At 71.3% G+C, this 55,868-nt stretch carries 53 protein-coding genes (1 of these 53 running past the window's edge); 20 read left to right on the plus strand and 33 right to left on the minus strand.

Features of this window, described 5'->3' with window-relative positions; genetic code table 11:
• Positions 1–184 precede the first annotated feature (184 nt).
• Together ACIGJO_RS13985 and ACIGJO_RS13990 are read right to left on the minus strand one after the other, a co-directional pair.
• A complete protein-coding gene (locus tag ACIGJO_RS13985; RefSeq protein WP_399956998.1) occupies positions 185–1,039 on the minus strand; it encodes a class I SAM-dependent methyltransferase in 855 nt (284 codons plus the stop codon).
• Positions 1,040–1,150: 111 nt separating this feature from the next.
• A complete protein-coding gene (locus tag ACIGJO_RS13990; RefSeq protein ID WP_399957001.1) occupies positions 1,151–2,080 on the minus strand; it encodes a prepilin peptidase in 930 nt (309 codons plus the stop codon).
• A 105-nt stretch (positions 2,081–2,185) separates the two neighbouring features.
• On the opposite strand from ACIGJO_RS13990, the gene ACIGJO_RS13995 reads away from it, so the two are divergent.
• Positions 2,186–2,563: a DUF192 domain-containing protein gene (locus tag ACIGJO_RS13995; protein ID WP_399957004.1), complete on the plus strand. Its 378-nt coding sequence runs from the start codon at positions 2,186–2,188 to the stop codon at positions 2,561–2,563.
• Positions 2,564–2,806: 243 nt separating this feature from the next.
• Here ACIGJO_RS13995 and ACIGJO_RS14000 read toward each other — a convergent pair whose 3' ends face one another.
• On the minus strand, positions 2,807–3,202 hold the full coding sequence (locus tag ACIGJO_RS14000; protein WP_399957007.1) for a hypothetical protein: 396 nt from the start codon (positions 3,200–3,202) through the stop codon (positions 2,807–2,809).
• Positions 3,203–3,409: 207 nt separating this feature from the next.
• Positions 3,410–4,003 (minus strand): hypothetical protein, encoded by a 594-nt coding sequence (locus ACIGJO_RS14005; RefSeq protein WP_399957010.1) that lies wholly within the window; start codon positions 4,001–4,003, stop codon positions 3,410–3,412.
• Positions 4,004–4,431: 428 nt separating this feature from the next.
• On the opposite strand from ACIGJO_RS14005, the gene ACIGJO_RS14010 reads away from it, so the two are divergent.
• Both ACIGJO_RS14010 and ACIGJO_RS14015 read left to right on the plus strand, forming a co-directional pair.
• Positions 4,432–6,453: a hypothetical protein gene (locus ACIGJO_RS14010; protein ID WP_399957013.1), complete on the plus strand. Its 2,022-nt coding sequence runs from the start codon at positions 4,432–4,434 to the stop codon at positions 6,451–6,453.
• A gap of 47 nt (positions 6,454–6,500) precedes the next feature.
• Complete coding sequence (locus ACIGJO_RS14015; RefSeq protein WP_399957016.1) at positions 6,501–7,091, plus strand: hypothetical protein; 591 nt, start codon at positions 6,501–6,503, stop codon at positions 7,089–7,091.
• A gap of 236 nt (positions 7,092–7,327) precedes the next feature.
• Here ACIGJO_RS14015 and ACIGJO_RS14020 read toward each other — a convergent pair whose 3' ends face one another.
• The 14 genes from ACIGJO_RS14020 to ACIGJO_RS14085 all read right to left on the minus strand — a co-directional run bounded on the left by ACIGJO_RS14020 (position 7,328) and on the right by ACIGJO_RS14085 (position 19,797).
• Complete coding sequence (locus ACIGJO_RS14020) at positions 7,328–7,957, minus strand: OmpA family protein (RefSeq protein WP_399957019.1); 630 nt, start codon at positions 7,955–7,957, stop codon at positions 7,328–7,330.
• An 8-nt stretch (positions 7,958–7,965) separates the two neighbouring features.
• Positions 7,966–8,583: a hypothetical protein gene (locus ACIGJO_RS14025; protein ID WP_351868328.1), complete on the minus strand. Its 618-nt coding sequence runs from the start codon at positions 8,581–8,583 to the stop codon at positions 7,966–7,968.
• 32 nt (positions 8,584–8,615) lie between these two features.
• A complete protein-coding gene (locus tag ACIGJO_RS14030) occupies positions 8,616–9,227 on the minus strand; it encodes a pilus assembly protein TadG-related protein (RefSeq protein ID WP_399957023.1) in 612 nt (203 codons plus the stop codon).
• Positions 9,227–9,457 (minus strand): hypothetical protein, encoded by a 231-nt coding sequence (locus tag ACIGJO_RS14035; RefSeq protein WP_351868321.1) that lies wholly within the window; start codon positions 9,455–9,457, stop codon positions 9,227–9,229. The genes ACIGJO_RS14030 and ACIGJO_RS14035 overlap by 1 nt, the downstream gene beginning before the upstream one ends.
• Positions 9,458–9,657: 200 nt before the next feature.
• The gene (locus ACIGJO_RS14040) at positions 9,658–10,722 is read right to left on the minus strand and encodes a response regulator (protein WP_399957026.1); all 1,065 of its coding nucleotides are present in this window, start codon (positions 10,720–10,722) and stop codon (positions 9,658–9,660) included.
• A gap of 21 nt (positions 10,723–10,743) precedes the next feature.
• A complete protein-coding gene (locus tag ACIGJO_RS14045) occupies positions 10,744–12,072 on the minus strand; it encodes a sensor histidine kinase (RefSeq protein ID WP_399957030.1) in 1,329 nt (442 codons plus the stop codon).
• Between the two features lie 49 nt (positions 12,073–12,121).
• Positions 12,122–13,009, minus strand: a complete 888-nt coding sequence (locus ACIGJO_RS14050) for a DUF5936 domain-containing protein (RefSeq protein WP_399957034.1) — start codon at positions 13,007–13,009, stop codon at positions 12,122–12,124.
• Positions 13,010–13,031: 22 nt separating this feature from the next.
• The gene (locus ACIGJO_RS14055) at positions 13,032–13,976 is read right to left on the minus strand and encodes a type II secretion system F family protein (RefSeq protein WP_399957037.1); all 945 of its coding nucleotides are present in this window, start codon (positions 13,974–13,976) and stop codon (positions 13,032–13,034) included.
• A gap of 10 nt (positions 13,977–13,986) precedes the next feature.
• On the minus strand, positions 13,987–15,324 hold the full coding sequence (locus tag ACIGJO_RS14060; RefSeq protein ID WP_399957041.1) for a CpaF family protein: 1,338 nt from the start codon (positions 15,322–15,324) through the stop codon (positions 13,987–13,989).
• A 107-nt stretch (positions 15,325–15,431) separates the two neighbouring features.
• A complete protein-coding gene (locus ACIGJO_RS14065) occupies positions 15,432–15,881 on the minus strand; it encodes a TadE/TadG family type IV pilus assembly protein (protein WP_399957044.1) in 450 nt (149 codons plus the stop codon).
• A 3-nt stretch (positions 15,882–15,884) separates the two neighbouring features.
• Positions 15,885–16,457, minus strand: coding sequence for a TadE family protein (locus ACIGJO_RS14070; protein ID WP_399957047.1), 573 nt, complete (start codon positions 16,455–16,457; stop codon positions 15,885–15,887).
• A gap of 3 nt (positions 16,458–16,460) precedes the next feature.
• The gene (locus ACIGJO_RS14075) at positions 16,461–17,750 is read right to left on the minus strand and encodes a CpaE family protein (protein WP_399957050.1); all 1,290 of its coding nucleotides are present in this window, start codon (positions 17,748–17,750) and stop codon (positions 16,461–16,463) included.
• A gap of 7 nt (positions 17,751–17,757) precedes the next feature.
• The gene (cpaB, locus tag ACIGJO_RS14080) at positions 17,758–18,465 is read right to left on the minus strand and encodes a Flp pilus assembly protein CpaB (RefSeq protein ID WP_399957053.1); all 708 of its coding nucleotides are present in this window, start codon (positions 18,463–18,465) and stop codon (positions 17,758–17,760) included.
• Positions 18,466–18,930: 465 nt separating this feature from the next.
• Positions 18,931–19,797: a hypothetical protein gene (locus ACIGJO_RS14085; RefSeq protein WP_399957056.1), complete on the minus strand. Its 867-nt coding sequence runs from the start codon at positions 19,795–19,797 to the stop codon at positions 18,931–18,933.
• 663 nt (positions 19,798–20,460) lie between these two features.
• Between ACIGJO_RS14085 and ACIGJO_RS14090 the strand changes: the two genes are divergently transcribed.
• The gene (locus ACIGJO_RS14090; protein WP_399957059.1) at positions 20,461–22,188 is read left to right on the plus strand and encodes a chitinase; all 1,728 of its coding nucleotides are present in this window, start codon (positions 20,461–20,463) and stop codon (positions 22,186–22,188) included.
• A gap of 149 nt (positions 22,189–22,337) precedes the next feature.
• On the opposite strand, the gene ACIGJO_RS14095 is transcribed toward ACIGJO_RS14090, so the two are convergent.
• The 4 genes from ACIGJO_RS14095 to ACIGJO_RS14110 all read right to left on the minus strand — a co-directional run bounded on the left by ACIGJO_RS14095 (position 22,338) and on the right by ACIGJO_RS14110 (position 26,213).
• The gene (locus ACIGJO_RS14095) at positions 22,338–23,813 is read right to left on the minus strand and encodes a GntP family permease (protein ID WP_399957062.1); all 1,476 of its coding nucleotides are present in this window, start codon (positions 23,811–23,813) and stop codon (positions 22,338–22,340) included.
• A gap of 121 nt (positions 23,814–23,934) precedes the next feature.
• Complete coding sequence (locus tag ACIGJO_RS14100) at positions 23,935–24,345, minus strand: RidA family protein (protein ID WP_266923275.1); 411 nt, start codon at positions 24,343–24,345, stop codon at positions 23,935–23,937.
• Positions 24,346–24,351: 6 nt separating this feature from the next.
• On the minus strand, positions 24,352–25,110 hold the full coding sequence (locus ACIGJO_RS14105) for an IclR family transcriptional regulator (RefSeq protein WP_399957067.1): 759 nt from the start codon (positions 25,108–25,110) through the stop codon (positions 24,352–24,354).
• Complete coding sequence (locus tag ACIGJO_RS14110) at positions 25,107–26,213, minus strand: sugar kinase (protein WP_399957070.1); 1,107 nt, start codon at positions 26,211–26,213, stop codon at positions 25,107–25,109. The genes ACIGJO_RS14105 and ACIGJO_RS14110 overlap by 4 nt, the downstream gene beginning before the upstream one ends.
• Before the next feature lie 138 nt (positions 26,214–26,351).
• Between ACIGJO_RS14110 and ACIGJO_RS14115 the strand changes: the two genes are divergently transcribed.
• On the plus strand, positions 26,352–27,644 hold the full coding sequence (locus ACIGJO_RS14115) for an alanine racemase (protein WP_399957074.1): 1,293 nt from the start codon (positions 26,352–26,354) through the stop codon (positions 27,642–27,644).
• Positions 27,645–27,660: 16 nt separating this feature from the next.
• Positions 27,661–29,295, plus strand: coding sequence for an amidohydrolase family protein (locus ACIGJO_RS14120; RefSeq protein WP_399957077.1), 1,635 nt, complete (start codon positions 27,661–27,663; stop codon positions 29,293–29,295).
• A gap of 47 nt (positions 29,296–29,342) precedes the next feature.
• Here the strand turns inward: ACIGJO_RS14120 and ACIGJO_RS14125 are convergent, their stop codons facing one another.
• Positions 29,343–30,191, minus strand: a complete 849-nt coding sequence (locus tag ACIGJO_RS14125; protein ID WP_399957080.1) for a siderophore-interacting protein — start codon at positions 30,189–30,191, stop codon at positions 29,343–29,345.
• Positions 30,192–30,273: 82 nt separating this feature from the next.
• Here ACIGJO_RS14125 and ACIGJO_RS14130 point away from each other — a divergent pair, with 82 nt between their 5' ends.
• Positions 30,274–31,122, plus strand: a complete 849-nt coding sequence (locus tag ACIGJO_RS14130; RefSeq protein WP_399957083.1) for a TetR/AcrR family transcriptional regulator C-terminal domain-containing protein — start codon at positions 30,274–30,276, stop codon at positions 31,120–31,122.
• A gap of 51 nt (positions 31,123–31,173) precedes the next feature.
• Here the strand turns inward: ACIGJO_RS14130 and ACIGJO_RS14135 are convergent, their stop codons facing one another.
• Positions 31,174–32,046 (minus strand): serine protease, encoded by an 873-nt coding sequence (locus ACIGJO_RS14135; RefSeq protein ID WP_399957086.1) that lies wholly within the window; start codon positions 32,044–32,046, stop codon positions 31,174–31,176.
• Positions 32,047–32,238: 192 nt separating this feature from the next.
• On the opposite strand from ACIGJO_RS14135, the gene ACIGJO_RS14140 reads away from it, so the two are divergent.
• The 3 genes from ACIGJO_RS14140 (at position 32,239) to ACIGJO_RS14150 (ending at position 35,121) form a co-directional block, all read left to right on the plus strand.
• Positions 32,239–33,051, plus strand: a complete 813-nt coding sequence (locus ACIGJO_RS14140; RefSeq protein ID WP_399957089.1) for an arylamine N-acetyltransferase — start codon at positions 32,239–32,241, stop codon at positions 33,049–33,051.
• A 357-nt stretch (positions 33,052–33,408) separates the two neighbouring features.
• On the plus strand, positions 33,409–34,620 hold the full coding sequence (locus ACIGJO_RS14145) for a pyridoxal phosphate-dependent aminotransferase (RefSeq protein ID WP_399957092.1): 1,212 nt from the start codon (positions 33,409–33,411) through the stop codon (positions 34,618–34,620).
• A gap of 81 nt (positions 34,621–34,701) precedes the next feature.
• Positions 34,702–35,121 (plus strand): hypothetical protein, encoded by a 420-nt coding sequence (locus ACIGJO_RS14150; protein WP_399957095.1) that lies wholly within the window; start codon positions 34,702–34,704, stop codon positions 35,119–35,121.
• Positions 35,122–35,185: 64 nt separating this feature from the next.
• Here the strand turns inward: ACIGJO_RS14150 and ACIGJO_RS14155 are convergent, their stop codons facing one another.
• Both ACIGJO_RS14155 and ACIGJO_RS14160 read right to left on the minus strand, forming a co-directional pair.
• Complete coding sequence (locus ACIGJO_RS14155; protein ID WP_399957098.1) at positions 35,186–36,913, minus strand: Ig-like domain repeat protein; 1,728 nt, start codon at positions 36,911–36,913, stop codon at positions 35,186–35,188.
• Positions 36,914–37,230: 317 nt separating this feature from the next.
• Positions 37,231–39,057, minus strand: a complete 1,827-nt coding sequence (locus ACIGJO_RS14160) for a phosphoenolpyruvate carboxykinase (GTP) (protein WP_399957101.1) — start codon at positions 39,055–39,057, stop codon at positions 37,231–37,233.
• Positions 39,058–39,268: 211 nt separating this feature from the next.
• On the opposite strand from ACIGJO_RS14160, the gene ACIGJO_RS14165 reads away from it, so the two are divergent.
• Positions 39,269–39,958 (plus strand): hemolysin III family protein, encoded by a 690-nt coding sequence (locus tag ACIGJO_RS14165; protein WP_399957104.1) that lies wholly within the window; start codon positions 39,269–39,271, stop codon positions 39,956–39,958.
• 74 nt (positions 39,959–40,032) lie between these two features.
• On the opposite strand, the gene ACIGJO_RS14170 is transcribed toward ACIGJO_RS14165, so the two are convergent.
• On the minus strand, positions 40,033–42,054 hold the full coding sequence (locus tag ACIGJO_RS14170; RefSeq protein WP_399957107.1) for a thioredoxin domain-containing protein: 2,022 nt from the start codon (positions 42,052–42,054) through the stop codon (positions 40,033–40,035).
• Between the two features lie 326 nt (positions 42,055–42,380).
• Here ACIGJO_RS14170 and ACIGJO_RS14175 point away from each other — a divergent pair, with 326 nt between their 5' ends.
• Both ACIGJO_RS14175 and ACIGJO_RS14180 read left to right on the plus strand, forming a co-directional pair.
• Positions 42,381–43,514, plus strand: a complete 1,134-nt coding sequence (locus ACIGJO_RS14175) for a DUF4190 domain-containing protein (protein WP_399957110.1) — start codon at positions 42,381–42,383, stop codon at positions 43,512–43,514.
• 85 nt (positions 43,515–43,599) lie between these two features.
• Positions 43,600–46,815, plus strand: coding sequence for a tetratricopeptide repeat protein (locus ACIGJO_RS14180; protein ID WP_399957113.1), 3,216 nt, complete (start codon positions 43,600–43,602; stop codon positions 46,813–46,815).
• A gap of 120 nt (positions 46,816–46,935) precedes the next feature.
• On the opposite strand, the gene ACIGJO_RS14185 is transcribed toward ACIGJO_RS14180, so the two are convergent.
• Positions 46,936–47,175: a hypothetical protein gene (locus ACIGJO_RS14185; RefSeq protein WP_399957116.1), complete on the minus strand. Its 240-nt coding sequence runs from the start codon at positions 47,173–47,175 to the stop codon at positions 46,936–46,938.
• A gap of 1 nt (position 47,176) precedes the next feature.
• Complete coding sequence (gene mca, locus ACIGJO_RS14190; protein ID WP_399957119.1) at positions 47,177–48,058, minus strand: mycothiol conjugate amidase Mca; 882 nt, start codon at positions 48,056–48,058, stop codon at positions 47,177–47,179.
• Positions 48,059–48,156: 98 nt separating this feature from the next.
• Between mca and ACIGJO_RS14195 the strand changes: the two genes are divergently transcribed.
• Both ACIGJO_RS14195 and greA read left to right on the plus strand, forming a co-directional pair.
• Positions 48,157–48,573, plus strand: a complete 417-nt coding sequence (locus tag ACIGJO_RS14195) for a DUF4307 domain-containing protein (RefSeq protein ID WP_399957121.1) — start codon at positions 48,157–48,159, stop codon at positions 48,571–48,573.
• 182 nt (positions 48,574–48,755) lie between these two features.
• Complete coding sequence (gene greA, locus ACIGJO_RS14200) at positions 48,756–49,253, plus strand: transcription elongation factor GreA (RefSeq protein WP_399957124.1); 498 nt, start codon at positions 48,756–48,758, stop codon at positions 49,251–49,253.
• Positions 49,254–49,439: 186 nt separating this feature from the next.
• Here greA and ACIGJO_RS14205 read toward each other — a convergent pair whose 3' ends face one another.
• The 3 genes from ACIGJO_RS14205 to ilvA all read right to left on the minus strand — a co-directional run bounded on the left by ACIGJO_RS14205 (position 49,440) and on the right by ilvA (position 52,667).
• Complete coding sequence (locus tag ACIGJO_RS14205) at positions 49,440–50,294, minus strand: ABC transporter permease (RefSeq protein WP_399957127.1); 855 nt, start codon at positions 50,292–50,294, stop codon at positions 49,440–49,442.
• Positions 50,291–51,280, minus strand: coding sequence for an ATP-binding cassette domain-containing protein (locus ACIGJO_RS14210; RefSeq protein WP_399957130.1), 990 nt, complete (start codon positions 51,278–51,280; stop codon positions 50,291–50,293). Before ACIGJO_RS14210 ends, ACIGJO_RS14205 begins: the two co-directional genes overlap by 4 nt.
• 157 nt (positions 51,281–51,437) lie before the next feature.
• Positions 51,438–52,667 (minus strand): threonine ammonia-lyase, encoded by a 1,230-nt coding sequence (ilvA, locus tag ACIGJO_RS14215; RefSeq protein ID WP_399957133.1) that lies wholly within the window; start codon positions 52,665–52,667, stop codon positions 51,438–51,440.
• A 156-nt stretch (positions 52,668–52,823) separates the two neighbouring features.
• On the opposite strand from ilvA, the gene ACIGJO_RS14220 reads away from it, so the two are divergent.
• The 4 genes from ACIGJO_RS14220 to ACIGJO_RS14235 all read left to right on the plus strand — a co-directional run bounded on the left by ACIGJO_RS14220 (position 52,824) and on the right by ACIGJO_RS14235 (position 54,559).
• Positions 52,824–53,354: a MarR family transcriptional regulator gene (locus ACIGJO_RS14220; protein WP_329946367.1), complete on the plus strand. Its 531-nt coding sequence runs from the start codon at positions 52,824–52,826 to the stop codon at positions 53,352–53,354.
• 84 nt (positions 53,355–53,438) lie between these two features.
• Complete coding sequence (locus ACIGJO_RS14225) at positions 53,439–53,933, plus strand: sigma factor-like helix-turn-helix DNA-binding protein (protein WP_399957137.1); 495 nt, start codon at positions 53,439–53,441, stop codon at positions 53,931–53,933.
• Positions 53,930–54,190, plus strand: a complete 261-nt coding sequence (locus ACIGJO_RS14230; protein WP_399957140.1) for a hypothetical protein — start codon at positions 53,930–53,932, stop codon at positions 54,188–54,190. Before ACIGJO_RS14225 ends, ACIGJO_RS14230 begins: the two co-directional genes overlap by 4 nt.
• Before the next feature lie 177 nt (positions 54,191–54,367).
• On the plus strand, positions 54,368–54,559 hold the full coding sequence (locus ACIGJO_RS14235; RefSeq protein WP_399957143.1) for a DUF1059 domain-containing protein: 192 nt from the start codon (positions 54,368–54,370) through the stop codon (positions 54,557–54,559).
• A 75-nt stretch (positions 54,560–54,634) separates the two neighbouring features.
• Here ACIGJO_RS14235 and ACIGJO_RS14240 read toward each other — a convergent pair whose 3' ends face one another.
• Positions 54,635–55,780 (minus strand): cystathionine gamma-synthase, encoded by a 1,146-nt coding sequence (locus tag ACIGJO_RS14240; protein WP_399957146.1) that lies wholly within the window; start codon positions 55,778–55,780, stop codon positions 54,635–54,637.
• A gap of 67 nt (positions 55,781–55,847) precedes the next feature.
• Here ACIGJO_RS14240 and ACIGJO_RS14245 point away from each other — a divergent pair, with 67 nt between their 5' ends.
• Positions 55,848–55,868: the 5' portion of a hypothetical protein gene (locus tag ACIGJO_RS14245; protein WP_399957149.1), read on the plus strand. 1,083 nt of this gene lie beyond the right edge of the window; only the first 21 of its 1,104 coding nucleotides appear in the window; the start codon lies at positions 55,848–55,850; its stop codon lies off the right edge, out of view.

Here is a 55,868-nt window from a genome sequence, read left to right on the forward strand (position 1 = left end):
TCCGCATGCTCATCCGACGCTCGACGAGCCGCTACCGCTGGGACGGCCGCCCCACCACCCGACGCCTCAAGTGATCCATTTGCCGGTCGGTCTAAGTACGTTGACAGAACGGGGTGTTGTGGACCGGCGGCGGGACGGGCCCCGGGTGAGACGTACCGGACACCGCCCCGGACAGGTCCCAGCACTACGCGGTGGGCCGGACCGCGGGCGGGAGGGTGCCCGGCTTGCGGGCCTCGATCAGGAAGCGGGTGGTGGTGGCGACGAAGGGGCCCTCCGCCTCGATCCTGCGGTGCAGGGACAGCAGTTGCGGGCGATAGCGCTCGACCGTGAAGCCGGGGACCATCCAGATCACCTTGCGCAGGAAGTAGACGACGGCGCCGATGTCGAAGAACTCGGTGCGCAGCCGCTCGGGCCGCAGATCGACCACGTCGAGACCGGCCGCCCCGGCGGCGGCACACGCCTCCCCGGGGTCGCGGGCACCGCGCACCTCGGGCGGCTGCGGGCCGAGGAGGTACTCGACGAGCTCGAAGACGCTCGCCGGTCCGACCTGCTGCGAGAAGTACGTACCGCCCGGCACGAGGACCCTGGCGATCTCCTCCCACCAGGTGGTCACCGGATGCCGGCTGACCACCAGGTCGAAGGCCGCGTCGCCGAAGGGCAGCGGAGGCTCGTCGGGGTCCGCGACGACGACGGCGCCGAGCGGGTGGAGCAGGGCGGTGGCCCTCGCGACGTTGGGAGGCCAGGACTCGGTGGCCGCGGTCAGCCGCGGGAGCTTCGGCGCGGAGGCCAGGACCTCGCCGCCGCCGGTCTGGATGTCCAGCGCGGCACGGGCATGGGCCAGCCGGTCCGCCATGGCGCGGGCGTAACCCCAGGAAGGCCGCTGCTCGGTCGCCCGGCCGTCGAGCCAGGAGAAGTCCCAGCCGTCCACGGAAACGGTGCCGGCCTCACGGACGAGCGCCTCGAACCGCTCGTCGGAGGCTGTGGAGGAGGAGCCGGGGAAGGTACCGGTGGGGCCGGAGGAGGGGAGCTGTTCGGGCATGCGGGAATCGTTCCAGGCGGGCACCGGAACCGCGACCGCGTTTCTTGCGGACCGGGGCCGGGCGGGCGGCGCCGGGCCGTTCGGGCCACCGAGGTTCAGGGGGTCGGGGCGTCAGGCAGCCAGGGCGCCCAGCAGCAGCCCGGTCAGCGCCCCCGCGATCATGAACGGACCGAACGGGATGCCCGTCCTGCGCCCGGCGCGGCGCAGGATCACCAGTCCGAGGCCGTACACCGCCCCGTACAGGAACCCCGCGAAGGCCCCCACGAACAGCACCGCCCAGCCGTACCAGCCGAGCGCGATCCCCAGGGCCAGTGCGAGCTTCACATCGCCGAAGCCCATGCCATTCGGGTTGATCAGGAAGAGCACGAAGTAGAACCCGCCGAGGACGAGCCCTCCGAGCAGCCCCGAGGTCCAGGATCCGGCGTGTTCGGGAAGAAGGGCGACGGCCCCCAGAAGCAGGATGGCCGCACCGGCCAGGGGCAGGGTCAGCGGGTCGGGCAGCCGGTGGACCCGGCTGTCGACCACGGCGAGGAGCACGGCGACGGGGGCGAGCAGCAGCCAGGCCGCGAGCTCGGGCCTGGTGCCGGTGCCGGCCGCCAGCGCGGCGCAGGCGAGCGCGGTGACGAGAGGGGTGAGGACGCGGGGGGCGTAGCGTCCGCCGGGCGGCACCGGGACACGGTCCGCACCCCGCGTCGTCCCCGGCGCCGCGTCCGGCGCCGCGCCCGGCACCGCGTCCCGGGCCTCTTCCGGTCTCGATGCGGCCTCCGGACCCTCGGCGGCCTCGGTGACGCGGTCACCGTCCGGGCCGTGGTCGGCCGGGGCCGTCGTCCGGGGCGCGTGGGTGGCCGGCACCGACGCGCAGGCCGTACACCGCGCCGGGCCGAACCAGCCGCCGCCGGGGCCGGTGAGCGGGTGCCCGGCGGGGCAGGCGTCGCGCCAGGCCTCCTCCGGTTCGACGGAGAACCGGTACGCGGCACGCGGGACCAGCATCCCGGTGGCGGCGCCCCAGAGGGCGGCGACGGCGATCAGCGTTGCGTCCACACCAGGGACCTTAATCGGGCGGTACGACAAGGGGCTTGGGCCCTGGGGCCCACTGGGGGCCGTTCGGGACCCATGATCCGTCGTCGGGGGCTACGGTCGGTGCCCATGAGGAAATGGCGCGATGGCGAAGGAACGGTCACGGTCGGCACGGACACCGGGGAGTGCGCGGTTCCGCTGCGGATAGCGGCCTCCTACCGGGCCCGGACCCGGGGGCTGCTGGGGCAGGACGGGATCGAGGGGGCACTGATGCTCACGCCGTGCGGGAGTGTGCACACCTTCCGGATGCGGTTCACCATCGATGTGGCGTATCTGGACCGGAAGTTCAATGTGCTGGCGGTCCGCACGATGAAGCCCGGCCGCCTCGGGCTGCCGCGCCTGCGCGCCCGGCACGTGATGGAGTCCGAGGCCGGGGCGATGGAACAGTGGGGGCTGCGGCCGGGTGCCCGGGTCGAGGTCCACGTCACGGCCACGAGCGACGCGTAACGAGCCCTCCCGCGCGCCTCTGCCTCCCCGCGCCCCGTGCCCGCCCGTGCCCACCCGCGCCGTGCCCACCCGCGCCGTTCACGCGGTCACGCGGTCACGCGGTCACGCGGCACGATGCCGCCCTCGAAGTCCGGTAACTCCGCGCGGGCTTCACTCAGCATCACAGCAAACGGCTGGCGGGAAGGACACGGCCATCGGCAGTCGTCACCCCCGCGCCAGGTGGACCCGTGGCGGGGGCATGCGTCAGGCGCCGGTGGGGCGGGTGCCGAGTCCCCGGCCGACCAGCGGGCCGACCGTGCGGATCAGCTTCAGCTGGGTGGAGCGCAGGACACGTACCGTGAGGTCGTCGGGCCGGCCCGTCGTCGTGGACCACCCGTACCCGGAGCCGACCACCTCACTGGCGAAGGCCAGTTCGGTGGCCAGCAGTGCCCGTGCCCAGTCCATCGGAGCCAGCGGTTCGCGTGCGGCGAGTGCGCCGCGGATCGCGATGCCTCTTCGGTGCAGATCCTCGGTGCCGTCGAACCCCATGGCGACGGCGAATTCCTCGGTACAGCGAGCCGGGCCGCTCCACTCGATCAAACCCTGCTGGAGGAGCTGGGACTCCTCGTCGGTCAGCGTGAGCTGTTCCGCCGTCTGCACTCTGCCGTCACCCTCTGGTAGCCGCCCGGCCCGGCGCCATGGGGGAGCGCCGGGCCGGGCCCTGTTCCGTTACGAAGGTGACGCTAACCTCCCAGGTCGCGGGCGTCTTGGGCCCCTGGACCCACTGACGGGCAGGGCGCCGAGTGAGGGCGACGCACCGCGCGGGAAAGGCGGCGCCGGCCCTCGCGCGAGGGCCGGCGCCACCCGTCACACGCTGAGCACCGAGTTCCCGAACACCCGCCACGGGGAGTGCCCGACCGAGTCGAGGAACGCCAACTGCGGGTGCGCGGCGGCGATTTCCTCGCGTACGGCGACGACGTCGGGCCACTCGTCGAGAGGTGCCGCACCGTCGATGACGACCCCGTCCCAGTCGGTCGCCGAGGTCGTGCCACGCCGGTCGACGACGAATCCGATGCACAGGACGGACGCGCGTCCAATGGTCCGTCGTATGGCGCTCACGGCCCGGTCCTGCTCCTCGGGGGGCAGCTCACCGAGGCCGAACTCGACGGCCACGGCCCCGCGCCGCGCCCTTCGGACGCGTACGAGGACGTCCGTCGCGCCGCCCACCCACAGCCGGAACCCGATCTCGTCGAGCCTTTGCAGTCCGGCAATGGACAGCAACTGCTCCCGGGTGACGGGCGAACGCGCCCCGGCCGACGCGGAGTCCTGGCTGACGAGCACGGTGCGCCCGGTCGCCGGATGGGCCAGCCGCAGCCCCTCCGCTTCGAGGTCCCCCAGCAGAGTCTGGGCGTCCAGGCGGGTCCAGCCCAGGTGGTACGAGTAGAAGAAGCCGGTACTCATCGACGCCTCACCCCATCACAGCGTGAACATGTTTATTCGCGTGCGCAAATCGAGCATGAGAGGTTGGTACCCGGTCGAACGTGTGCCACCGGTGTCGGAATGCCCATGGGTGCGCCCGGATAAGGGCCATGGCGAGCGCCCGGATCACAGGCGTGGACGGCGGCGGTGTCGTGGTCGGCGACGACCGGCACGTTCGAGCGTAATGAGCCGCGACGGCTCCGGCGTGGGCCCACGGACCCACGGGCGGCCCAAATGCGGAACCGGCGCACCCGCCGCGTCGGTCCGGCGCCCCGGACCGACGCGAACGCGCTGATCACCGGCGTCGGGGTTGGGCCCGGCTTTGGGGCCGGGGACCCGCGCCACCGCCGCTCTCCGGCCGTACGCTCACGGCGACAGGCAACACCCGTGTGCCGGAGAGAGGTTGAACCGTGAGCGGTGGCGGCGGCTGGGGGGACAGGAGCGCGAGCCACATATCGGCGGGGCATCGCGGTCCGGGCGGGCCCGGCACCTTGTATCAGCGTGAACACAGCAACTGGTTCTTCGCGTTGACCCGCAGTTGGGCGACGGGGGCCCTGGTCTACATCGCCGCCGGTTTCATGACCGACCGGGTGCTGGTCGAACTGCTGGGAAGCGGGGAGAGGCTGGAGTCGTTCGGCTGGCGCCTCGCGCTCATGCACGTACCCAGCCTCGTGGTGACCCTGCTGACGGTGCTGGCCGCCGCGCGCATCCTCCCCGACGAGCACCGCGAATCCCGCGTCGTCTATCTGCTCGCCGCCCTGGCGGTGCCCCTGGCCGGCCTGATGTACGGCTTCGCGGTCGCGTGGAACGTCGTCGGCATCGAGGGTGTCCTGATGCCGGTCGTCTCGCTGGCCACGGGCGCCGCCGCGGGTGTGGCCGTCGACCGGCTGCTGGAGGAGCGGGCCACGCAGCCCCCTCCCCCGCCGCAGTACTCGTACAACTGGCGGGACGGCGGGGCCACCGCCATGGAGTACCTCGGCGTGGTCACCCTCGTCGTCATGCTGATCGGCGCCATGGCGATGGCCGGGGTCGGCGGGAAGATCGGCGAGCGCATCCGGTGCGCCATCAGCTCGCTCGCCGGCGGTGGCGGGTCCTGCTCCACCGGCGGTGGCACGGAGCCGGAGGCCAAGCCGAAGACCGACGCCGACTACGAACCCAAGATGTGCCAGGTCTCCAGCATCTCGGACACGGCGGGCGGCAAGGTCAAGATCGGCTGGTTCGAGTGGGGCGAGGAGTACGGCTTCCAGCAGAAGGTGTCCCGGGCCAACTCCGATGTGAACGGGGACGGCAAGGTCGACGAGAACGACAAGCAGGTCACCATGACGTTCACCGACGCGGCCTCGGCGGGCGCCACCGCCAGCACGCCGGGCGTCAAGCTCGGCAGCCTCGGCAAGGCGGACATCGACATCGGCGGCGGCATCAAGATCACCAACGGTGACACCTGGATCTTCAAGAGCGAGGAAGAGGCTCAGAAGATGCGGGACGACATCGAGGAGATGAAGATGTGGGAGACCGCCACCAAGCACAGCGGCGGCTACGGCGGCGGCTGGTACTCGGGCATGAAGTGGGCCGAGAAGAAGGAAGCCATCGAGAAGAAGATCGGCGACAAGAAGATCTCCTACTCGACCGTCGGACTCAACGCGTACGCGGACGGCGGGCTCTCCATCAAGTCGGGCGACGAGACCGAGCTCGGCGCCAAGCTGGGCGGCAAGGCCAAGTTCTCCCCCGAGGTGACGATCACCAAGGACGACGTGAACGGCAACGAGTCGTACACGTACACCGCCAAGCTCGAACTCGAGGGCAAGCTCAGCGGCAACGCCGGGCCGGTCAAGGGCAGCCTGGGCGGCAAGGAGAACCACACCGGCGCCATCACCGTCACCCGTGACCAGAAGACCGGGAAGATCGTCCGGATCGACATGACGCAGACGGTGGACAAGGGCTCCACCTCCGGCAAGGTCGAGGTGGGCGGCGACAACGGCGAGAAGGGCAAGGACAAGCGCGGCGGCAAGGGCAGCGTCGGCGACTCCTCCGGCGACTCCGGTCTCGACGTCCAGACGAACTCGATCATCTTCGGCAAGGACACCGACAAGGCCACCGAGGGCAAGCGGGCCATCGCCGAGCAGTGGCTGGACGGCTCGGGCAACAACACCGCCCCGTTCGAGTACATGTTCGGCGACCACGCCATGGACAAGCGGCCCGCGGGCAGCGACCCCTTCGAGCAGATGATGTTCGACGACGGTCTCTCCAGCACGATGCGCTACCACGGCGAGACGGACGCCCAGGAGTTCGGCTTCGAGGTCTCGCTCGGCATGAGCCTCGGCTTCTCCATCTCCGACGAGCACAAGAAGGAAACACTGACGGACGCGCAGTTCCTCGGCGCCCCGCAGGGCGACAATCGCACGTATCTTCCGTACAGCTACTGCGCGAAGTGAGCACGTCGACCGACCGCACGACGAAGAGGCGAGCACCGATGACGGCCATGACCACATCCACACCGAAGAAGTCCCGGCCGCTCGGCGCGGCCGCCGCGGCCGTCATCGCCCTGGCCCTGCTCACGGGCTGCGGCAGCGACGACACCGCCGCGGTCCCGGAGGGCTGGGGCACGCTGGACACCAAGAGCCTGTCCGTCGGCTACCCGAAGAACAAGGGATACGCCGAGCAGCCGGCGGACAAGCGCAGCAAGAGCAACGCGGCCGTCGCGCTCAGGACGGAGGACGGCGTACGCACCGGCATGGTCTCGGTCCAGCTGAACTTCGCCACCGGCGTCAGCACGGCCGGCGAGGCGGCGGCCGCGGCGGGCGCGGGCCTCGGCCTCGGAGCCACCCGCAAGGACACCGAGGACGTACGTCTCGAAGGCGCGGACAGCGCCCGTGAGGCCCGCCGGATCGACTACGAATTCACCGCCGACGGCAAGGAGGACACCCCGACCGTCGGGACCCCGATGACGGGCGTCGTGGTGGCCGGTGTCGACTCCGAGGGCGTGCCGTTCGCCATCCGGATCAACGCGGTCAAGGACCAGCTGACCGCCGGGGACCTGGACGCGTTCGTCAAGTCCATCACCGTCAAGTAGTCCGTCCGGCCCGGCCGGCGCTCCCCCGCTGCCGGGGAGCGCCGGCCGGGCCGTTCCGGTTCCGGCGGACCGGGCCGGGACCCGCCGCCCCTGCCATGACGAAGGCCCGGCACCGCGGCCCTGGGGTTCCAGGAGCCGCGGTGCCGGGCCCTTCGCGTGTCGCTCGTGCGTGCGGCGCGCGTGTGCGTGTCACTCGCGCGTCGTACGCGCGGCGCGCGTGTGCCTCGCGGAGGAGGTCAGGAAGCGGTGCCGCGCGGGAAGGAGACCTCCACACGCCGGTTCTTCTTCCTGCCCTCTTCGTTGCTGTTGCTGGCGATCGGGTACTGCTCGCCGTATCCACGGATCTCGAAGGTGATCGTGGAGCCGAGCTCCTTCGACAGGACCCCGTGCACCGCGTCGGCGCGCTGCTTGGAGAGCACGTCGCCGTGGGCGGAGGAGCCGAGGTTGTCGGTGAAGCCGAAGACGCGGACCTTGGTCGCGTTCTGCTTCTTGATCTCCGCCGCGATGGCGGCGATGCGGGAGTTGGCCGCCGGGCTCAGCTTCGCGCTGTCCTTGCCGAAGAGGACTTCGGCCTGGAGCGCGAACTTGATGTTGGCATTGCTGTCCTCACGGCGCTCCTCGCCGCCCATGTCCTCGATCACCTGGATGATGTCGAGGACCTTGCCGGGGGCCAGTGTGCCCCCTTCGGGCATCTTCAGGTCCGGATCATTGGGATCGATCTTGACGGGCGGCTCGGAGGTGGCCTCCGTCCCAGGGGGCACGCTGGGACCGTCGTCCGCCAGTGCGGGCGCCGCACCGAACAACGTCACACTCGACAGAAGCACAGCGGTCGCGAGCGGGACTCCCATCATCCTGATGTTCGCCATGCTCACCATCACCCGGAAATCTTCAGAGAGGTGGTGGCGAACGTCGGCAGCGCCAGATCAACCTCTGTGGTCGTGCTCGGCGGAGCCGGGAACTGCATGAACACCGGAGTTGTCGCTCCGGGAAGAAGCGGGCGGATCTTGGTGGTGCACAAGCAGCGTCCGTCCGTGTCCCGCAGGACGTAATAGCGCTTCTTGCCCACCTTGTCGACCAGCGTGGCTCCGCCCACCGAGTTCATGTTCTTCAGAACAATGGCGGTCTCACCTCCCGCCCACGCTGCCGGGTTGACGGACTTGTCGCCCTCGTTCTTGATCTCGCCCTGCACGGTCACGAAGCCGCCGGAGTCACGCAGCACCTGATTGACAACGAGCGTGACGCCGGCCTGGCCGCGCATCTCGGCGAGCTTCACATCCGGGTCCACGTTCTCACCGGCAGCCGTGTCCTCCTGGACCACAGTGTCGCTGTCTGCGGTCTTCGAAGGAGCGGCGGCGCCGGAAGGTGCCGAACTGCCGGCATCTCCCTTCCCGTCGCTGTCGCCACCACAGCCGGTGAGCGCGAGGGCAAGCGCCGCAGCCATGGAGGCAGCCGCCATTGCCCTTCGGTTTCTCGTGGTACGCCGAATACTCATGGAATCCGAATCCCTCTACTCGTCGTTCGCTGTCACTTGTCGACCAACCGCACGTCGAAAAGAATCTTGCTGATCTTCGACCAGTCCTTGGGGGCACCCAAAGGCTCGATCTCAACGACCCCGGCCTTGCCGCACGAGAAGACGTACAGGTCCTGGGCACCGTCGTCGTTGAAGTCGAAGGACTGCCAGTCACAGCGGAACTCGATGACGGCAGTGGCTTTGGCGTGGGCGAACTTCCGCTCCGTCCCCGGAATGACCGGCGAGTCCACCGCTTTGCGGCCCTCGACCTCGACCGTGATCCTGTCGAACCGCGGAACGATGGTGGGACTGCCGCACATCTTGACGTCCGCATCGTTCTGCGAAGCGAAACTCTGCGCCGCGCCGCACGGCGTGACGAAGGGGGTCGACAGGAACGTGTCCAGCATTTTCCCGGGGAGCGAGGCCATGAACCCTCCCTGGAAACCCGTACGAGCGGTCTGGGCGGCAGCCAGCGCGGCGGAGTCCGCCGCACCCTGGGAACCATTGCGCAAGGCCGATGCCTTGCCGACAGCGAAGAAAGCGAACACGAGGAAGAGCAGGCCCGCCACCATCACAATGTAGATGGGGAAGGCCTGCCCTCGGTCGCTACGAGACCGGACAGTCATTAGCCAGCGGTGATCTCGGAGACCATGCTGTCGATGCGGTTCGAGATGTTGCCGCCGATGCCCGAGGCCGCGACCGCACCGATGATCGCCACGACCACCAGGATGATGCCCAGGTACTCGAACGCCGTCTGACCCCGGTCCTTCGCCGCGTAGCGCTTCTGGATGCTGCTGACGGCGGTGTTGGCCCAGCCGTTGACGCGCACGGCGGTCTTCAGGGTGATGTTCGACATGGTGTTCCCCTCCTGATTCGGCCGACCGCTTGCCGGCCGACTCGCACGTTCCTGGCATGTCGCGAACGACTCCGGCTTCCTCCTGGCCGGTGCCGCTTGCGACATGAGAAACATAGAGGGAGGCACCACGCTCACCAGAGGGTCCCAGGACCCATTCCCGGGCCCAAAGCGCGCTCTGGGCCCCCGCGTTGCCGCCCCGCTCAGCCATGACCGCCCGCCCTTCGCGGGCCGGGGCCCGTCGCGGGTGCCGTGCCCAGCCAGCGGGCGATCGCCTCGCTGCGGCTGCCGCTGTGAAGTTTCGTGAAGATACGGTTGATGTGATTCTTCACGGTCTTCTCGCTGATGAAGCAGGTGGCGGCGATCTGCTGGTTGCTCATCCCGGACGCAATCAGCTCCATGACCTCCACCTCCCTCGAACTCAACCCGTGTTGCTGCCTGTTGGGAGCCGCGCCGGACCCCCTGGTCATGGAAGACTGTCCCACAACAGGTTGCAGTTGCGAAAGACCTTCCGATTCCTGGACCTGTCGCGTCGCCATGGTGAGTGGTGGCGGCGGTGTGAAGCCGGGCTGCTCCTCATGACCGGAGGCCGGGTACGGCACTCCTGTCGTCAGGGCGGTGCCCAGGCCCTCCGGGAGTGCTCCGCGCCCCGGGCCCACGCCGTTGCGCATATGGGCGAGCAGGGCGTTCGCGGCGGTGGCGGTGAAGTTGGCCCGGCCCTGCGTGGTGTCGCGGACCGCCTGGACCAGCTGGTCGGCCGTGAACTCGCCGTGCACCAGATAGCCGCCCGCGCCCAGGCGCAGGGCCTCGTGGACGATCTCGCTCTCCCTGCTGTAGGTCAGCATCATCACGGGGGCGATCCGCACCAGGTGCGGCAGTGCGGAGATGCCGTCCACACCGGGCATCCGGACGTCCAGCAGAACGACGTCCGGACGGTGGCGGAGGGCCATCTCGTAGGCCTGACGGCCGTCCGCCGCCTCCGCGACGACCTGGATGTCGGCGCGGCCGGAGAGCAGTACGCCCAGGCCGGCCCGGACCACGGGGTTGTCGTCGGCCACCACCACCCGGAGCCTGCCGGGGGCCTGGGGACCGGGTGCGGCCGGGAAGGGAGTGGGCAGGGCCTCGGGTGCCGCGGTCCGCTGGGGGACGGGGAACCCGGAGGAGCTGGGTTCCGGGACGGGCGGTGCGGTGTGCGGCGAGGTGTGCGGGGAGGCGTGGTGCGGGGCCACCCAGTTCTTGCTCGACGCGCGGGAGATGTCGTCCGGCATTCTGCGACCTCCTCTCAGGAGCTACGGGTGGGGGGCGGATGGAGGGGCGGTGGAGGTGGTGCCAAGAGCGGCGAGGGGTATCTCCAGGCGCACTTCGGTGCCTTGGGCGGCGTCTCCCTTGCCGATGCGGATACGGGCGCCGATGGATGCGGCGCGTTCGACCATGCCGACGAGACCGAAGTGTCCCGCCCGTCTGAGGGTGTCGAGAGTGGTGCCCACGGGCAGGCCGCGCCCGTCGTCGTAGACGCTGATGCGCAGGACGTCGCCCTCCACTCCCGCGAGCACGATGAGGTAGGTGGGGTCCGCGTGCCGGTGGGCGTTCTCCATGGCCTCGGAGGCGACCGTGAGCAGCTGCCGGGCGACCGCCTGCGGGACGGGCGGTACGGGGATGTGCTCCTGGAGCCGGCGGAAGGTCGCGGTGAGTCCGTGCCGGCCGCTGAAGTCGGACGCGCGGGCCCGGAGTTCGTCGACGACGTCCACACCGCCGTCCAGGCCCGACTCACGGCGGAGATCGGTGAGCAGTTCGCGGGACTCGGCGGCGGCACGACGGGCCGCACGGGCGACGAGTTCGGCCTGCTGCCTGACGGTGGGCGGGTCCATCCGGTCGGCGGAAGCGGCGAGGCCGTCGGCGGCCAGGGCGAGACCGTGCAGGGTCTTGGCTACGGAGTCGTGCATCTCGCGGGCGAGGCGGGTGCGTTCGCCCTCCACGGCCTCGTTCACGGCGAGGCGGGCGCGGGTCTCGGTGAGGGCCTGGCTGGCGGTCCCGAAGCGCAGGAGCAGATTGCGCAGGGTCACCCCGACGGCGCCGGCGATCACGCAGAAGCCGGGGAGCAGCAGGTTCGTCGCGTCGCCGCCTTCGAGCTTGGGGACGGTGTTGTAGACGCCGAAGACGATGACGACCTGGACCGCGGCGAACACGGCGGCTCCTCGCCAGCCGTAGACGAGGCCGGCGAGGAGCGGGGTGCAGACGGTGACGTACGCGAGCGTGGACTCGGGGGTGGCGGTGATCAGCAGGAGCGCGCCCAGGAACACATCGATGCCGAGCATCCAGGGGTGGCGCAGCAGGCGCGGGCCGAAGCGCTCCCAGTCGCGGAACAGGACGTAGCTGCCCATGAACGTGATCAGGATCGCCGCGCCGATGAACCAGGTGGCGAGGCCGCGCGCAGTGTGGCTGATCGCGAACGGGGTGGCTATGGCGATCATCGCCAGCCGGAAGCCGAAGACCTGCCGGCACATCGCCTGGAGGGCGTTGACCTGGATGGCGAGCGCGGGGCGCGACTGCGGGTCGGTGGTGGCCACGGACATGTCCGCGGTGAGTCCGTTGTGGACACCGCTGAGCTGAAACGTCATGGGCCTGTCACCTCCCGTCTGTCCCCGTGGTCGCCGTCGTCGGTCATCGTCAGCCGCCCGACATGAAGCCGAGGTCGACGTCGGCGCCGTAGACGAAGCCGACGGTCAGCAGGACGAGCGTGCCGGGCAGGAGGAAGGAGGTGACGGCGAAGGTCGCCTTCGGTACCGCCTTCGCCGCCTTCCGGCGGGCGTTCTGGGCGTCGGTGCGGCGCATGTCGTTGGCGATCTGGATCAGCGTCTCGACGATCGGGGCACCGAGCTCCTCGCCCTGCTGGAGCGTGGTGACGAACATCGCGACCTGTTCCGAGTCGTTTCGCCTGCGCAGCTCCTCGAAGGCCTGCCTGCGGCTGACGCCCATGTCCATCTGACGCAGGGTGATGCGCAGTTCGTCGGCCCAGGGGCCTTCGTACTTCTCGGCGACGCGGGCGAGCGCCTGGCGGAAACCGAGGCCCGCGGAGACGACGACGGCCAGGACGTCGAGGAAGTCCGGGAGGGTGCGCTCGATGTGCTCCCTGCGGACCCGGATGGCGGACCAGATACCGGCCTCCACCCAGAAGAGCCCGAACGCGATCATGACGAGCGCGAGGAAGAACTGTCCCTGCAGGAGCATCGCGAACGCGCCGAGGCCGCCGAGGGCCCCGTAGACGGCGCGCCGGGCGGCGTAGCGGTCGATGGTGAGGCCGCCGGGGTTACCGGCCAGGTCGATCTGGCGGCGCTTCTTGGTGACGGCCTTGGCCCCCATCATCCGGAGCACCATGGGGGCCCAGCGGATGCCGAGCCGGTCGACGCCGGAGCCGACCGCGCTGGTGCGGGTGGCGCCGGATTCCAGGGCGATGGCGAGGTCGCCGGGCAGTTTGGCGTCGGCCCGGTACATCCGGATGCCGTGGATGGCTCCGTACACCGCGAGTCCGACGACGAGCGCGAGCATCATGTCCATGTCTGCTTCTTCTCCCAGGCCGTCAGACGTCGATACGGGACAGACGGCGGATCACGATGAATCCGATCGCGTACAGGACGATGGAGACCACGACGGCGATCTGGCCGATGAGGGCGCCGGTCATCCGGTCGAGGGCGCCGGGCATCACGGCGTTCATCAGGAGCATGGCGCCGATGCCGAAGCCGGGTACGGCGTAGGCGGTGACGGTGACCTGGGACAGCTGGGTCTTGACCTCGCGCCGGGTCTCCTTCCGTTCCTCAAGGGTCTCGGTGAGGTTGCGCAGGGAGCTGACGACCGTACCGCCGGCCCGGTTGGACAGGACCAGTGTGGTCACCAGGACGACGAGCTCGCGTGAGGGCAGCCGGTCGGTCACCTCGCTGAGCGCGTCCTCCAGGGACTCACCGACGGCGAGGCGGCGGGCGACACGTGCCAGCTCCTCACCGGCCGGGTTCTCCAGCTCGTCCGCGGCCATGGACAGCGCGGTCCGCAGGGCCAGACCCGCCTGGGTGGCGTTGGCGAGGATGCGGGACAGCTCGGGGAGCTGGTTGATGAAGCGTTCGGTGCGCTTGACCCGCTGCCAGTTCAGGAAGGCGTTGGTGCCCCAGAGACCGATCAGGGCGGCCACCGGGCCGAAGAACGCGGCGAGTATCGAGGAGGCGATCATCCACAGTCCGGCCATCGCCAGGAGCGCGTACACGAGGAACTCGCCCGGGGAGAGTTCCATGCCGGTCGCGGCGAGTTTCAGCTCCAGCTTCTTGCCCAGGCCGGTGGTGCGGAGCTTGCGGTCCAGGGTGCGGAACCGGCGGCGGCGGCCCGTCTCGGGGAGGTGGCCGACGTGGGAGAGCCGGTCGACGAGGGCGTCGCGGTCCGCCTTGCCGCCGGAGTAGGCGTGCAGGCCCATGACGCCGAGCACGCCGCACAGCAGCGTGACGCCGATCGTGATCAGGGGGAGATTCACATTGTCCATGGCTCAGTACCTAGTTGGCCTCTCGGGTGGCGAGCTGTTCGGAGGATGCGGCGACCCCGAACGCCTGCGGGATGGGCTGGCTGGCCATGTAGAGGCGGTCGGCGATCCGGCGGGGCAGGGGGAGGTACTGGAAATCCCCCTCGATCCGTCCGTCGGAGTCCATCGGCCGGGCGTTGAACTTGGCCACGGTGACGATGCGGTACGGATCGCGGCCGTGCGAGTCCAGGGCCGCGATCTCGGTGACCCTTCGCGATCCGTCGGCGTGCCGGGTCAGCTGGACGATCACATCGACGGCGCTGTTGATCTGGTCGTGCAGCGCCTCGAACGGGATCTTGATCTCCGACATGGAGGCCAGGGTCTGCAGACGCATCAGCGCGTCCTCGGCGTTGTTGGCGTGGACGGTGGCGAGCGAGCCGTCGTGACCGGTGGACATCGCCTGGAGCATGTCGAGCGATTCGCCGCCGCGGACCTCACCGACGACGATGCGGTCGGGGCGCATACGCAGGGAGTTGCGGACCAGGTCGCGAATGGTGATCTGGCCCTTGCCCTCCACGTTCGCCGGCCGGGACTCCAGCCGGATCACATGGCTCTGCTGGAGCTGGAGTTCGGCGGAGTCCTCGATCGTGACGATGCGTTCGCTGTTCGGGATCAGCCCGGACAGGGCGTTGAGGAGCGTCGTCTTCCCGGTGCCGGTGGCGCCGGAGACGATGATGTTGAGCTTGGCCTGGACGAGACCGGCGAGCAGGATCAGCATCTGCTCGTCCAGCGAGCCGAAGCCGATCATCTCCTGGAGGGTGAAGGACCTCGGGAACCGTCGGATGGTGAGGGTCGCGCCGGTCAGGGACAGCGGCGGAATGATCACGTTGACACGCTCACCGCTGGGCAGTCGCGCGTCGACCATCGGGTTCGACTCGTCCACACGGCGGTTGACGGTCGACACGATGCGCTCGATCGTCTGCATCAGCTGCTCGTGCGAGCCGAAGCGCATCGGGAGCTGCTCGACCTTGCCGCTGCGCTCGACGAAGATCTGGTCCGGCCCGTTCACCATGATCTCGGTGATGGAGGCGTCCTCCAGGAGCGGTTCCAGGATGCCGAGCCCGAGGGCCTCGTCGACCACGCGGCGGATCAGCTGCGAGCGCTCGATGGTCGAGAGGACCGGACCCTCGCGGCTGATGATGTGCCCGAGGACGCGTTCCAGGCGGGCCCGCCGCTCGGCGGCGGCCAGCGAGGACATCTCCGCGAGGTCGATCTCCTCCAGCAGCTTGGCACGGTAGGTGGCCACCATGTGGCCGTCCTCCCGTGCCCCGCCGTGCTCCTCCGGGGCGGTCATGCGTGCCCGCAGGCTCATGTGCGTAACTCCTCGGTCTCACTGTCCGGTCGAACCTGCGGGTGGTCGGTCCCGCAGACGGTCAATCCCTGAGGGCGGGCCGGTGGACGCACCGGCCCGCGGGGGCACTATCCGCGGGGCATGGTGGAACTCCGCTTGGCCTTGCCCCACTTGCCCCACTTGCCGTCCATGCCCGGGACCACGTTGGGAACCTTGATCTCGATGGTGACCGTGACCTCGTCGGTGCCCCCGCGCTCGCGGTACCGGAAGCCGTCGTTCGCGAGCCAGTCGCTCATCGAGTCCCGGGCCGCGGTACGGGCACTGCCCGTGGGGAAGTCCTGGGTCGCCGTCCTGGCGGCCGCACGGGCCGCCGTACCCGCCTGAGCCGCCGTGTACGCGGCGAGGCCGGCCTGGATGGCGAGGAGGGCGACCAGGATGAGGAGCGGGAGGAAGCCCAGGTACTCGATGGCGACCTGGCCGCGGTCGGTGCGGCGCCTGCCGGGAGGACCGGCGGGGACGCAACGGGGGCCGTCGGCGCGCTTGCCGCCGGAGTGCTTCACGCGTGCGGTTACGGTCATCACTCAGCCCTCCAGCGGCGAGCCGGCGTGGCCCGTGATCTTCACGTCCAGGTCGAAGAGACCCGGGACCAGGACAGGGACCTTGAGCTTGACGTCGGCCTTGTACAGCTCGCGGCCGGACCTGCAGGTGATCTTGACGTTGTCCTTCCAGGCATCCGGCAGATGCGCCTTCGCACCCTTCTTGCATGCCCGGCTCTGCGCGTACTCCGCACCGCTGCCCTTGCGCGCGCCCACGTCCGCCGCGTTGCCCGCGAGGCTCCAGGTGTAGCCGATGAGCGCGCACTCCCAGAGCACGAGCATGATCAGGATGATGAACGGGGTCATCCCCAGGAACTCGATCGCGGTCTGCCCACGGTCGCGGTCACGGCCCCGTACGGAACGGTCCTGTACGAAGCGGCCCCGTACGAAGCGGCCCCGTACGACATGGCCATGTCCGCGGAAACGGCGGGCGGCGTTGCGCCTCAGGCCGCTCGGTGAGGGCGTGAGCCCCTCCGGGGAGTGCGTGAGCCCGCCCCGGGAGCCGCGGGCGTCACGCCTCCCCCGTATCTCGGTGTCCGGTGCCCGGTTGGTAGTCATCGGTCAACGTGTCCCCTCGGTCTTCCCGTGGTCCCGGTCGTCGCCGTCGCGCCGTCGGCGCGGACGTCCGATCGAGCCCCGGTCGTTTTTGAATGTGCCACCGCTCTTCTTCTTGCTCGCACTGACCTTGACGATGCCCAGTTCTCCGGCCAGTCCCCAGAGCGCTTGCTTGACGGTGCTCTTGGCATCCAGTTCGTGCAGGCGTCCGGCGTCCACCGAGGCCTGGAGTTCCTTGAAGTTCGCGGGCACCGCCGCGTTCGCCACCTGGGTTCCGGTGATCTTCTGGATCAGGGGCGGCTGGATCTCGGTGTTGCGGGTGAAGCGGTTGACGAGCGTGATCGTCTCCTCCGCCTTGCGGATCTGGAGCCGTTCCCACATCCGTACGATGCGCTTCGCCCCGCGCACCGCGATGACGTCGGGGGTCGTGACCAGCAGGGCCACGTCCGCCATCTCGATGGCCGCCGCGTTGGCCCCGTTCATCTGGCCGCCGCAGTCGATCACCACGATCTCGTAGCGGGTGCGCAGCGCGCTCACGATCTGGCGCGCGGACCGGTCGCTGACCTCCTCGCCCCGTTCGCCCTCGCCCGGTGCCAGCAGCAGGGCCAGCCCCGTCGAGTGCGAGAACACCGCGTCGGCCAGCACCCGCGGGGTGATCTCCGTGATGAGTGCCAGGTCGACCAGGGAGCGCCGGAACTGCACATCGAGGTACGAGGCGACGTCGCCGGTCTGGAGGTCCATGTCGACCAGGGCGACGGTGTTGCCGGACGCCTGCGCGGCCAGGGCGAGCTGGATCGCCGCGACGGTGGCACCCACACCGCCCTTGGCGCCGCTGACGGTAAGGACCATGCCGCCGGGGCCGGTGAACACCTCGTTGTTCGCGGTGAGGTGGCGGCGCACACCCGCCGACCACTGGGACGCGGCCTGGACCCGGTTGGCCAGCTCCTCGTAGCTCAGCGGCAGGGTGACGATCCCGCGGGCGCCGGAGTCCATGGCGTCGGCGAACAGAGCGGGATTGGCATCCGCGGTGATCAGGATGACCCCGACGGACGGGAACCGCATCGACACCTCCCGGATGAGCTCCAGGGCCGGTACCGGGCCGATCCGCTCGTGGACCAGCACGACCTCGGGCAGCTCGTCGAGGGACTCGCCCGCGAGACGGGCCAGGGTGTCGATCAGCTGGGTCGAGTCGCCGACCGGCGCGGCCGGCTCCGCGTCGGGGAGCTGGCTGAGCAGAGTGGTGACCGATCTGGCCGCGTCGAGGTCACCGACGGCCGGGAGGATTCTGGTGGTCATCCCATCCTCACTTGTCCTTGTCGAGCGTGTAGGTGCGGTCCCCCGGGCGGATGGTGCCGTCACTGCCGGGCGCGACGAGGGCGAGCCGTACGTGCTCCGCGAAGGACTCGGCGTACGCCACGCGCTGGGTGTCCAGCGTGTTCAGGGCGAAGGTGATCGGCACGGCCTGCGTGCTCTGACTGCCCCGCTGGTCCCCGGTGGGCTCCAGGGCGGTCAGCTTGCCCACGTCCAGCACCTTGGCGTTGGAGACGATGACCTTGGACTGGGAGGCGCTTTCCTTCTGCTCACCGGCGAACGTGGCGTAGATGTTGACCGTGGCGCCGGGCGTGATCTTGCCCGCGACGCCGGTCGCCGCGTCGATCATGATGGCGATCTCCTGCTCACCGGCACGGAGTTCGGGCTTGCGCGCCATCATGTCCGACTGGAGCAGCGAGCCCTTGCGGAGCTGGGTGACGGCGATCTTCGATTCGACTTCCCGCAGGTTGGTCACGGCGTTCTCCGAGAGCCAGCGCTTGGGCATCTTGATCTTCTCGAACTGACCGTCGTTCAGGGCCGTATAGGGGGCCACGTCGGCTTTCAGCTGATATGCGGTCACCTCGGGACCGACCTTCGAGTTCACATCGCTGATCACCGAGAGCACGCCGGCGAAAGCACCGAAGGCACACAGGACCGACAGGAGCAGGAGTATCACGCCGCGGCGCTGGCGGGAGTTCATGGGCCGGACAACCTCGTTCGATTCGGATGCGTGGGGCAGCGGACAGAGAGGGATGCGCGGGGTACGACGTACGGGCGCGAAGTGCGGTAAAGCAGGAGCACAACGCGCGTAGTGCGGTGGTTCGGCGTGCGAAGTGCGGGGCTTGCGGAGATGGCTGTGACGCTGCGGGACGGGACGGCGCTGAGAGTGGTGAGCGCTGGAGGGGGCGCTCGGAGCGGGAGGTGCGGAAGTGCTTGGTCGGGTGGTTCACGAGCGGGTGCTTCACAAGCGGGTCGTTCACGAGCGGGTGGTTCACGAGCGGGTGGTTCACGAGCGGGTGGTGGAGCGGGAGGTGCGCGGTTGAGCCGGTCGGTGCTCGGTGGTACGAATTCTGCTCGGTCGTGCGACTTCTGCGCGTTGGTGCTGGATGTCCAGTTGTCCGGGCGGTGCGGCCCGGTACTCAGTGGCGCGGGGCGCCCGGCGGCTCTAGGAGGCGGCTGATGCGTTCACCTCTTGATGCAGGACACCCGTGGCGTACGAGCGGTTCTCGGCGGACGCGAGCGGGGAGGAACAGAATCCGCAGCGGTCCCCGATGAGTTCCATCTCGCACCAGTGGCACTTTTCCCTCCGTACGGAGGACACCAGTTGATACACGACGGAGATGTCCGGGAGGTAGGCGGCGAACTCCACCAGCTTTCCCGTACCCCACCAGCGGGAGGACTCGCCGGGCAGGGTCGCGTCATGAATGGCCTGGACCTTCCAGGCGGGAGCCAGGGTCTCCTGCACCCAGTCGGACTGCGACTGCCCCTTGGCCACCAAAAGATGCGTGCCGAATTCCGGACCGGTCAGCGGTTCCGCCGCGGGTCCGACCTTGATGAGCTGTGACTCGGGCCCGGCGAGCACGGCGAACTGGGAGCCGGGCACCCAGGACTTCGCATGGCTCTTCAGGCTGACGGCCACCCGGTCCAGCTTGGCCACCGAGTGCAGGAGCGCGCCCGCGTAGATGTAGTGCGAGAGCAGCCGGGCGGCGGAGGCGACCACCCCGGGACTGAAGTCGCTCAGTGACAGCTGACGCAGCTGACGCACCAGCACGGCGACGCCGAGCGGCGGCAGATCCACCTTGACCAGCGCGATCCGGTCGCTCTCCAGGACGGAGCGGATGCCGAACAGCCGTCGTTCGTGGGCTGGCGGGATGCTGGACGGATACACCGCGATCACATACCCGTGCTGCTCCAGCAGCAGGTGCATGTCACCGATGGCGTGTTCCATGGTCTGGGCCTCGGGAGCCTGGAGCAGGGCCGCGGTCGGCGTCTGCTGATCGGTGGGCGGCAGCACCAGATCTGCGCTTGTCACTGCTATTGCGGTCGGCACGCTCTTCCCCGTTCAGCTCCGGCCGTCGTGGTGACGTCGGCCGCACTCGCTCCTGCCCGGTGCTCCTGCCCCAGCACTTTAGCCACGTCTCACCAGGCAGAGAACACTTATCGGGGACCGATACGACAACATGCGAACACCGCCCCGACGGCGCCCGGGTACTAAATAGGACGAAATCGAGACTGGTTAACTCCTGTACCACTGCGGAGCGTTACGGAGCGTCGTCGCTCCCGACGGCCCGTCACTTCATCCGCGCACGTCAGAACGGCCCCCGGGGTCGTTCCGGTTCATTTCGACAGCGCGCCTTCGTCACGGTCCGAAGATCTCGCGCGAAGTCACCCGCCAGGGGACCAGGAGGTGGCCGCGGCGACATCTTCCCGTAAAGAAACGGCTGCCGGAGGGCCTTCCGGACCCCTCCCGGAGGGGGTGCCGAACACCCGTCCGGGGCAGCCATCGCTGCCAGAGGTCTTGACAACTTGATTGGTCTGGACCAGTTTATCCGCCAGCGGTGGCCACCGTTCTTCGGCTCCACATCCCCCGTACACCTCTGCGTACGTCCGGCACGTCCCGCACCCCCTGCACGATCCCCCGCACGACCCCGCCGGTATCCCCGTAACGCACCCCCCAACTCCCCCGGAGGCAACAGTGGAACGCTCCGCAGGCAGCAGGCGCAGAAGGCGTCACGTCCGGCCCGTCCTCGGCGGTGCCATGGCCGTCGTCGCGGCCGGAGCCCTGACCGTCACCGGTCTCGTCAGCAGCGCCCAGGCGGCCGACGTCAACGTCGCCAAGAACGCCGGATTCGAGTCCGGGCTCGCCAACTGGACCTGTTCCGGAGGCAGCGGCGCCGCCGTCTCCTCGCCCGTGCACAGCGGTACGTCGGCGCTCAAGGCCACCCCGGCCGGCCAGGACAACGCCAGGTGCGCGCAGACCGTGACGGTGAAGCCCAACTCGACGTACACGCTCAGCTCCTGGGTCCAGGGCGGTTACGCCTACCTCGGCGCGAGCGGCACCGGCACCACGGACGTCGCCACCTGGTCGCCGGGCTCCACGGCCTGGACCCAGCTCTCCACCAGCTTCAGGACCGGCGCCTCCACCACCTCGGTCACCGTGTACACCCACGGCTGGTACGGCCAGGCGTCCTACCTCGTCGACGACATCTCGGTGACCGGCCCCGACGGCGGCGGCGGTACCGACCCCGGCCCGTCGATCCCCGGCGCGCCCGCCGGTCTCGCCGCCGGTACGACGACGACGTCCTCCGTGGCCCTCTCCTGGAACGCCGTCTCCGGTGCCACCGGCTACACCGTCCACAAGGACGGCGCCAGGGCCACCACGGTCACCGGGACCTCCGCCACGGTGAGCGGCCTGGCCGCCGACACCGCGTACCAGTTCTCGGTGAGCGCCACCAACGAGGCCGGCGAGTCGGTCAAGTCCGCCGCGGTCAGCGCCCGTACGGCGAAGGAGAACACCGGGCCCGGCCCGGGGACCTCGGTGCCGAAGCACGCGGTGACGGGCTACTGGCAGAACTTCAACAACGGCGCCACCGTCCAGAAGCTCAGTGACGTCCCCGCCAACTACGACATCACCGCGGTCTCCTTCGCGGACGCCACGGCGACGCCGGGTGCCGTCACCTTCAACCTGGACAGCGCCGGGCTGAACGGCTACACCGTCGACCAGTTCAAGGCCGACATCAAGGCCAAGCAGGCCGCCGGGAAGAACGTCATCATCTCGGTCGGCGGCGAGAAGGGCTCCGTCTCGGTCAACAGCGACGCCTCCGCCACGGCCTTCGCGAACTCCGTCCACGCGCTCATCCAGGAGTACGGCTTCAACGGGGTCGACATCGACCTGGAGAACGGTCTCAACTCCACCTACATGACGAAGGCGCTGCGCTCGCTGTCCTCGAAGGTGGGCTCCGGTCTCGTCATCACGATGGCGCCGCAGACCATCGACATGCAGTCGACGTCCGGTGAGTACTTCAAGACGGCGCTGAACATCAAGGACATCCTGACCGTCGTCAACATGCAGTACTACAACAGCGGTTCGATGCTGGGCTGCGACGGCAAGGTCTACTCGCAGGGCTCGGTGGACTTCCTCACCGCGCTGGCCTGCATCCAGCTGGAGGGCGGCCTCGACGCCTCGCAGGTCGGTCTCGGGGTCCCCGCCTCCACCCGCGGCGCGGGCAGCGGCTATGTCGCCCCGTCCGTCGTGAACGCCGCCCTGGACTGCCTGACCAAGGGCACCGGCTGCGGTTCCTTCAAGCCGGCCAGGACCTACCCGGCCCTGCGCGGCGCGATGACCTGGTCGACGAACTGGGACGCCACGGCGGGCAACGCCTGGTCGAACGCGGTCGGCCCGCACGTCCACGGTCTGCCGTAACCCCCCGGAGGCCCGAGAAACACCCCTGACCAGCAGCGCCGCCGCTCCCCCGGCGGCGCTGCTGCGTGTTCCGGCCCGGACCCGGGCGGTCATCCCGGACCCGGGCGGTCCCGTCCCGGACGGACCCGGACGGCCCCGGACGGGAAGTGCTAGATCACCAGGCTGAGCAGTGCCGCGACCACGAACCCCGCCACCGACAGGACCGTCTCCAGGACCGTCCAGGACTTCAGGGTGTCGCGCTCCGAGATGCCGAAGTACTTCGAGACCATCCAGAAGCCGCCGTCGTTGACGTGCGAGGCGAAGATCGAACCGGCGGAGATCGCCATGATGATCAGCGCGAGGTGCGCCTGGGACATGTCCTGGCCCTCGACCAGCGGGACGACGATGCCCGCGGTGGTGACGATGGCGACCGTCGCCGAGCCCTGGGCGACGCGCAGCACCACGGAGATCAGCCAGGCGAGCAGGATGACCGGCAGGCCGACGTCGTTGAAGGTGTCGGCGAGGGCGTCCGCGATGCCGCTGCCCTTGAGCACGGCGCCGAAGATGCCGCCCGCGCCGACCACCAGCAGGATGTTGCCGACCGGCTTGAGCGAGGACGTGGAGACCGATTCCAGGGACTTGCGGGACCAGCCGCGCCGGATGCCCAGCAGGTAGTACGCGAGGAGCAGCGCGATCGTCAGGGCGACGAACGGGTTGCCGAAGAACTCGATCACCGAGCGGGGTGTGGAGGGGTCCAGCGCGATGGAGGAGAACGTCGCGGCGAGGATCAGGAGCAGCGGGGTTCCGATGATCGCGAGGACCGTGCCGAGGGCGACGGGGGCCTCGTGCGGGGTGACCCCGGCGGCCCGCTGTTCGGCGACGACGGCGGCCCTGGCCTCCTCGGCGGCCTCGACCATGTCCTGCGGGACCTCGACGAAGATCCGCTTGCCGATCCAGGCGGCGTAGCCCCACGCGGCGAGTACGGAGGGGATGCCGACGACGGCACCCATCAGGATGACCCAGCCCAGGGACACGTTGAAGAGTCCGGCGGCGGCCACCGGGCCGGGGTGCGGCGGCAGGAACGCGTGGGTCATCGACAGGCCCGCGAGCAGCGGCATCGCGTACAGCAGGATCGATTTGCCGGAGCGCTTGGCGGCGGCGTAGACGATCGGGGCGAGGACGAAGATGCCGACGTCGAAGAAGACCGGGATGCCGAAGATGAGGCCGGTGAGGCCCATGGCGAGCGGGGCCCGCTTCTCACCGAAGAGGTTCAGCAGACGGGTGCTCAGCACCTCCGCGCCGCCGGAGACCTCCAGGATCGCGCCGAGCATCGTGCCGAGTCCGATGATGATCGCGACATGGCCGAGGATGCCGCCCATGCCCGATTCGATGACGGAGACCGCGGCGGACTTCTGGACGGTTCCGAAGAGTTCGGTCACGGAGAGACCGGCGCCGAGGCCGACGGCTATGGAGACGGCGAGCAGCGCGACGAACGGCTGGAGCCTGACCCTGATGATCAGGAAGAGGAGAAGCGCGATACCGAGGGCGGCGACGGTCAGCAGTCCGGCGGTGCCGTCGATCAGGAGGAGGAGTCCACCAGTGTGGGGTGGCGTCCCGGCCGGCGGTGGGGTGGCGGCGAGCAGCATGGTGACTCCGTGGGGGCGAGGGGCAGTTCCGGGCAGGGGGGAGCGCGGCACGGCGCCCCCGTGGTGCGGGGCGCCGTGCCGGACGGGTCGCTGGAGCGGTACCGCGGGTGGGGCAAACCGGTCAGCCGAGGACCGCGAGCGCGTCGATCTCGATGAGCAGGCCCTTGGGGAGGCCGACGTAGACCGTCGTACGGGCCGAGGCGGGGGCCGCGAGGCCCTGCTCCTCGAAGTACGCGTTGTAGATCTCGTTCATCTCGGCGAAGTGGCCGACGTCTGTGAGGTAGACGCGCATCATCATCACGTCGTCCCAGGTGGCGCCGCCCTCTTCGAGGATCGCCTTGACGTTGGCGAAGGTCTGGAGGGTCTGCTCGCGCAGCGTCGGGCCGACGACGGTGGCGGGCTCACCGGCCACGGCGGGCAGGAAGCCGACCTGGCCGGCGACCTGGAGGATGTTGCCCTTCTTCACACCGTGCGAGAACTTCGCGGGCGGGGCGGCGTGGGTGCTGGGCGTGAGGGAGATCTTCTCGGTCATGGCTGATCAGGCTTTCTTGAGTGGGGTGGTGCCGGAGTACTCCCGGCTGATGGCGTCGGCGGTGCGGCGCACCAGCGGGAGCAGGGTGAGGAGTTCCTCCGCGGTGACGACCACGTTGGGGGCCGAGACCGACATCGCGGCGACGACCCGGCCGTCCGCGCCGCGGATCGGGGCCCCGATGCAGTTGATGGACTCCTCGTGGCCACCGAGGTCGGTGGCCCAGCCCTGTTCGCGTACGACGGCGAGTTCCTTGAGGAACGCGCCGGCGCTGGGGACGGAACGGGACGTGTACATGGGGTAGTCGAGCGTTTCGGCGATCGCCCGCCGCTCGGCCTCGGTCAGGTCGGCGAGCAGCAGTTTGGCGACCGCGGCGACGGTGATCGCGACGGGTTTGCCGATCCGTGAGTACATCCGGACCGGGTAGCGGCTCTCGACCTTGTCGATGTAGAGGACCTCGTGCTCCTCGTACACGGCGAGGTGGACGGTGTGTCCGCACCGGTCGTTGAGTTCCACGAGGTGGGGGTGGGCGATCTCGCGTACGTCGAGGTTCTCGACGGCTTCCTGGGCGAGCGCGAAGAGACGGGCGCCGAGGCGGTAGCGCTGGTCCTGCTGGCGGTAGACGAGTCCGTGCTCGTGGAGCGTACGGAGCAGGCGCAGCGCCGTGGACTTGTGGACGCCGAGCCGCTCGGCGACCTGGCCGAGGTCGGCGGGCCCCTGGGCGAGCAGCGGCAGGATGCTCAGCGCCCGGTCGACGGTCTGGCTCATGTCGTACGTACCTCCTGGTCGTCCCCCGTCCACCCGGGGCCGAGACGAAGTCTCCCCCAGGCGTCGTCGTCGAGGGCGACGAGGCGGTCGGCGCGCTCGCGCGGCGGCGGGTCGGTGAGGTCGCCGGGGACGGTGAGGACGGCGGCGGCCATCAGATGGCCGTGCCGGACGCGGTCGCGGATGGACAGGCCGCGCAGGGTGGCGGAGAGGAACCCGGCGGCGAACGCGTCGCCCGCTCCGACCGGGGCGACGACGTCGACGTGCAGCGCGGGCACGTCGGTGACGGTGTCGGTGGCCGCGGCGGCGGTGGCAGCGCAGGGTCCGGGGCGGGGGCCCAGGTGGGCGCCCGGTCGGGGGGCCGAGTAGACCGTGGCCCCGTCCGCGCCGCGCTTGACCACCAGAGTTGCGGGTTCGGGCAGTGCCGCGCGGATCGCGTCCGCGCCCTTCAGCCCCCAGGCCTCGTCCGCCTCGTCCTCCCCGACAAAGACCAGGTCGGCACGGCGGGCGAGGTCGAGCAGCACCTCCGGTCCCGCCTCGCTGCCGCGCCACAGGCCCGGCCGGTGGTTCACGTCGAAGGAGATCAGCGGGGGGCCGGACCGGGGTGCGGTCAGTTCGTGGAGCAGCGCCAGACAGTCCGGGGAGAGCGCGGCCGTGATGCCGGAGAGGTGCAGGAGGCGGCCGGCGGACAGCGTCTCGTGGGGGACGTTGTGGGTGGACATCGCGGAGGCGGCGGAGCCCGCCCGGTAGTACGCCACCTCATGGGTGTCGGTGGCCCGGTCCGTGGCGGTGCGGAAGTAGACGCCGGTGGGGCGGTCCGGGTCGCGGCGGACGGCGGAGGTGTCGACCCCGTACGCGGCGATGGCCTCGACGAGGTGGTCGCCGAAGCCGTCGGCCCCGACCCGGCTGACCCAGGCCACCCGGTGCCCGGCGGCGGCAAGGGCGCAGGCGACGTTGGACTCGGCGCCGCCGATGCCGCGGCCGAAGGAGGGGACGTCGGCGAGGCGGCCGGGCCGTGAGGGCCGGAACGTCACCATGGACTCACCGAGACACACCACGTCGAAGCTCGCGGCGGCGCTGGTCGTCCCTGCTGCGGGTCCGGTCACTCTGGGGCTCCTCGATGATCGTGCGTGCGGCACCGGCTCTCACCATTGACCCGGCATCGGCTCGGATGTTAGACAGCATCGAGCGATATGCGCAATGGGTGTTGCATATGGTGCAACGAACACTTCGAGGAGTTTGCCTTGGCAGCCGACCGCCCCGTCCTCCACACCGTGTCCGGCCTCGCCGAGGAGCGTGTCGACCACCGGTTCAAGTCGCTGCCGCCCGACGCCGACGGCCTGACCGTCGGCGCCCTGGCCGCCGAGCGCCGCAACCTCTTCACGGGCGGATTCACCACCCCGGTGCTCGCGCTGTCCGCCGAGTCGGTCGAGCACAACCTCGCGCTGCTGGAGACGTACGCCGAGCGCCACGGCCTCCTGTTCGCGCCGCACGGCAAGACGTCGATGTCGCCGCGGCTCTTCGCCGACCAGCTGGCGCGCGGCGCCTGGGGCATCACCGCGGCCGTCCCGCACCAGGCGCGGGTCTACCGGGCGTACGGCATCCGGCGGATCTTCCTGGCCAACGAGGTCGTCGACGCGGTGGCGCTGCGCTGGCTGGCCGGTGAGCTGGCGGCCGACCCGGAGTTCCGCTTCATCTGCTACGTGGACTCGGTGCGCGGCGTCGAGCTGATGGACGAGGCCCTCCGCGACGCGGGGGCCGGACGCCCGGTCGATGTCGTCGTGGAGCTGGGCGCGGGCGAGGGCGCGCGCACCGGCGCCCGGAGCGACGCGGACTGCGCCGCGGTCGCCGACGCGGTGGCCGCCGCCGGGACCCTGCGCCTGGTGGGCGTCGCCGGGTACGAGGGCGAGGTCCCGGGCGCGACCCCGGAGCGCGTACAGGAGTGGCTGCGGCGCCTCGTGGCGCTGGCGGCCGGCTTCGACGCGGAGGGGCGCTTCGCCGGGTGCGAGGAGATCGTGATCAGCGCGGGCGGCAGCGCCTGGTTCGACACGGTGGCGGAGGTGTTCGCCGGGATCCCCGCGCTGAGCCTGCCCGTGCTGAAGCTGCTGCGCTCGGGTGCCTACGTCTCGCACGACGACGGCCACTACAAGCGCCTCACCCCCTTCAACCGGGTCCCCGAGGAGGGCACGCTCCAGCCCGCCTTCCGGCTCTGGGCCCAGGTCGTGTCCCGCCCGACCGGCGAGCAGGCCTTCCTCAACGCGGGCAAGCGCGACGCGGCGTACGACCTCGACCTTCCCCGGGCGCAGGTCGTCCGCTCCGGCCGGGACGGCTCGGTGCGGCCCGCGACGGGACTCACGGTCACCGGTCTCTCCGACCAGCACACCTGGGTGCGTACGGAGCCGGGCGCGGAGCTGGAGGTGGGCGACTGGGTCGGTATGGGCCTGTCCCACCCGTGCACCAGCTTCGACAAGTGGCAGCTGATTCCACTGGTCACGGCGGACGGCACGGTCACGGACTACATCCGCACGTTCTTCTGAGCAGAGGCGACACCCCATGGACCTGGTCATCCGCGACGCGCTGGTCGTCGACGGCACCGCCACCCCCGCCCGCCGTGCCGATGTCGCCGTCGACGGCGGACGGATCGCCGAGATCCACACCGAGGGCACCCCCGGCCCCCGGCCCACCGCCGCCCGCGTCCTGGACGCCGACGGCCTCGCCCTCTCCCCCGGCTTCATCGACATGCACGCCCACAGCGATCTGGCGCTGCTGCGGGACCCGGACCACAGCGCGAAGGCGGCGCAGGGCGTCACCCTCGAAGTCCTCGGCCAGGACGGTCTGTCCTACGCCCCGGCCGACGACCGCACCCTGGCGGAGGTGCGCCGTTCCATCAGCGGATGGAACGGCGGCGCCCCCGAGGACACGGACATCGACTTCGACTGGCGCACGGTCGGCGGCTATCTCGACCGGCTCGACACGAACTTCGGCGGCCGGGGCATCGCGGTCAACGCCGCCTATCTCGTCCCGCAGGGCACGGTCCGGATGTACGCGGTCGGCTGGGACGACCGCCCCGCCACCGCCGCCGAGCTGGACCGGATGAAGGAGCTCGTCGCCCAGGGCATGGCCGAGGGCGCGGTCGGGATGTCCTCGGGACTGACGTACACCCCCGGGATGTACGCGGACGACGCCGAACTCACCGAGCTGTGCCGGGTGGTGGCCCGCCACGGCGGCTACTACTGCCCGCACCACCGCAGTTACGGCGCGGGCGCGCTGGAGGCGTACGAGGAGATGGTGCGGCTCACCCGAACCGCGGGCTGCTCCCTCCATCTCGCCCACGCCACCATGAACTTCGGCGTGAACAAGGGCAGGGCGCCGGAGCTGCTGGCCCTGCTCGACGAGGCCCTGGACGCGGGCGCCGACATCTCCCTCGACACCTACCCGTACACCCCCGGCTGCACGACGCTCGTCGCGATGCTGCCGAGCTGGGCGGGCGAGGGCGGCCCCGAATCCGTCCTGACCCGTCTCGCGGACCCGGGGACGGCGGAGAGGATACGTCACCACCTGGAGGTACTGGGCTCGGACGGCTGCCACGGGGTGCCGATCGAGTGGGACACCATCGAGATCTCGGGCGTCGGTGTGCCGGAGCTGGCCGGTCATGTCGGCCGTACGGTGGCCGAGTCCGCCCGGCTGCGCGGCGAGGCCCCCTGGGTCACCGCCCACCGGCTGCTGGTGGAGGACCGGCTCGGCACGACGATCCTCCAGCACGTCGGCCACGAGGAGAACGTCCGGCGGATCATGCGTCACCGGGTGCACACCGGCGGCAGCGACGGCATCCTCCAGGGCGACAAGCCGCATCCGCGCGCCTACGGCACGTTCCCGCAGTATCTCGGCCGGTACGTGAGGGAGCTGGGCATCCTGTCGCTGGAGGAGTGCGTCGCCCATCTGACGTCCCGTCCGGCCGCCCGGCTGCGGCTGGCGGACCGGGGCCTCGTCCGCGAGGGCTACCGCGCCGACCTGGTGCTGTTCGACCCGGGGACGGTGGCGGCGGGATCGACGTTCGAGAAGCCCCGCACGCTGCCGGTGGGCATCCCGCACGTCCTGATCGACGGCCGCTTCGTCATCGAGGACGGCCGGCGGACCTCGGTGCTGGCGGGGCGCTCGGTACGGAGCACGGACGGCGCGCGGCGCTGAGGGGCGGGCGGCTCGGGCGCCCGGGCCGCCGGCCCGTTCCCGCGGGCTCAGGCGCCCGAACCGCCCGCCCGTTCCCGCGCCCAGGCCAGATCCTCCTCGGTCGGGGCGTCGTCCTGGGTGAGCCTGCGCCGCCAGTAGCCGCTGAACTCGACCGCCTCCTTGGGCAGTTGCCGCTCCTCGATCAGATGGCGCCGCAGCTCCCGGACCGTCCCGGCCTCCCCCGCGAGCCAGGCCGCGCCCACCCCGTCCCCGGGGAGCCGCGCCGCGCGGACCGCCTGGAGCAGCGAACCGCCCCGGTCCCGGTGCACCCAGCGCACATCCGCCCCGGCGGCGGGCACGAGTTCCTGCTCCTCGGCCGCGTCCGCGACCTCGACGTACGCCAGCGCCCGCACCCCGTCCGGCAGGGCTTCGAGCAGGGTGGCGATCGCCGGGAGCGCCGTCTCGTCACCGGCGAGCAGCAGCCGGTCGGAGGCGGGCAGCGGGCGGGCGTACACCGCCGAGGGCCCGACCATGCCGAGCACATCCCCGGGGCGGGCGGCCGAACCCCAGCGGGTGGCGGGTCCGTTGCCGCCGTGGAGCACGAAGTCGACCGCCATCGCGTTGCGTTCGCGATCGTAGGAGCGGACGGTGAAGCTGCGCATCCAGGGGCGTTCCTCCTCGGGGATCGCCAGATACGCCTCGTACCACCGCATCCCGTAGGTGTCGTCGGCGTCCTGGCGCGGCAGGACGGGGACCCGCTGCCCCTCGCGCGGCAGACAGAGCTTCATCTGCTGGTCGGGGCGCTCGGCCATGAGGTCCGGCAGGCCGTCCCCGGTGAAGGTGACGCGCGCCGCCCGGGGGGTGATCCGCCGGACGTCCATGACCGTTACGTATGTGACCGGCAGCGCCTGACTCATCGGGCGAGCCCCTCTCCCACTGATACCTTACGGGGTAAAGAATTACCCGGACGAAGTTACTTTACGTCGTAAGGAGTCGCAAGTGGTGGTCTTTGCCGGACAGGGCGACGCCCGCCGCTCCCTCTCCCTGCTCTGGCGCGGGGACGCCCCGGCGCAGCCGCACGGCGGACCGGGCCCCAAGCCCCGGCTGAGCGTGGACGCGATCGTCTCCGCCGCCGTCGCGGTCGCCGACGAGGAGGGCATGGCCGCCCTCTCGATGCGCGCGGTGGGCGAGCGGCTGGGCCGGACGGCGATGGCGCTCTACACCTACGTCCCCGGCAAGAGCGAGCTGCTGGACCTGATGTACGACGCGGTGCACGCCGAACTGCCCTCGCACTACCCGGAACAGGCCCCCTGGCGCACCTCGCTCACCGCCTGGGCGCAGGACCTGCTGGAGTTCTACGTCCGCCACCCCTGGGTGCTCCAGGTCTCCCAGGCCCGTCCGGTGCTCGGCCCGCACGAGTACGCGGGCCTGGACACGCTCGTCCGGCTGCTCCACGGGACCGGGCTCGACGCGCGGGCCCTGCGGCGGCTGGTGGGGACCCTGTTCCACTTCGTGCGCGGTGCGGCGGGGACGGTGGCCGACTCCCGGCAGGCCGCGGCGGCGACCGGCAGCACGGACGAGGAGTGGTGGGCCGCCCGCGCGGCGATGCTCGGCGAGATGGCCCCGGACTTCGCGGACCGCTTCCCCGCCGTGAGCCGGCTGGAGCGCGAGGGCACGCCGGAACCGCCTGCGGCCGACGACCCGGTGCCGTACCCGGAGCGGGAGGCGCGCGAGACGTTCCGGGTGGGGCTCGGGGTGCTGCTGGACGGCATCGGCGCGTCGGTCACCGCGCACGCGGGACGGCGCCCGGAGCCCGGGGAGCAGGACGCGGGCGCCGTGCGGGCCTGAGTTTCCGGCCCGCGCGGCGCCCGCGTGGTGACCCGACGACGTGTACGGGGACTACGGCTTGGGCAGGGCGCAGCCGGCCCGGTTCAGGTCGATCTTGCTGCCGGTGCCGATGCAGGGGACCATGTTGTACGTCTGCTGGGCGTAGTTGATGCCCTCGCGGACGGTCACATTGCCGCTCTCGTCAACCTCGCACGGGTTGTTGTCCGTGCACTCCTGGCCGTCCTCGTTGCCGGTGTTGTTGACGGCGACCACCTTGCCGGTGGCGTTGTCGACCACCGGGGAGCCCGACGTACCGCCGATGGTCTTGCAGGCGGAGGTGTAGCGGACCGAGTCCTTCCAGGTCCACGCCCCCTCCTTGAGGCGGTAGGCGAAGCCGTCGACGTTGCAGCCGTACGTGCGCTTCCAGTACCCGGAGACGACGGTGATCGCGGAGCCGACCGCCGGGTGGGCGGTTTCGAGCTCCAGAGCCTTGATGCCGTAGCTGCTCTCGATCTGGGCGTAGGTGCTGGTGAGCTGGTACAGCGAGATGTCCGTGTCGGTCATGGTGCCGTAGGCGATCTTGCTGGCCCGCAGGGTGCCGACTCCGCTGCCCGCGGCGTTGAGCAGGGTGAACGAACGGCTGGACGGCTGGTTGAGCACGACCTCGCCGGGGCCCGGGAAACCGGACTCCATGCAGTGTCCGTTGGAGAGCACGAGGGCGGGATCGGTGGGCTGGGAGCCGGGCGACCGGACGACGGAGCCGGAACAGTTGCTCAGCGCGACGGTCCCGGCGAAGTTGACCGCCTTGGCCCTGGCCGTGGCATGGGCGTCGCCCGCGACCTTCGCTTCGGCCCCGGAGGGGGCCGGGGACGCCGCGGTGGCGGGCGCGACCCCCGCTCCCAGGAGCAGGACAGCGAGGAACGCACCGACGAGAGGCTTCTTCATGTGGGGGGTCCCCTCCAGTGGTGTCAGTAGCCGGAGATCTTCCAACATTTGACATGCGCATGCTGGCGCACATGCAGGGACGCCACAAGGGGCGAATTCCAGCCACCCATTGACCGATCGGGGGCGCACCGGGACGGCGCCGGGCGGCGGACGTCATGGCCCGGCGCCGCCCCGGCTGCGTACCGTCGGCGTATGACACTCGACCTCGACGCGTACTTCGCCCGCATCGGCTGGAGCGGCGAGCCGGGCCCCACCGCGGCAGTGCTGCGCTCCGTGCACCGCGCCCACATGCTGGGCATCCCGTTCGAGAACCTGGATCCGGTCCTCGGGTCCGCGCCCTCCCTGGCGCTCGCCGATCTGGAGGCCAAGCTCGTCCGCGGCGGTCGCGGCGGGTACTGCTACGAGCACAACACGCTCTTCTCCGCCGTCCTGAAGCGGCTCGGATTCACCGTGACACCGCTCGCCGCCCGGGTGGTGCTGGGGGCCGCTCCCGGAGACATCCGGCCCCGTACGCACATGCTGATGCGGGTGGACCTGCCGGGCGGGGGCACCCCCTATCTGGCCGATGTCGGCTTCGGCGCGGTCAGCGCGCTGCTGGAGCCGATCCCGATGGTGGCGGGCGCGGAGCTGCTCGACACCCCGCGCCACCACGGCCTCGTCCACACCCCGCACCCCGGTCCGCTCGACCTGTGGGAACTCCGGACGGAGAAGGGCGGCGCCTGGGAGCCGCAGTACGTGTTCACGCTGGAGCCCTTCGAGGCCCCGGACTTCGAAGTGATCAACTGGTACATCGCGACCAGCCCGCGCTCACCGTTCCAGCGGGCCGTGTACGCCCAGCGCACCCGGCCGGGCTCCCATCTGGCCCTGTCGGGCCTCGACCTGGTCGAGACGGCCGACGACGGCACGGTGCGGGAGCGCGTGCTGGCGGACCCGGCCGAGGCGCTCCAGGTCCTGCGGGACGACTTCGGCATCCGCCTCCCGGAGGGCACCCGCCTGCCGGAGTGAGGCCGGAGGCCGGACGGGCGCGGGGGGCGAGAGGCCGGGCCGGAGGACAGACGGGCGCGGGCGAGAGGCCGGACCGGAGGCCGGACGGGCGCGAGGCGAGGCGAGAGGCCGGGCCGGGGCGCGGTGCCGGAGTCACGCCCGCGTCAGCCTGCCTCCCGCCACGTGGCCCATCTCACCCGGCCCCCGCGCCGCGCCCGTATTCCAAGCCGCGGCGGCGTCCCCGCCAGGGTTCCCACGGCGCGGGCCGGGGGGACACATTCCGTTGGAAGCCGGGGGCGGGCCGGTCTCCCGGCCGGGAGGCGCGAGGGGCGGGCAATCTCCGCGCACCCCGCGAAACACGGTCGTAAGCTCGCGGACATGCAGGTCATCCAGTCCACGAAGCTCGCCAACGTCTGTTACGAAATCCGGGGCCCCGTGCTGGAGGAGGCGATGCGGCTGGAAGCGGCCGGTCAGCGCATCCTCAAGCTCAACACCGGCAACCCTGCCGCGTTCGGGTTCGAATGCCCGCCCGAGATCCTCGAAGACATACTGCGCAACCTCTCCGGGGCGCACGGCTACGGCGACGCGAAGGGCCTGCTGTCCGCACGCCGTGCGGTGATGCAGCACTACCAGACCAAGGGGATCGACCTCGACGTCGAGGACATCTACCTCGGCAACGGCGTCTCCGAGCTGATCCAGATGTCGATGCAGGCGCTGCTCGACGACGGCGACGAGGTGCTCGTACCGGCTCCGGACTATCCGCTGTGGACCGCCTCGGTCTCGCTGGCGGGCGGGACCGCCGTGCACTACCGCTGCGACGAGCAGTCCGACTGGATGCCCGACCTCGCCGACATCGAGCGGAAGATCACCGACCGCACCAAGGCCCTGGTGATCATCAACCCGAACAATCCGACCGGCGCGGTGTACGACGACGAGATGCTGCGCGGGCTGACGGAGATCGCCCGGCGGCACGGTCTGGTCGTCTGCTCCGACGAGATCTACGACCGCATCCTGTACGACGGCGCGACCCACACCCCCACCGCCTCGATCGCCCCCGATCTGATGGTGCTGACCTTCAACGGTCTCTCCAAGAACTACCGGGTGGCCGGCTACCGCTCCGGCTGGCTGGCCGTCTGCGGCCCGAAGGCCCACGCCACCTCGTACATCGAGGGGCTGACGATCCTCGCCAATATGCGGCTGTGCGCCAACATGCCCTCGCAGCACGCGGTGGCCACCGCGCTCGGCGGGCGGCAGTCGATCAACGATCTGGTGCTGCCCGGCGGGCGCATCCTGGAACAGCGCAACGTGGCGTACGACCTGCTGACGTCGATCCCCGGGGTGACCTGTGTGAAGCCGAAGGGGGCGCTGTATCTCTTCCCCAGGCTCGACCCCAAGGTCTACAAGATCAAGGACGACCGGCAGATGGTTCTCGATCTGCTGCGGGCCGAGAAGATCATGGTGGTGCACGGGACGGGGTTCAACTGGCCCGAGCCCGATCACTTCCGGGTGGTGACCCTGCCCTCGGTCGAGGATCTGGCCGATGCCGTCACCCGGATCGGCAACTTCCTGGACGGCTACGGGCAGCCGTAGAGCGAGCACTCCCGGATCGCGCATAACTTTAGACTAAATCCAAGCTAGGATGGATCCCACGCATCACGCAGGAGGCCATCCATGTACGAACCGATCCGCAGCAAATCGGTCCACACACCGGCCGGCGACGCCGACTTCCCGCACCGTTCCCGCGAGGAGGAGCTGGACATCCAGCTCGCCGGGCATCTGGCCGCGCTGCTCGCGGTCACCGACGAGCTGGGGCTCGGCGCGGCGGGCGACCGCATCGCCGAGCAGGTGGCCCGGCTGCGCGGCGCACCGCCCGCCCGGCACGCCGGCCTGACCGACGCGCCCCCGGCCGCGCTCCACCGCCGCGCCCACGCCCTCGCGGGCCGCGCGCTGGTGGTGTCCGCCTCGCGCGCCGACACGGCGGCGGCGATCCTCTCCGCGGAGCGGATGGACGCCCACACGGCGGCGCTGGCCGCCCCGGCACCCGAGGCCACCACCGCCGCCACCACCGCGCAGCTGGTCGGCGCCCACTGACGGCCCCGGTCCACGCGCCGCCGAGGCGCGCGGACCGGGTGCCGCCCACCGGGTGGGCCGCCGGTCAGCCGGCCCTGCGCACCCGTACGGTCGCCGACGCCGTCGAGCCGCTGTGCAGGTCGTCGCCCGCGTAGCCGACCGTGTACGTCACCTGGCCGGTCGCCCGGGGCAGGTCATTGATCCGGAACGTACCGTCGGCCGCGACCGCCGCCGAGGTCAGGACACCGGTCCCCTTCCTGTCGGCACGCTCCACGGACAGGGTGATCCCGGCCGGGAGGGCGCGGCCCTGCCCGGTCAGGCGGCCGGTGATCTCCAGCCCCTCACCCTTCACGCCCTCCGCCGGAGCGGTCAGCGCGAGCGCGGTCGGCGCCTTGGCGACGGCGACGGCGAGCGTGACGTCCTGGGCCGGACGATGCGTCAGGTCCCCCGTGTACGAGACCGTGTACGTGGCATCCCCGACGAGTGCGGGCACGTCCAGGACCGTGAACGAGCCGTCCGCGTCGACCTCGACGGAGGCGAGCCTGCGGTCGCCGTTCGCGTCGTGGCGCACCGCCGACACCTTCACCGGCTCGGCGGGCGCGGGCCCGTCGAGCTCCAGCCGCCCGCGGACACCGAGGGGTTCACCGACGACGGCCCGTCCCGGGGTGGTGCTGAGCGTCCCGGTGAAGCGGGAGTCGTGCTGCGCGGCCGGGGGCTGGATGATGTGCAGCCAGTACTCGTTGCCGGAGCCGTTGGTGGTGACGGCGAAGAGGCGTGCGCCGTCCTGGGACCAGCCGAGGCCGCGCGGGGCGATCCGGTTCCCCTCCAGCGCCCCGTCGAAGGCGAACTCCAGCGGCGCCGTACGGTCCGCCGGGTCGGCCGGCTGCACCAGCAGGTCGGCGGTGCCCCCGGTGGCGGCGGCGCCCCGGGCGATGTACTTCCCGTCGCCGCTGAAGGAGACGGCCGACGCCGTGGCCCCCTCGGGCAGCGGCTGGTACGCGACCGGCGCGTCGGACAGGTCGGCGTCCAGGAGCCGGGTGCCCGCGGCTGCGTCGGCGACGGCGATCCGCTGCCCGTCGGCGGACTGCGCGACGTCCTTCAGGTCCAGCGCGCCCTTGCCCGCGGCGTCCGCGAACCGGCGCTCCGGGCCGCGTACGAGCGTGCTGCCGGTCGCGTCGAAGGCGGTGAGGAACGGATCGGCCACGCCCGTGGTGCGCGGCTGCCCCATGAGGAGACGGCCGGGTGCCTCGGGGCCGCTCCACAGGCGCAGCCGCCCCATGTCGTTCCAGCCGGTGTTGACGGCACCGGTGCCCTCGGCCATGTACAGCCGGCTGTTGCGGGTGTCGCAGTCGCTGGTGGCCGCGACCTCGGTGTACCACTGCTTGCCACCGGCGAAGGCCACGTCGCGCGGGCACTCCACGTAGTAGTTGGCGTACGCCAGACCGGTGCGGGTCTGCTTCAGCGTGTCGAAGGAGAGGATTCCGTTCACCTGCGAGACGTAGAGCGTGGAGGCGTCAGCGCCGAGCGCCATCCCCGAGGGCGAGCTGTCGGTGGCGAGCGAACCGACCTTCTCCCCGTCGAAGTTGTAGACGAGGACCTGGCCCGCGTTGCGGTTGCGGGAGTCGTCGCTGATGTAGACCCGCTGGTGTGCGGAGTCGACGGCGATGGCCGAGTACGAGGAGACCGGGAGCTTGGCCACCCGCTCCCCGGCCGCCATCGCGGCGGGAGCGCCCAGCGCGGTCAGGCCCGCCGTGCCGAGTGTCAGTGCGGTCAGGGTCGCCGCGGTACGTATGCGGTGCCGGGAATTCTTCAACTGAGGTCCCCCCACGGACTCGTTCGTGGCCGGCGTGAGGAGCGGGCCACCTTGTGAAGAACGAGTCAACAGGAGTGAAGATTTCGTGCGCAAGCATACGGCGATGCATGGACGTTCTCTATAAATGGGGCGGCCCCTGGAGCCATGAGGGGGCTCCAGGGGCCTTACCGCGGCGGGCTGTTGACCCCACAGGTCAGGGCGGATGTCGGAAGACCCGGCCGCGGGGCACATCGCGGGCGCGTCCCGGCGGCGCACCCGGTGTGCGGCGCCGCACGGGCGCCGCCCCGGGCCGTTTCCGGACCGCGTCCGGGGCCGGGTCAGCCGAGGCGCTCGACCAGCGCGTGGTACTCGTCCCACAGCTCCTTGGGCGTGTGGTCGCCGAAGGTGTTGAGGTGCTCGGGGACCAGTGCGGCCTCCTCGCGCCAGACCTCCTTGTCCACGGTGAGCAGGAAGTCCAGGTCGGACTCGGAGAGGTCCAGGCCCTCGGTGTCGAGCGAGCCCTTGGCCGGCAGGATGCCGATCGGGGACTCGACGCCCTCGGCGCGGCCCTCCAGACGCTCGACGATCCACTTGAGGACGCGGCTGTTCTCGCCGAAGCCGGGCCACACGAACGTGCCCGCCTCGTTCTTGCGGAACCAGTTCACGTAGTAGATCTTCGGGAGCTTCGACTGATCGGCCTTGTCCGCGCCGACCTTGACCCAGTGCTTCATGTAGTCGCCCATGTTGTAGCCGCAGAACGGCAGCATGGCGAACGGGTCGCGGCGCAGCTCGCCGACCTTGCCCTCGGCGGCGGCGGTCTTCTCGGAGGCGACGTTGGCACCGAGGAAGACACCGTGCTGCCAGTCGAAGGACTCGGTGACCAGCGGTACGGCCGAGGCGCGGCGGCCGCCGAAGAGGATGGCCGAGATCGGCACACCCTTCGGGTCCTCCCACTCCGGCGCGATGATCGGGCACTGGCCGGCGGGGACGGTGAACCGGGCGTTGGGGTGGGCGGCGGGCGTGCCGGACTCGGGGGTCCAGTCGTTGCCCTTCCAGTCCGTGAGGTGCGCGGGCGCCTCCTCGGTCATGCCCTCCCACCAGACGTCGCCGTCGTCGGTGAGCGCGACGTTGGTGAAGACGGAGTTGCCCCACATGGTCTTCATGGCGTTGGCGTTGGTGTGCTCGCCGGTGCCGGGCGCGACGCCGAAGAATCCGGCCTCGGGGTTGATCGCGTAGAGGCGGCCGTCCTCACCGAACCGCATCCAGGCGATGTCGTCGCCGATGGTCTCGACGGTCCAGCCCGGGATCGTCGGCTCCAGCATGGCGAGGTTGGTCTTGCCGCAGGCCGACGGGAACGCGGCCGCGACGTACTTCGACTCACCGCGCGGCGGCGTGAGCTTCAGGATCAGCATGTGCTCGGCGAGCCAGCCCTCGTCGCGGGCCATGACGGACGCGATGCGCAGCGCGTAGCACTTCTTGCCGAGCAGGGCGTTGCCGCCGTAGCCGGAACCGTAGGACCAGATCTCCCGGTCCTCGGGGAAGTGCGAGATGTACTTGGTGGAGTTGCACGGCCACGGGACGTCCTCCTGGCCCTCCGCCAGGGGTGCGCCCAGCGTGTGGACGGCCTTGACGAAGAAGCCGTCGGCGCCGAGCTCGTCCAGGACGGCCTGTCCCATGCGGGTCATGGTGCGCATGGAGACGGCGACGTATGCGGAGTCGGTGATCTCGACCCCGATCGCGGAGAGCGGCGAGCCGACGGGGCCCATGCAGAAGGGCACGACGTACATGGTGCGCCCGCGCATGGAGCCGCGGAAGACACCCTGCTCACCGGTGAAGATCTCCCGCATCTCGGCGGGCGCCTTCCAGTGGTTGGTCGGGCCCGCGTCCTTCTCCTCGGCGGAGCAGATGAAGGTGCGGTCCTCGACGCGGGCGACATCGCTCGGGTCGGACGCGGCGTAGTACGAGTTCGGGCGCTTGATCTCGTCGAGCTTGGTGAACGTGCCCTTGGCCACGAGCTCCCCGCACAGGCGCTCGTACTCGGCCTCGGAGCCGTCGCACCAGACCACCCGGTCCGGCTGGGTGATGGCTGCGATCTCGTCGACCCAGGAGACCAGCTCCTGGTGGTTGGTGGGGGCAGTGGGGGGAGCCGCGATGTCGCGCGCCACGATCGCTCCTAGTTGAGGGTGTCTGTTGTCAGTTGCCCCGTGGGGGCCGCGACCCGGATGCTTCGAACCTTTCGATTTCCCCTGGCGCTCATCCGGTGCCGATTGCACTCATTTGATCATCCGACCGTTTCGCCCATATGTCCAGGGGGCCGCCCACGTGAGCATCACCACTCGTATCCGTTACCTACGGTGGCGTAGGTAGCATGCGGACATGACTTCTGCCGCCGCTGCCGCTGCGCCCGAACCCGTCGCCCTCGACCCCGTACCGGTGAAACCACGGATGCGCGGCTGGCTGCACGCCGGAATGTTCCCCGCGGTGCTGATCGCCGGGGTCACCCTGATCGCCCTGACCGACAGCACCCGCGGCCGGATAGCCTGCGCGGTGTACATCGTGAGCGCGTGTCTGCTGTTCGGCGTGAGCGCCGTGTACCACCGCGGCACCTGGGGCCCGCGCGGCGAGGCCGTGCTCCGGCGCCTCGACCACGCCAACATCTTTCTGATCATCGCGGGCACCTATACCCCGCTGACCCTGCTCCTTCTCCCGGAGTCCACCGGGCGGCCCCTCCTCTGGGCGGTATGGGCGGCGGCGGCTGCGGGAATCGCCTTCCGGGTGTTCTGGGTCGGTGCCCCGCGCTGGCTCTACACCCCCTGCTACATCGCGATGGGGTGGGCGGCGGTCTTCTTCCTGCCCGACTTCCTGCGCACCGGCGGCATCGCGGTGCTGGTCCTGGTCGTGGTCGGCGGGGTGCTCTACAGCGTGGGCGGCGTGATCTACGGGATCAAGCGGCCCAACCCGTCACCGCGCTGGTTCGGCTTCCACGAGGTCTTCCACTCGCTGACCCTGGCGGCCTTCGTCGTGCACTACGTCGGTATCTCGCTGGTGGCCTACCAGCACGGCTGAGCCACCCGGCGCGAGCGCCGTCGGGGGAAGGGGCCGCGTTCCGGTGGGACGCGGCCCCTTCCCCGTACCGGGCCTCAGCCGCCCAGCGCGCGCTCCAGCTCGGCCGCGTCCGTCGTCGGCGCGTCACAGACGAAGTGCCGGCAGACATACGCGGTCGGCTCCCCGCCCACCTGCGGCCGGTCCACCAGCAGCGGGAACTCCGCTCCGGCGTCCGGCCCCTCGCCCGCGGCCACCACCGCGCCCGGCGCCCGGCCCAGCAGCGCCGTACGGTGCAGCTCACCGCCGACCGGCCCGGCGACGGCCACCTCGCGCGGCCCGTCGAGCAGCGCCTCCGCGACGGCGAGCCCCCAGCTGATGAACCGGGGCACACGCGGCGCGAGCGCCTTCACCACGCCCAGGGCGCCTTCGGCGGCGGTGCGATGGGCCTCGGATCCGGTGTGCGCGGCGTAGGAGAGCAGCGCGCCCGCCGCCGCGGTCCAGCCGGCCGGGGTGGCACTGTCGGTGGGGTCCTGCGGGCGGCGGATCAGCTGCTCGGCGTCGTGCGCGGTGTCGTACAACTGCCCGCCCTCGCCGGTGAACTGCTCCAGCACGATGTCCAGCAGGAAGCCCGCGAACTCCAGCCAGACCCCCTCGCCGGTGACGGCGGCCAGCGCGAGGAAGCCCTCGGCGACATCGCCGTAGTCCTCCAGCACCCCGGCGTTGGCGCCCGTCCGCCCGTCCCTGGACGTCCGCGAGAGCCGGGCGACATCGCCCAGGTGGACCCGTACGAGCAGATCGGCGGCCTCGGTGGCCCGCTCGATCAGGTCGGGCCGGCCGAAATACGCCCCGGTCTCGGCGAGCGCGGCGATCGCGAGGCCGTTCCAGGCGGCGACCACCTTGTCGTCCCGCCCCGGCCGCGGCCGCTCCTCGCGCGCCGCGAGCAGCCTGGCCCGTACGCCCTCGACCCGCGCGGCGTCCGCCCCGTCCCCGCTCTTCGGCAGCCGGAGGACGGAGGACCCCTCCTCGAAGGTGCCCTCCTCTGTGACGCCGAAATGCGCCGCGGCGAAGGCGGCGTCCTCCTCCCCGAGCACCTCGCGCAGCTGCGCGGGCGTCCACACGTAGAACGCGCCCTCCACATGCCTGCCGCCCCCGTCCTCGCTGTCGGCGTCCAGCGCGGAGGCGAAGCCCCCCTCCGCCGTTCGCAGCTCGCGCACCATGAAATCGGCGGTCTCCAGGGCGATCCGGCGGGCCAGGTCCGAGCCGGTGACACGCCACAGATGGGCGTACACCCGGCACAGCAGCGCGTTGTCGTAGAGCATCTTCTCGAAGTGCGGGACGACCCACTCCCGGTCCACCGAGTAACGGGCGAAACCGCCGCCGAGCTGGTCGTAGATCCCGCCCCGGGCCATCGCCTCACAGGTGTCGGCCGCCATCTGGAGCGCGCCCTCGGCGCCGGTGCGGGCATGGTGCCGCAGCAGGAACTCGACCGCCATGGACGGCGGGAACTTCGGCGCGCCGCCGAACCCGCCGTACTTCTCGTCGTACTCCCGGGTCAGCCCGAGCAGTGCCTGCGCCGTCTCCGGCTCCCCCGGCACGCCCTCGCCCCCGTGCGCCAGCGACCGCCCCGCGAGGTCCCGCACGATGCGCGCGGCCACCTCGGCGACCTCCTCGCGCCGGTCGGTCCAGGCGGTGCTGACACCTTCGAGGACCTGGAGGAAGGAGGGCGAGCCGTGCCGGGGCTCGGGCGGGAAGTACGTACCGAAGTAGAAGGGCTCGGCGTCCGCGGTCAGGAAGACGGTCATCGGCCAGCCCCCCTGCCCCGTCGCCGCCTGCACCGCCTCCATGTAGACGGCGTCGACATCGGGCCGCTCCTCGCGGTCGACCTTCACCGGCACGAAATGCTCGTTCAGATACGCGGCCACGGTGTCGTCCTCGAACGACTCGTGCGCCATCACATGGCACCAGTGGCAGCTCGCGTAGCCGACGCTGAGGAGCACCGGCACATTCCGCCTGCGCGCCTCCTCGAACGCCTCGGGCGACCACGGCCACCAGTCGACCGGGTTGCCGGCGTGCTGGAGCAGGTACGGGGAGGTGGTCTGCGCAAGTCGGTTGGCCATGGCCCAATCCTCGCGCACCTTCCCCCACGACACCCGGCGCCCCACGGGACGGGGCGCGAACGGGCTGGTGGAAAAGGCGTGCCCTTCCGAAGCCGGGCGCCCCGGCGTCACCGGACGGTCGGCTGAACCCAGCAGCGGGATGTTCACGGGCGTGATGAGGGCAGCGGCCCGGCGGCGGAAGCCGCGGGGAGCGGCCGCTCCGTGTCCGGCGGGCCACGGGCCCTCGCCGAGCGGCCATAAAGGGCGCACAGTGCTACGGTGCCCTCAGCCCGGCCCCACACGGACCTCCCTGCTCGCAACTCCCGAAAGGGAAACGGGATACCGCCGTGTCGCAGCCGCCTCCGCCCTCGTACCCGCACCCGCCGTCCCCGCAGGGCCCCTACGGCCCGCACCCGCCCGGGTCCTGGCAGCAGCCCGTGCCGCGGCCGCCGCTCAGTGGTCTCGCGGTCACCTCGCTCGTCCTGTCCCTGCTGGTCTGTCTCGCCCCGCTGGGCCTGATCGCCGGGATCGTGGCGCTGGTGCGGATCCACCGCACGGGCCGGCGGGGCAAAGGCCTGGCCGTCGCCGGGGTGGTGGTGGGGGCTGTCGTCACGGTGCTCGCCGCCTTCCTGACCGTCATCGGCGGTGTGCGGTTCTCCACCTGGGAGTCGGAGGGCGGTTCCACGCGCGGCGCCGACCGGAACGGAAGTGCGCCGGGGTTCTCCGTCCACGACCTCGAGGACGGCGACTGCTTCACTCCGGGCGCGGGCCTGCCGACCGTCGACGGGCAGTCCATCACGGACATCTCGGCCGAGCTCGTCCCCTGCGGGTCGGCCCACCGGGCGGAGGTGTACGGGACGTTCCGCGTACCGCTCGGCAGCGCGTTCCCGGGGCCGGCCGCGATCGGGGAGGCCGCGCGCGAGGGATGCGCCCCGCTCCTGGCCGACATCGCGCCGGACCCCTGGGAGCTCCCCCGGATACGCACCTTCTTCTACTTTCCGCAGGTGGACCGCTGGAAGAGCGGGGACCGTACGGTGCTGTGCTGGGTGGCGGACCCGTCCGGAGCGCTCGACGCCTCCGTCCGGCAGGACCGGAGCCGTTGGGACGCCGCACAGCTGGCGTACCTCGACGCCCTCCGCCCGGCCAACACGGCGCAGTTCGGCAAGCCGCCGCAGGGCCCCGACAGCGACTTCGCCGGGGCGAAGGCCTGGTCCGGGCGGGCGGCCGGCAGTCACGCCGAATCCGCCCGGCTGCTCCGCGCCGCCGCGCTCCCCGAGTCCGCCCGCACGCCGGTGGCCGCTCTCGCGGACGGGTTCGAGGCCTCCGCGGCGGCGATGCGCCGCGCTTCGGCCGCCCCGACCGTGGATGCCTTCAAGGAGCAACTGACCCTCACCCGGGGTGCGATCACGCCCGCGATGGAGGCGGCCGCCCGGAAGGCCCTGGGGCTGGAACTGCCCGGCGGCTCCGGCCTGTCCGCCTGACCCGGCCGCCGGACGGCTCTCGCGCCCGCACGCCCCGCGCAGCACACTGGGCGCGACAGGCCGGAGCTCTCGGAGGGGGACACACATGCGGGACAGCCATCGGGCCGAAGCCGAACGGCTGTTGGTGCGCGCCGTGGAGGAGGAGGCGCGGCGCACCGGCGGGCTGACGGACTCCGGCGCGCTGATGGCGCGGGCGCGGCCGGCGCTCGGCACCATGGCGGCGGCCGCGGACGAGGAGTACGCCGCGTACACGCGGGCGCTCGAAGCGGCGGAGGCGGGAGCGCAGCCGCTGTCGCGGCGTTTCAGCCGAACGACGCTCGGAACACCGCTCCTGGTGACCGGAGTCGCCGCCACCGCGGCGTTCGGCGCCGATCTGGCGCTGGGCACGGCGGCCGGGATCGCCCTCGGCGCGGGCGCCGCCGTCGCGGTGGCCGGCGCCGCCGCGACCGTGGCCCGGGTGACGGCGTCGCACTGGCCCGCCGCCCACCGCCGGGCCGGTGCGCTGAACCAGCCGGGCGGCCCCGAACAGCTGCGGCTCCAGTGGCTGACGGCACTGGAGGTACGGGGCATCCGCCCCTACCTCGACCAGCAGCGGATACTCACCGCCACCGCCCGCGCCCCGAAGAACGCCGCCCCCGTCGCAGGACAGCTGCGCGGCCAGGACCGCAGCGCCGCCGCCCGTACGCGGGCGCTCCTGGGGCAGTCCTTCGGCCAGCTGCCCACCGCCGAGGGCCCGGTCGCCGGCCGCCGCACCGAACTGGCCCGGATCGCCCAGTGGGTGCACACGGCCCGCGCGTCGGCGGAGACCAGGCCGACCGTCGTCGTGCTGCACGGCGCCCCCGGCTCCGGGCGCACCGCCCTCGCCGTACAGGCGGCGCACGCGCTCAAGGACCAGTTCCGCGGGGCCTGCGTCGTCGATCTGCGCGGCGATGTCGCCGGGGAGAGTCCGCTGCCCACCCGTGACGCGCTGCTGCACCTGCTCAACCGGCTGGGCGCGCCCCGCGAGCAGCTGCTGTTCCGGGACGGGGCCTCGGCCGGGCAGCAGGTGCGGCGGCTCGGCGAGCTGTACCACCAGCACCTCACCGGCACTCCCGTGACGATCGTCCTGGACGACGCGACGGACGCCGGCCAGGTCCGCACGCTGATCCCCGAGCGCTCCGACAGCCTGGTGATCGTCACCTCCCGCGAGCCCCTGGAACTGCCGGCCGACACCCCGGCCTGGGTGCACCGGCTGCCGGTCGAGGGGCTCGACGCGGCGGGCGCGGAGGAGCTGCTGCGCGAGAGCGACCAGGACGAGGAGGACGGGCCGTACGACTACCCGTCCACCGACAGCGTGGTCGAGCTGTGCGGCGGGCTGCCGCTGGCCCTGCGCGTCGCGGGCTCCGCACTCGGCGGCCGCACCCGCGCCGCGCTCGCCGCCGGTCTCGCCGCGTACGACGGGGCGGGGCCGGTCGAGCGGGCCCTGTGGCTGCGCTACACCGACCAGTCCGAGCAGGCCCGGCAGCTGCTGCGGCGGCTCGCGCTGGCGGGCCGGGCGAGCCTGGGCGCCGCGGCGGCGGCCTCGCTGCTCGCCGCCGACGAACAGGAGGCCGGGCGGCTGCTGACCGAGCTGTCGCGGGCCGGGCTGCTGTCCCATGTGCGCGGTTCGCGCTACCGGCTGCACGATCTCGTACGGGCCTTCGCGCTGGCCCGGCTGCTGGACGAGGAGGAGCCCGCCGAGCGGACCGCCGCCCAGGAACGGCTGCTGGCGAACTACGCGGAGCTCGCCGACGCGGTGATCCGGATGGTGGACGGCAAGATGTCCACCCGCGCCGGACAGTTCGGCCCGCACGGCTTCACGTCCCTGGACGCGGCCCTGCGCTGGCTGGACGAGGAGTCGAGCTTCATCACCTCGGCGCTGCGCCACGCGGAGGGGGTGGACCAGGGTGCGGTGCTCCGTCTGCTGGGCGCGCTGTGCGACTACTGCCTGCTGCGCGGCGACCTGTACCGGCTGGGCGAGATCAGCGAGCTGACGCGGGCCGTGGACAAGGGCCTGCTGGAGCGCTCCGTCCAGTGGCGCACGGGCATCGCGGCCCGGCAGCTCGGTGAGCTGGACAAGGCCCGCACCACGCTGTCCTCGGTCGTCGGCCTCTACCGCGAGGCGCACAACGACGCCGGGGAGGGCCTCGCCCTGTGCTCGCTGGGCATCACCCTGCACCACCAGGGCAACCTCACGGAGGCGGCGGAACGGCTGCGCGAGGCGCTCGCCCTCCAGGCCCCGGACGAGCAGGCCGGGGACCGCGCCTGGACCCTGCACGCCCTGGCCGCCGTCGAGCGCGACCGGGCCGGTCTGGCGGAGGCGCTGGCCCTGCTGGAGACCGCGCTGACCCTGCACCGCGAGGGCGAGTCCCTGCACGGCGAGGCCTGGACACGCTTCCAGCTCGGCCAGGTGCGGCTGCGGACCGGCGAGGTGGCGGCGGCCGAGGAGGCGCTGCGCACCGCGCTGGAGCTGTACGGGCGCACCCGGGACGAACGGGGCGAGGCGTGGGCCCTGACCCAGCTGGCCCGTGCCCGGCTGCTGGACGGCGACCCGGGCACCGCGGTGGAGCGGCTGCGCGACGCGCTGGCCCGGCACCGGGACAACGAGGACGCGCGGGGCGAGGCGTGGACGCTCTACTACCTGGGCCAGGCACTGGAGGAGGACGGTGACACCGGGCAGGCCGTACGGGAGCTGGAGCGGGCGCGCACGATGTTCTCCCGGATGCGGGACGTGTACGGGCTGGCGTGCGCCCGGCACCACTCGGGCCGGGTCACCCGGGATCAGACGGCGGCCCGGACCGGGAGCCTGCGCAATTCCGGTTTCGCCCGTCAGCTCCTGATGGACGCGCGGGCGGACTTCCGGCGCATCGGCGTGGCGCACGGGGAGGCGTGGGCCTGTCTGGAGCTGGCGCTGGTCGACGCGGGCAACGGCCGGGCGGCCCAGGCGCTGGAGCTGTGCGGGGAGGCGGCCGAGCTGTTCGACTCGTACGGGGACGGGCGCGGCGGCGACTGGGCCCGTTTCCTGCGGTGCACCCTGCTGCCGTACGCCTCGCCGGGCGGCAGTGAGGTGGGCACGGTGGTGGCTCAGCAGGAACTGGCGGAGCTGACCGAGGCCACGCACCCCGCGCGGGACCCCCGGCTGACGGACTGCGCGCGGGCGTACGCCCTCGCCCTGGACCGGGGCGTGGACCTGGACGACGGCTGGCAGGCCTGGCGTCTGGGCCTGACGCCCTCCCGCCACGCGCGGGAGATCATGGGCGTCCGGGTGCCGGCGACGCCATGAGCCGCTGGTGAGGCATGGGCCGGCCCCGGGCGCGCTCGGCCGGCGAGCGCGCCCGGAGACCGGTCACGGCACGGAAGGGTGTCCCGTGATCCGCGCCCGCCGGGGATGACGGGACAGCCGTCAGGTGCGCGGCGCGGTGGCGGCCTCCGCCGCCGTCCCGTCCGGGACGGCGTCCGGATCCGGCGCCTCCACGAAGTTGACCTTGCCCATGTGGCGGTTCATCGACTTCATCAGCTGCCACACGCCGACGGCGAGTGCAGCGAAGACGAGGAAGCCGAGAACGCCGGGAGTCACCTTGTTCTTGTCGAGCTCTTCGGCGGCGAGCGGGACGAGGTGCGTCAGTGCCTGGGTCGCGTACATATCAGGCATTGTCGCGGATGCCCGCGAAGAGGTCGCTCTCGGGGAGGGAGGTATCGACCAGAGACTTGGCCAGCTCGTACTCCTCGGTCGGCCACACCTCCCGCTGGATGTCCATCGGCACCCGGAACCAGCCGCCGTCCGGATCGATCTGCGTCGCGTGCGCGATCAGCGCCTTGTCGCGGATCTCGAAGAACTCGTCGCACGGAACATGCGTGGTCAGCGTGCGTTCGTCGCGCTCGAACTCCTTCCAGCGCTCCAGCCACTCGCCGTACGGGGACTCCAGCCCGCGGGCGAGGAGCGCTTCGTGCAGGGCGACGGTGCGCGGCCGGTTGAAGCCCTGGTTGTAGTAGAGCTTCTGCGGCTGCCAGGCCGGACCGAACTCGTCCTCGGGGAACCTGTCCGTGTCGGCCGCACCGTCGAACGCGATCATCGTGATCTTGTGGGTCATGATGTGGTCCGGGTGCGGATATCCGCCGTTCTCGTCGTACGTGGTGATGACCTGCGGCCGGAAGGCGCGGATCTTCGACACGAGACGCCCCGCCGCCGTCTCGTCGTCCTCCAGCGCGAAGCAGCCCTCGGGCAGCGGCGGCAGCGGGTCGCCCTCGGGCAGCCCCGAATCGACGAAACCGAGCCACTCCTGCTTGACGCCCAGGATCTCCCTGGCCTCGTCCATCTCCTTCCTGCGCACCTCGTGGATGTTCTCCTCGATGTACGCGTCCCCCTGGAGCTTCGGATTGAGGATGGAGCCGCGCTCGCCCCCCGTGCAGGTCACGACCAGCACGTCCACCCCCTCGGACACATACTTGGCCATCGTGGCCGCGCCCTTGCTCGACTCGTCGTCGGGGTGGGCGTGAACGGCCATCAGGCGCAGCTGCTCAGTCAAAGCTTCGATCCTCAGTGATTGGTCGCATTGTGCGGCTTCTATAGTGACCGAACCGGGGGGTGGAAAATTCCTCGATCCCCGGTACAGGAGGAACGATCATGACGGCGGTTCGTGAGGCCACGCCCGAGGGGCGCTACGGCCGGACCGAGGATCAGCGCGCCGACCGCAGGCTGAAGATCATCGGGGCGTCCCTGGGAGTCGTCCTGCTCGGAGTGGTCGCCTGGATCGGTTTCGACTACGTCGGCGGCAAGGGCATCAGCGCCGAGGTGATCAAGTCCAAGATCGTGTCGGACACCCGGGCCGAGGTCCATCTCGAAGTGCGCAAGGACCGCGACGGCGGCGGCTACTGCACGCTCCGCGCGCTGAGCGAGGACGGCCGGGAGGTCGCCCGCCGGGACTTCCGCTTCGATCAGCCCTCCGACCGGATCGACGACGTCGTGACCCTGCGTACGACGTCCAGGGCGACCGCGGTCGAGCTGATGGGCTGCACGGCGGGCGGCGGGTCCTCACGTTGACGGTTCCGGCCCGTCCCTGAGTTGCTCCGTCCGGTGCTGACCTGCCCGGATGCGGGATTGATGTTTTACCTTCTCCCCCTTTTCCTGGGGAATTGTTAGGCTCGTGGTTTCGCCCACCCGTGGAGGCACATGCTTCTGGGTAGGGCGATGCTTTGTATTCCCAGTACCGACGAGGAGCACCTGTGACCCAGACCAGCGAAAACGTCACCTGGCTCACGCCGGAGGCGTACAGCCAGCTCAAGGCCGAGCTGGAGCACCTGTCTGGTCCCGCGCGCACGGAGATCGCCGTAAAGATCGCGGCGGCCCGTGAGGAGGGTGACCTCCGGGAGAACGGCGGGTACCACGCGGCCAAGGAGGAGCAGGGCAAGATGGAGCTGCGGGTGCGCCAGCTCACCCAGCTCCTGGAGCACGCGAAGGTCGGCGAGGCCCCCGCCGACGACGGCGTGGTCGAGCCCGGCATGGTCGTGACGATCGCCTTCGACGGCGACCCGGACGACACGCTGACCTTCCTGCTCGCCTCCCGCGAGTACGCCAGCTCGGACATCGAGACGTATTCTCCGCAGTCCCCGCTGGGCACCGGCGTGAACGGCAAGCGGATGGGCGACGACGCCGAGTACGAGCTGCCGAACGGCAAGACCGCCACGGTGAAGATCCTCAGCGCGAAGCCGTACACCGCCTGAGCGGGGACCTCCCCGTGAAGAAGCCTCCGGTCCGATGGGCCGGAGGCTCCTTCGTATCCGCGGGCTCCTCACGGGCCCGCGGGCGACCGCTCCACCGGCGCGTCGGCCGTTCCGCCGCCCGTCGAACGCCGCGCGTCGGCCGTTTCGCCGTCCATCGCACCGCCGCCCGGCGGACCGCCCCCGGGGTCAGACCGTGGCCCGCCGGTACTTGCGTACGGACAGGGTCCGGAAGACCACCAGGATCAGCAGCGACCACAGCAGCGAGGCCCAGACCGGGTGCACCATCGGCCAGGCGTCCGACGGAGACACGCCCGGGTTGCCGAAGAGCACGCGGCAGGCCTGGACGGTCGCGCTGAAGGGGTTCCACTCCGCGATCGGCTGGAGCCAGCCCGCCATGTTCTCGGTGGGCACGAACGCGTTCGAGATGAACGTGACGGGGAAGAGCCAGATCAGCCCGCCCGATGTCGCGGCCTCGGGGGTGCGCACGGTGAGTCCGATGAGCGCCCCGATCCAGGAGAAGGCGTAGCCCAGCAGCAGGAGCAGCCCGAAGGCTCCCAGCACCTTGCCGATGTTCTCGTGCGTGCGCCAGCCGACCAGCAGGGCGACGATCGCCAGGACCACCAGGGTGAGCGTCGTCTGGACCAGGTCGGCGAGGGTACGGCCGGTGAGGACCGCGCCGCGCGCCATGGGCAACGAGCGGAAGCGGTCGATGAGGCCCTTGTGCATGTCGTCGGCGATGCCCGCTCCGGCGCCCGCGGTGGCGAAGGTGACGGTCTGCGCGAAGATGCCCGCCATCAGGAAGTTGCGGTACTCGGTGGCGTCGGTGGAGCCGGCGATCACCAGCGACCCGCCGAAGACATAGCTGAACAGCACGACGAACATGATCGGCTGCACCAGCCCGAAGATGATCATCTCCGGGATGCGTGCCATACGGATCAGGTTCCGGCGGGCGATGACGAGCGAGTCGCGTACGGACTGCCCGATGCCGCCTTCGGGCCGGTGGCCCGCCGGCCGGGGGGCGGGCTCGGTGAGCGCGCTCATGTGCCGGACTCCTTCCGGTTGTTCCCGCTGTTCCCGTCCCTCTCCAGCTCCGCGGCATGCCCGGTGAGCGAGATGAAGACGTCGTCGAGAGTGGGGCGGCGGAGCCCGATGTCGTCGATCTGGACGCCGCGGGTGTCGAGATCGCGGATGACCTCGGCGAGCAGACGGGCCCCGCCGGTCACCGGGACGGTCAGCCTGCGGGACAGCTCGGCGACGGTGACCTCGCCCGCGCCGAGGTCGCCGAGCACCGTCCGGGCGGGTTCGATCTGGTCGGGCCGGTGGACGACGACCTCGACGCGCTCACCGCCGATGCGGGCCTTGAGCTGGTCGGCGGTGCCGCGGGCGATGACCTTGCCGTGGTCGATGACACAGATGTCATGGGCCAGATGGTCGGCCTCCTCCAGGTACTGCGTGGTCAGCAGCAGCGTCGTCCCGCCCGCCACCAGCTCCTGGATGACCTCCCACAGCTGCTGGCGGTTGCGCGGGTCGAGCCCCGTCGTGGGCTCGTCCATGAACATCACGGGCGGCGAGACGACGAGCGCGGCGGCGAGGTCGAGACGCCTGCGCATGCCTCCGGAGTACGTCTTGGCCGTGCGGTCGCCCGCGTCGGCGAGGTTGAACCGCTCCAGCAGCTCCCCGGCCCGGACCTTCGCGTCCCTGGAGCTCATCTGGTAGAGCTGCCCGACCATCCGGAGGTTCTCGCGGCCGGTCAGATACTCGTCGACGGCGGCGAACTGGCCGGACAGCCCGATCGAGCGGCGTACCTCGTTGGGTTTCCTCAGCACGTCGATGCCCGCCACGACGGCCCTGCCGCTGTCCGGCCGGAGCAGTGTGGTCAGCACGCGTACCGCGGTCGTCTTGCCCGCGCCATTGGGCCCGAGGAGGCCCAGTACGGTGCCCTCCGGTACGTCGAAGCCGACGCCGTCCAGTGCTCGTACGTCACCGAAGGTCTTCACCAGGTCTTCGGCGTAGATCGCTCCCGGCATAGGGGATCCCCCGGTTGCTCTTGGGTGGCTTCCTCTGCCAGATCCTAGGTACGGGGGTCCCCGCGCGCCCGGCGAACGCCGTCGCGGCGGTCCGGGCCGGGCCGGGCCGGACCGGCCCCGGAACCGCTCGGCTCGGCCCGGCTCAGCTCAACTCGGCTCAGCTCATGACGAGGTAGCCGGCCCCGCGCAGGGTCGCCGCGACCTCCTCGCAGTGCTCCGGGCCCTTGGTCTCCAGGTGCAGTTCCACCTCGGCCTCGGTGAGCCCCAGCCGGGGATCGGTCCGCACATGGCTCACGTCCAGGACATTGGCGTCCGCGAGGGACAGCGCGGCCAGCAGCGTGGCCAGCGCGCCGGGGCGGTCCGTCAGCCGCAGCCGCAGGCTCAGATAGCGGCCGGCGGCGGCCATGCCGTGCCGCAGGATGCGCTGCATCAGCAGCGGGTCCACATTGCCGCCCGACAGCAGGGCGACGACCGGCCCCCGGAACCCCTTCGGATCGCTCAGCAGCGCCGCCACCGGGCTCGCACCGGCCGGCTCGACGACCAGCTTCGCCCGCTCCAGGCAGAGCAGCAGCGCACTGGACAGCTCGTCCTCGGTGACCGTACGGACCTCGTCGACCAGCTCCTCGACGATCCCGAACGGTACGTCGCCGGGGCGCCCCACCCTGATGCCGTCCGCCATCGTCTGCGTCGACTTGAGCGACACCGGCCGGCCGGCCTCCAGCGACGGCGGGTAGCAGGCCGCGCCCGCCGCCTGCACCCCGACGATCCGTACGTCCGGGCGCACGGCCTTCACCGCGACGGCGATGCCCGCGGCGAGACCGCCGCCGCCGATGCCGACGACGATCGTGCGGACCTCCGGGCACTGCTCCAGGATCTCCAGGCCGACGGTGCCCTGGCCCGCGATGATGTCCGGGTGGTCGAAGGGGTGGATGAAGACCGCGCCCGTCCGCTGCGCGTGGTCCTCGGCGGCGGCCAGGGTCTCGTCGACGACATGGCCGTGCAGCCGGACCTCGGCCCCGTACTCCCGGGTCGCCGCGACCTTCGGCAACGGCGCGCCCACGGGCATGAAGACCGTCGACCGCACGCCGAGGAGGGACGAGGCGAGGGCGACACCCTGCGCATGGTTGCCGGCACTCGCGGCGACCACCCCGGCCGCCCGCTCGACGGGGCTGAGGCCCGAGATCCGTACGTACGCGCCCCGCAGCTTGAACGAACCGGTGCGCTGAAGGTTCTCGCACTTGAAGTGGACCGGCGCGCCCACCAGGCCGGACAGATGGCGGCTGCCCTCCATGGCGGTCACCCTGGCCACACCGGCCAGCATCTTCCGTGCCCCGCGGATGTCGTCGAGGATCACGGGAGGAAAGGAGCCCGGTGCGCGGTAGGTCATGACAGCAAGTCTTGCAGCTCGGGCCCGTCCGGGCCGACCTGTCTCACGGCGCCTGCGGTGTTGTCCACAGGTTTGTGCAGCGCTGGTACGCGTTGCCCCGTGGCCGCGTACTCTGTCCCCCACCCATCCGACACCGCACGAAGAGAGCCCCCGGCCATGCCCCCTCAGGACATGACGACTGCTGCGTCTCCTTCCGGGGGCGCCGTCCCCGAACACCCGGGTCCCGACCGCCTGCTCGATGCCCTCCAGCACCAGGTGGCCGTCTTCGCCCGCCGTGCCGAGCAGACCCGCCTCGGCGGTGTCGGCCAGGTCCGCAATTCCATGGACCGGGCGGCGTATCTGCTGCTGAACCGGCTGGACCGGGAAGGCCCGATGGGCGTCAAGGCGCTGGCCGCGGGGATGGGGATCGACTCCTCGACCGTGACCCGGCAGGTCGCCCCGCTCGTCGACACCGGCCTGGTCAAGCGCACCTCGCACCCGGAGGACGGCCGGGCCGTCGTGCTCCAGCTGTCGCCGCGCGGCCAGGCCCGCCTGGACGAGGTCCGCGCCTCACGGCGCGAGCTGATGTCCCAGGTGACCGAGGAGTGGAGCGCCGAGGAGCGCGACACCTTCTGCGCCCTGCTCACCCGGTTCAACGCGGCACTGGCCGCACGCCAGGCCGCCCACCTGAGCCCGCAGGACAGCTGAGGCCCCGGGCCGCGCCGGTCACCGTCGGCCCCCGGTTCGCGCACGCCCCTTGACCGGGGGGCCGTTCGGGGTCTCCGATGAGGCATGCGAGTGCCGCACACGGACCGGCAGAGCCGCCGCGCCCAGGAGTTCGAGGACTTCGTCGCGGGCGCGGCGGGACGTCTGCTGCACACGGCCACGCTCCTCACCGCCGAACCGGCCCACCCGCCCGGTGCCAACGTGCGGGCCGAGCGGCTGCTCCGCGCCGCGCTGGCCCGTACGTACGCCGGCTGGGACCGGCTGTGCGGCGAGGACCCCTACGACCGCACCCGGCAGGACCTGGCCGTCCGCTTCGCCCGGGAGGCCCGGCACCACCACCGCCCGCGCGGCGGCCTCCTGGAGCGGCTGACTCCGCAGGAACGCCTCGTCCTCGTCCTGCGCCTGTACGAAGGCGTCGCGGAGGAACAGACCGCGTCGCTGCTCGGGCTGCCGCCCGACCGGGTACGGGCGATCTGCACCCGGGCGGTCACGGCGCTGCGCTCCGGCCCCGGGTCCCCGGCGGCCCGGCCATCCGCACGGCGTCCGCGGACCCCGGCATGAGCCCGGGGAGCGGCCCCGACCGCAAGGTGGACCAGGTCCGCCGGATGCTGGCGGGCCCGCATCCACGGGTCCCGGCCGATCTGGCGGTGCGGGCGGCGGAGAAGGGGGCCCGGCTGCTGAGGCGCCGGCGGACGGTGCACCGGCTGGCGATGTGCCTGCTGGCCGTGGCGGTGATCGCGTTCGCGGTGTGGGCGGCGGTGGAGCAGCCGTGGGTGGTCCCGCCCGCCGAGACGACTCCGCCCCTGGAGGGCTGGTGAACACCCCTGGAGGGCTGGTGAACACCCCGGGAGGGCTGGTGAACACCCCGGGAAGACCGGCGCACGGCCCCGGAGGCCGGTGAACACCCCGGGAAGACCGGCCCGCGACCCGGGGAGGGCCGGTGAACGGATCTATCCTGGAAGAGCCGGTCGACGCCCCACACGAAGGAGGCCGTCATGACCAGGAAGATCGCCGACTGCCGCAAGTACCCGAGCGTCTCGAACTGCTCCCTCACTATTTCCGGTGAGGAGGAGGAAGTCGTACGCGCCGCTTCCGAGCACGCCGTCTCCGTCCATGAACACACCGACAGCCCCGAACTGCGTGAGCAGGTCAGGGCCTCGCTGGAGGACGAGAAGGCCACCGTCTGACATCCCGCGCGGTGCCCGCCCGGAACGGACGGGCACCGTCGTGCACAGGGACGGAATCCCTGCCGGGCGTGCGGATCAGCCGAGCGCCTGGGTCAGGTCGGCCAGCAGGTCGTCGCCGTTCTCGATGCCCACCGAGAGACGGACCAGGTCGGCCGGTACCTCCAGCGGGGAGCCCGCGGCGGAGGCGTGCGTCATCCGGCCCGGGTGCTCCAGGAGCGACTCCACGCCGCCCAGGGACTCACCGAGCGTGAAGAGCTTCGCGCGGTTGCAGACCGCCACGGCCGCTTCCTCGCCGCCGGCGACCCGGAACGACACCATGCCGCCGAACGCCTTCATCTGCTTGGCGGCCACCTCGTGCCCCGGGTGCTCCGGCAGACCCGGGTAGAGGACCTGGGTCACCTTGGGGTGGCGGGTCAGCAGCTCGGTGACCTTGGCGGCGTTCTCCGTGTGCCGGTCCATGCGGACCGCGAGGGTCTTGATGCCGCGCAGCACGAGCCAGGCGTCGAACGGTCCGGCGACGGCGCCCATCGCGTTCTGGTGGTACGCCAACTCGTCGGCCAGTTCCTCGTCGTTGACGATCAGCGCGCCGCCGACGACATCGGAGTGCCCGCCCATGTACTTGGTGGTGGAGTGCACCACGACGTCCGCGCCGAGCGCGAGCGGCTGCTGGAGGTAGGGGCTGGCGAACGTGTTGTCGACGACGAGGCGGGCCCCCGCCTGCCGGGCCACGCCCGCGACGGCCTCGATGTCGGTGATCCCGAGCAGCGGGTTGGACGGGGTCTCGACCCAGACCGCCTTGGTGCGCGGGGTGATCGCGGCCCGTACCGCCGCCACGTCCGAGGTGTCGGCGACCGAGAACTCCACGCCCCAGCGGGAGACGACCTTCGCGAACAGCCGGAACGTGCCGCCGTACGCGTCGTTCGGGATGACCACATGGTCGCCGGGGGTCAGCAGCGTACGGAGCAGGCAGTCCTCGGCGGCGAGGCCGGAGGCGAAGGCCAGACCGCGCCGGCCGTTCTCCAGGGCCGCGAGGTTCTCCTCCAGGGCGGTACGGGTGGGGTTGGCGCTGCGGCTGTACTCGTAGCCGCCCCGGAGTCCGCCCACGCCGTCCTGCTTGTACGTGGACACCTGGTAAATGGGCGGAACCACGGCGCCGGTGAGGGGATCGGCGGTGTTTCCCGCGTGAATCGCGCGGGTCTCAAAGCTGTGCTGGTCGCTCATGAGGCCCGAGCGTAGTTCGTCGGGAGGGCCCGCACGGGCCACTGCGCCGTCCGGTGACAATGGAGCCATGGAGATTCTGTGGTTCCTG

Origin of the sequence: Streptomyces sp. NPDC079020 (assembly GCF_044542225.1) — a bacterium.
Classification (GTDB): Bacteria; Actinomycetota; Actinomycetes; order Streptomycetales; family Streptomycetaceae; genus Streptomyces.

What these genes read in the sequence shown, in the direction of transcription:
- ACIGJO_RS13985 (WP_399956998.1), bottom strand. Translation starts at nt 1,039, where the DNA reads ATGCCCGAACAGCTCCCCTCCTCCGGCCCCACCGGTACCTTCCCCGGC.
- ACIGJO_RS13995 (WP_399957004.1), top strand. Translation starts at nt 2,186, where the DNA reads ATGAGGAAATGGCGCGATGGCGAAGGAACGGTCACGGTCGGCACGGAC.
- ACIGJO_RS14005 (WP_399957010.1), bottom strand. Translation starts at nt 4,003, where the DNA reads ATGAGTACCGGCTTCTTCTACTCGTACCACCTGGGCTGGACCCGCCTG.
- ACIGJO_RS14015 (WP_399957016.1), top strand. Translation starts at nt 6,501, where the DNA reads ATGACCACATCCACACCGAAGAAGTCCCGGCCGCTCGGCGCGGCCGCC.
- ACIGJO_RS14020 (WP_399957019.1), bottom strand. Translation starts at nt 7,957, where the DNA reads ATGGCGAACATCAGGATGATGGGAGTCCCGCTCGCGACCGCTGTGCTT.
- ACIGJO_RS14025 (WP_351868328.1), bottom strand. Translation starts at nt 8,583, where the DNA reads ATGAGTATTCGGCGTACCACGAGAAACCGAAGGGCAATGGCGGCTGCC.
- ACIGJO_RS14030 (WP_399957023.1), bottom strand. Translation starts at nt 9,227, where the DNA reads ATGACTGTCCGGTCTCGTAGCGACCGAGGGCAGGCCTTCCCCATCTAC.
- ACIGJO_RS14035 (WP_351868321.1), bottom strand. Translation starts at nt 9,457, where the DNA reads ATGTCGAACATCACCCTGAAGACCGCCGTGCGCGTCAACGGCTGGGCC.
- ACIGJO_RS14040 (WP_399957026.1), bottom strand. Translation starts at nt 10,722, where the DNA reads ATGCCGGACGACATCTCCCGCGCGTCGAGCAAGAACTGGGTGGCCCCG.
- ACIGJO_RS14045 (WP_399957030.1), bottom strand. Translation starts at nt 12,072, where the DNA reads ATGACGTTTCAGCTCAGCGGTGTCCACAACGGACTCACCGCGGACATG.
- ACIGJO_RS14050 (WP_399957034.1), bottom strand. Translation starts at nt 13,009, where the DNA reads ATGGACATGATGCTCGCGCTCGTCGTCGGACTCGCGGTGTACGGAGCC.
- ACIGJO_RS14055 (WP_399957037.1), bottom strand. Translation starts at nt 13,976, where the DNA reads ATGGACAATGTGAATCTCCCCCTGATCACGATCGGCGTCACGCTGCTG.
- ACIGJO_RS14060 (WP_399957041.1), bottom strand. Translation starts at nt 15,324, where the DNA reads ATGAGCCTGCGGGCACGCATGACCGCCCCGGAGGAGCACGGCGGGGCA.
- ACIGJO_RS14065 (WP_399957044.1), bottom strand. Translation starts at nt 15,881, where the DNA reads ATGACCGTAACCGCACGCGTGAAGCACTCCGGCGGCAAGCGCGCCGAC.
- ACIGJO_RS14070 (WP_399957047.1), bottom strand. Translation starts at nt 16,457, where the DNA reads ATGACTACCAACCGGGCACCGGACACCGAGATACGGGGGAGGCGTGAC.
- ACIGJO_RS14075 (WP_399957050.1), bottom strand. Translation starts at nt 17,750, where the DNA reads ATGACCACCAGAATCCTCCCGGCCGTCGGTGACCTCGACGCGGCCAGA.
- cpaB (WP_399957053.1), bottom strand. Translation starts at nt 18,465, where the DNA reads ATGAACTCCCGCCAGCGCCGCGGCGTGATACTCCTGCTCCTGTCGGTC.
- ACIGJO_RS14095 (WP_399957062.1), bottom strand. Translation starts at nt 23,813, where the DNA reads ATGCTGCTCGCCGCCACCCCACCGCCGGCCGGGACGCCACCCCACACT.
- ACIGJO_RS14100 (WP_266923275.1), bottom strand. Translation starts at nt 24,345, where the DNA reads ATGACCGAGAAGATCTCCCTCACGCCCAGCACCCACGCCGCCCCGCCC.
- ACIGJO_RS14105 (WP_399957067.1), bottom strand. Translation starts at nt 25,110, where the DNA reads ATGAGCCAGACCGTCGACCGGGCGCTGAGCATCCTGCCGCTGCTCGCC.
- ACIGJO_RS14120 (WP_399957077.1), top strand. Translation starts at nt 27,661, where the DNA reads ATGGACCTGGTCATCCGCGACGCGCTGGTCGTCGACGGCACCGCCACC.
- ACIGJO_RS14125 (WP_399957080.1), bottom strand. Translation starts at nt 30,191, where the DNA reads ATGAGTCAGGCGCTGCCGGTCACATACGTAACGGTCATGGACGTCCGG.
- ACIGJO_RS14135 (WP_399957086.1), bottom strand. Translation starts at nt 32,046, where the DNA reads ATGAAGAAGCCTCTCGTCGGTGCGTTCCTCGCTGTCCTGCTCCTGGGA.
- ACIGJO_RS14140 (WP_399957089.1), top strand. Translation starts at nt 32,239, where the DNA reads ATGACACTCGACCTCGACGCGTACTTCGCCCGCATCGGCTGGAGCGGC.
- ACIGJO_RS14145 (WP_399957092.1), top strand. Translation starts at nt 33,409, where the DNA reads ATGCAGGTCATCCAGTCCACGAAGCTCGCCAACGTCTGTTACGAAATC.
- ACIGJO_RS14150 (WP_399957095.1), top strand. Translation starts at nt 34,702, where the DNA reads ATGTACGAACCGATCCGCAGCAAATCGGTCCACACACCGGCCGGCGAC.
- ACIGJO_RS14165 (WP_399957104.1), top strand. Translation starts at nt 39,269, where the DNA reads ATGACTTCTGCCGCCGCTGCCGCTGCGCCCGAACCCGTCGCCCTCGAC.
- ACIGJO_RS14170 (WP_399957107.1), bottom strand. Translation starts at nt 42,054, where the DNA reads ATGGCCAACCGACTTGCGCAGACCACCTCCCCGTACCTGCTCCAGCAC.
- ACIGJO_RS14180 (WP_399957113.1), top strand. Translation starts at nt 43,600, where the DNA reads ATGCGGGACAGCCATCGGGCCGAAGCCGAACGGCTGTTGGTGCGCGCC.
- ACIGJO_RS14185 (WP_399957116.1), bottom strand. Translation starts at nt 47,175, where the DNA reads ATGTACGCGACCCAGGCACTGACGCACCTCGTCCCGCTCGCCGCCGAA.
- ACIGJO_RS14195 (WP_399957121.1), top strand. Translation starts at nt 48,157, where the DNA reads ATGACGGCGGTTCGTGAGGCCACGCCCGAGGGGCGCTACGGCCGGACC.
- ACIGJO_RS14205 (WP_399957127.1), bottom strand. Translation starts at nt 50,294, where the DNA reads ATGAGCGCGCTCACCGAGCCCGCCCCCCGGCCGGCGGGCCACCGGCCC.
- ACIGJO_RS14210 (WP_399957130.1), bottom strand. Translation starts at nt 51,280, where the DNA reads ATGCCGGGAGCGATCTACGCCGAAGACCTGGTGAAGACCTTCGGTGAC.
- ilvA (WP_399957133.1), bottom strand. Translation starts at nt 52,667, where the DNA reads ATGACCTACCGCGCACCGGGCTCCTTTCCTCCCGTGATCCTCGACGAC.
- ACIGJO_RS14220 (WP_329946367.1), top strand. Translation starts at nt 52,824, where the DNA reads ATGCCCCCTCAGGACATGACGACTGCTGCGTCTCCTTCCGGGGGCGCC.
- ACIGJO_RS14225 (WP_399957137.1), top strand. Translation starts at nt 53,439, where the DNA reads ATGCGAGTGCCGCACACGGACCGGCAGAGCCGCCGCGCCCAGGAGTTC.
- ACIGJO_RS14230 (WP_399957140.1), top strand. Translation starts at nt 53,930, where the DNA reads ATGAGCCCGGGGAGCGGCCCCGACCGCAAGGTGGACCAGGTCCGCCGG.
- ACIGJO_RS14235 (WP_399957143.1), top strand. Translation starts at nt 54,368, where the DNA reads ATGACCAGGAAGATCGCCGACTGCCGCAAGTACCCGAGCGTCTCGAAC.
- ACIGJO_RS14240 (WP_399957146.1), bottom strand. Translation starts at nt 55,780, where the DNA reads ATGAGCGACCAGCACAGCTTTGAGACCCGCGCGATTCACGCGGGAAAC.